Raw genomic sequence first — 56,913 nt, 5'->3', positions numbered from 1 at the left:
AACAGGTTCAACAAATCTCCATCCATCCCGAAGCAGCTATTCGTATTTGGGAGCGAGACCCCGAATTGGGCAATGTTAATTCTTATCAACAGGCCGTTTATCAAGAAAGAAAACTAGATTTCGAAAATCTTGAAATTAGTATTGATTATGGATTAGAAGAAAAGCTTCGAAGTCTTCGGAATCTTGCTTTACCCTGCGAAACTGGAGGCGTATTGATTGGTTATATCGATTTCAATATCAAGTCTATAGTAATCGTTGACGCATTGGTAGCACCTCCAGACAGCGTGTCAACGATAAATTCATTTGAAAGAGGCACAGTAGGTCTTATGGAGAGGATCGCCGAAGCTTCTAAAAGAACAGCCGGTATTGTCCAATATATCGGTGAATGGCATAGCCATCCGAAAAACTATTCCGCTACGCCGAGCCAGAATGACATATCTCAATTAACCTATCTTAGTTTAAATATGGCTGACGATGGGCTACCTGCCATCTCGCTTATTGTCGGTGAACATGACATTCGAATATTGAAGGGGATTGTAGACTAATGAACACATCGATTTCGAAAAACAAACCAATTTCCTTAGCGCTTTCGGGTGGTGGCATACGCGCTATGGTGTTCCATTTGGGAGTACTTCGCGTTCTGGCTGAAAGAGGCTTGCTAGAGGAGGTTCACCGCATTTCTACGGTTTCTGGTGGAAGTTTATTGATCGGTCTGATGTTAAAAGAAGCAGAAATGCAATGGCCAACATCCACGCAATTTCTGAATGAAATATACCCTACGCTACGAGAAAAACTTTGTAGCCGCAGTTTGCAGTGGGGTGCAGTGCGTCAACTTCTGAAACCCCAAAATTGGCAATTTCTATTTTCCCGTGCAAATCTCCTTGCTTTGGCATTAAAACAGGAGTGGGAAATTATCGAACATCTTGACAATTTGCCTCAAACACCAGAGTGGTCAATTAACGGAACGACCGCTGAAAACGGAAAGCGATTTCGGTTCAAACGCAATAGCATTGGAGATTACACCATTGGATATGCTGCTCCCGGTAAATTTCCCTTGGCAAATGCGCTAGCTGTATCCGCAGCATTTCCCGGAGGGTTCGGACCACTCCAGATTGATACTACCGAATTTCAGTGGTTCAAACGATCATCATGGAATGCGCCAACTGGTGAAGAACAGAAGATTGACTTAAGTTTTAGACAACTTCATCTATATGATGGTGGTGTGTACGACAACCTCGGGCTTGAACCCTTATTTGACGGTGGAAATGGAAAGCCAAAACACCGAGGTGAACTTATAATCGTTTCTGACGCTGGAGCCCCCCTCAAGACTGGCTTTTCATATTTTGCTCTGAATCCTTTCCGGCTGGCCAGAGTCGCTGACATCATGTCTGACCAAACCCGTGCATTACGCGTTCGATCTTTTGCCAATTTTCTAAAACAAGAACCTTTTGGTGGTGCTTATTTATATATTAATTCTCCAGTTACTGAAGGTTTGGAATGTGAGTCTTCGAGGTTTGCAGCCGGATTTCCAACTACCCTTCGAAAACTTAAACACAATGAGTTTGACTTGCTGGCAGAACATGGATATCGCGTTACTCTTCAAGTAGAAACACAATATGGATTAACAAAACCAAATGTCTAATGCACTTAGGTCGGTAGTAACTCGTTTTCGGGCTTATCAGTTGGGTCAAGCAGGATCATCGTTCTCCTATTATGCAAATGATCATTTCACATTAATCGAAAGTGTGATTACTGATTTAAACAACCCTCAGCTTAAGGATGAACTCTTAATCTGTGGAAAAACTAAGATTGACACACTACATATAACAAGCTGGGACCAGGATCATTGCAGCACCTCTGGATTAAACTGGATATTAACCAACCTGCTACCGATTAAAATTGAATATCCAGGATATGAACCGCACACAGAAAACGGCAAAGCGTGTTTATCTAAAATTAGAGCATATCAGCGTGAATCTAAATCAAACGGATATTTGGTTAAAACACAATCTATAGATCCACCGTATATCGCCTCTTTGAATACTGCATCTGAATTAGGCTACAGAGACATTTTTTATCATCCCAAGCAGCTATATTCTTCAGCGAACAATAATTCGACGATTAAATTCTTCCGCCGTGGATCATTTAACGTACTGAGCCTAGGTGATGTTGAGGATCAAAATATCGCTGCAATGCTGCGTCGATGTAAAACACTCTGTCGCGAAGTGGATATTATGATTCTCGCACATCACGGAGCTGACAATGGCTTTACTAACAAGAAATTTCTTGAACATATTAGGCCTTCGGTTGCAATTTGTAGTAGCAACTTTGACAATCAGTATGACCACCCCAGTACTGAAGTTAGAAAGCTGCTATATGAACAAGATATTCAACTTGTTACAACTAAAACCGGCGATGTAGTAATCGAGTCAACGGGTAATCATAGCTCAAGCTATCAAGTAACAAATCTTTATAGCAATTCAGAGAAAATATCGTCATCCACTAAATACAAGCCACGAAAAGCACACTGGCTATCCATGAATTCTGATAGTTTTCGGAACTTACTTAGACCAGGTTTTAAGGGAATAAAACGGTAGTAAAAACTTCTGTAATAGCAAACAATGATGTCCGATTAGCCGAAATTATTCGGCTATCGTGGGCTATAGCCAATTGCCGCCAAGCCGCTTTTGATCTTTTCCGCAGCTGCTTGCATCCGGTAAGCCTCATCACCATCTACAGCATTAGTGCGAAATTCGGCAAACCGACACGCTTTAAAAACTGCGCCAGATCCCAAGCTTCCTGATCGGATAATGACACCATCAAGGTTATTTCATCCCGGTTCGTGATCATCTTGACCCCGCCTTACCGGTGTTTTGCGATGAATCGGATTCATCCATCACGGATTCGTCTTCGGTTACGGTTTCCGGCTCATCTTGAAGACCAGATTCTTGCCGAGCCAACCGCACCTCTTCACCATGCCCTTGTGCATACGCTTCCCGATGCGCCTGCCGTTCGATGGTGACAATTCGATTAGCCAAACGCTGTAACCGTTGCTGCCAATGGTACCGGGCATCCACACAATGCTTATTGTCGATGACCTGGCATAGCCACAAGGTATCCATGACCATCATCAGTTGATCGAGCAGTCGAATCAACTCTACAAACTGGGCAATTTGCGGCGAGGCAATCCGAGCCACGAATTCGCGGGGATGGGTGTAGGTGGGTATTTCAGCAATCCCGTTATCCGCTTTCAATTTCTCCAGACGGGCTTTTTCCTGCTGAAGTTGTTCGGCACATTCGGTAATCATCATACTGACAATAGCTTCAATTTCATCGACGGCTTGTTCCTGACCAACGATGCGCAAAATCACATCAATCGCATACAGCGATCGAATCAAGCGCTCATAACTATTGCGTATGACGCGAATGGCTTGCTCGCTGTTAATCTTGAAAGTTCGTTCAAACACCGGACGGCTAATCGCAAGTCGAGCGGGTTTAATCGTTGCGGAAATTTCTGCCATTTGCGTTCCTGGTTCACGATGAGGGATAGCACCCGATAGTAAGCCAAGATTTTTTAATGCCTTTTGCAGCTAATGACGAATACGACATTTGCTGCAAGATCCCTCCAAATGTTTTCTGCTTCAATGGCCTCGACAGTTGTTTGATGGCCAAACCGACAGTGCTTTTGCTGAAACGGTTTCCTGTCAGCAACTCCACCCAACCCTTCATGTTGTCTTTCAAGACGACTGAATCCGGCATTAGCCGGCGTTCCGTTGTTAAGCGGCGGCGATGGTGTTCATCGTCGTATCAGGTGCGTCAAGCCTGATGTGATTTTGTTTTTACCCTGTCCGGGAATGTATTTTCCCAACCGGGATGATGCCTCCAGGACGATCCCCATCACCGCGCAGATGGGTTTATTTTTAACTGTCGGGCGCGGCCGATTGGAGGATTTGATCATGGCAAACCGTGGTGTGAATAAAGTTATTTTATTGGGTCGTCTTGGCGCTGATCCGGATATTCGGTATCTACCCAATAACGGCGGCAAAGTGGTTGCAGTGCGTTTGGCGACCAGCGAAGTCTGGAAAGATACAAAAAACGCCAAACAAGAACGTACGGAATGGCATCGGGTGGTTTTTTTCAAAAAACTGGCCGACACCGCTGGCGAGTATTTGAAGAAAGGTTGCCAGATTTACGTGGAAGGCACGCTTCGCACTCAGCAATGGGACAAAAATGGCGAAAAGCGCTACCGCACGGAAGTCGTGGCTCATGAACTGCAAATGCTGGATCGCGCAGGCGATTCGTCTGGCACCAATGGCCATGCCCATCCGACTTCTTCACCATCCACTGCATCTGATGCTGCAGGTATGGATGAGGATTTCGATGATATCCCGTTTTTCTGATCAACCGCTTTAGTGACTTTCGGCCAACCGGCTTGAACTACTCACAATTTGCCGAATAGCGTTGCTATGTCGGTGTTTTTTACCCCATGGGGACGTCATTCCCCGACTGGGGCATTGCGTCCTCACTTTTTAAGGAGACACGCAATGAGCAATCAATCCCGTACCCATTACCCACCCAAAACCCGCAATCTGCTGATGCCGATTGACGCCAACCAGGTCTATGGCCTTTCCGAGCAATCCTGGAAAGTGCTTACCGAAGTGACTTTCCCAACGGCTAAAACGCCCGAAGCCATCTTAATGGCGCTGGATTACTGCAAAGCTCGCAAGCTGGATATTTTCAAAAAGCCGGTGCATGTGGTGCCGATGTGGAGTGCCGCCTTGGGCCGTAATGTCGAAACCGTTTGGCCGTCCATTATGGAAATCCAGACCACAGCCTCGCGCACCGGGGTTTGGGCTGGAATGGATCGCCCCGTATGGGGACCCGATATCACCAAAACCTTTAGCGGTCGCTATAAGGACGACAACGACCAATGGCAAGAATCCAGTGTCACCGTGACGTTTCCCGAATGGGTTGCGGTAACCGTGTACCGGATTGTCAGCGGCAAGCGCTGTGCCTTCACCGAAGAAGTGTATTGGCAAGAAGCGTATAGCACCGCTGGCGGTAAAAACTCGCAAGTACCCACCGCTATGTGGATCAAACGGCCAAAAGGTCAGTTGGCCAAGTGCGGTAAAGCGGCTTCACTGCGTGCGGCCTTTCCTGAGGAATGTGGCTATGCCGCAGAGGAAATGGATGGCAAAAGCATCGACGACATCAATGATGGCAGTGTGATTAATGGCACAGCCAGTCGCGTTGACGAAGCAGTGTTTCGCGATGATGCGAATGTCGGCACTGTTGAGCCACCGCGGGTGATTGATCTATCGATGATTTCACCCAAGGTGCAAAAAGCGGTTAGTGAACTGGTCCGACGTACCGCGTTGGCTGGGGCCTGGAAAGCGGCTTACGACTATGCCAACAACAAGTTTGTCGGACTGGATTTGACCTTTGCCATTGCGGAATTGGACAAAGCCTCGACAGCGGCCATGGCAACGTCAACTGATGCCCAGCATCCGATTGACAGCACGGCCATACCGCCGATGTCCGATCCTGCTTCTGAAGCGCTCACCCAAGCACGGGAAACGCTCGGCACGCATCGCTAATCGTTTGATGTTTTAACCTTTAACTGCCAGCCACTCGCTGGTCATTTTCAACCCTACCAGGGCGCCTTGTATCGCCCTTGGGGTGATTGTCATGGCGCCTTTTTACTGAAGGAGATGTCATGAATGCTATTGATCAATCATCAAACCGCCTACCGTGTCATACCGACTGGCATCGTTACGATTCACCAACGGTATTACGCCGACATGGACGCAGTTACTTGGAGCGCAGCATAAATCCAGGCCATTCGGTGCATGAAATTCCTGTGCCTAGTCCGACTGAATTGCAAAGTTTGGTCGAAAGCTATGGCGGGCTTTATCTTGCTAATGTCGATCAGATTTTGCTGGTCTTTGCGGATTATCACTGGGCCAGGCGCTGTAATCATCAACTCGTTAGGCGCGGGTTATCGACACTGCACCTCGGTTGTCATATTCGCTTGCAGGAGCAGTCGTGATGAACATCATCAATGTCTCGCAGCGATCGGACGAATGGTGTGCTTGGCGAGCCCAAGGCGTCAGTGCCAGTGAGGCGGCGATTATTATGAATCGTTCGCCACACAAAACCCCTTGGCGCTTGTGGGCCGAAAAGGTCGGCCTCGTGCTCAAAGCTAACCTAGATAACAATCCGTTGATTCGGATCGGTATCGCGCAAGAACCTGAAGCCTTACAACGCTTCGAGGAACAGCACGATGTCATGCTACTACCACTTTGTGCAGAGTCCGAGCAGTTTCCACTGATGCGGGCGTCGTTTGATGGCTTATCGGACACAAACGAGCCGGTAGAAATCAAATGTCCGCATGAATCGACCTTTCTGGATGTCGTGCTCAACCGCGAACAATCCGAAGCCTATCAGCTTTACTGGTGCCAAGTGCAACAGCAAATACTGGTAGCAGAGGCTCAACGCGGCTTTTTGTTTTTCTACCATCAAGGTCAGGACGTGACGTTTGAGATCCAACGGGATGAGGTATTTCTCAGTCAGTTGGTCGATACCGCCATGGAATTCTGGGCAAAGGTCAAAAACCGCAAGGAACCTGACAAGCAACCGGAGCGGGATTTGTATTTACCGCAAGGTCTGTCTGAACAGCAATGGCAGCAACTGGCGGCGAACTATCGCAGCCATGCCACGAAAATCGACGACTTGAAAGCCCAGCTTAAAGCTTTGGAAGCCCATCAATCCGACATCGAGCAAAACCTGGTGTCGTTAATGGGTGAGTATCTGCTGGCTGAACATTCCGGATTACGGGTCAGTCGTTTTCAGAGCCAAGGCGCGATTGATTACAAAGCGGTGATGAAGGCGTTATTGCCGGATGTCACCGACGCTGTACTCGACCGCTACCGTAAATTGCCCACTCCAAGGGTGCGCATTACCTGTCGTGATGACAGCGGTCGGCTCGCGGAAGTGCCTTTTGATGCGGAAGTCTTAAAAGACATCGCAGGCGTGGATTACTGGTTCTGAGCTACGGGTTCAGTCTCGGCATAAACGCTGTTAATTAGTTTGTCAAACACTCTGGTTCGCCAGATATTCATTCCTACCCGACGGGGATACTGTTCCCGTCCGGGGATCGGTGTGCCCCTGCTTCGGGTAATAACCTCAAGCAAAGGAGTTCACTATGTATCAATCTTATTCGATTGCCGATACCTTCGGCATTACAGCCCCTGCTTCCATGAAAGTGGAAGGTTTCAAACCAGGCCAAAATGCTTATGTACCGGCGCAAAAGCCGTACGTGTTTCGCAAGGATCACTTGCGCGACGTGCTGGCATTTTTAGGCGCTCACAATGGCGACGGTTTATACCTGACCGGCCCTACCGGTTCCGGAAAAACCTCGTTGTTGGAGCAAGTCGCGGCGCGTCTCCATTGGGGCGTGCATCCGGTCACCGGTCACGGTCGATTGGAACTTAATGATCTGCTCGGCCAGTACATGCTGGTCGACGGCGGCGCGATGAAGTGGATCGATGGTCCGTTGACTCTGGCGGTACGCTTGGGTCATGTGCTGTTGATCAACGAAATCGATGCCATCGATCCTGCCGAGCTGATTGGCTTGAATGAAATTGTTGAAGGGAAACCTCTAACAATTCCGCAGACTGGCGATGTGATTACGCCGCACCCTAAATTCCGTTTGGTCGCCACCGGCAATAGTGCTGGTAGTGGCGATCAGTCGGGCTTGTACCAAGGTGTATTACGTCAGAACCTAGCCTTCTTAGACAGGTTTCGACTGATGGAAGTCGGCTACCCCGAACCCGAAGACGAAATGAAACTGCTGGCCGATGTGGTGCCGAGTATGCCGGAAACGGTACGCGAAAGCATGATCAAAGTCGCCAATCAGATTCGTAAAGTCTTTGTCGGCGGTGCCGATGGCGGCGGCATGTTATCGGTGACCTTATCCACGCGCGGTTTAGTGCGCTGGGCATCGTTGGTGGCCACCTTCAAAAGTGCGCCTAATGCCTTGGCCTATTCCCTGGATCGGGCCTTGACCTTTCGAGCTGAACCTGCTGAACGCGAAGCGATTCATCGCATCGCCAAGGATGTGTTTGGTGATGACTGGCAGGTCTAGTCATGGCCGCCTGGAATCTCTATCGTCATCGTAACCCTGACGGCAGTTCCAAAGACTGGGCAATCAGGGGTAATTCGGATGGATCAATAACGACGCGTTGGGGGAAAACGGCAGATCGATTGCCGGGCGTTAGCAACCGATACGGCGTTGAGCAACTCGACATCGAACGACAAAAGCAAGCCAAAGGCTATGTCTTGGTCGGCGCAGTTGAAATTGATGTGAACGGTAATGTGGTGTTTCCGGGCAAGACTCCGGCAACCCAGCCACAAAGACCTGAACCTGATGCAAATCCCGACCCCGAGCTACCTCCACCCGTCGATGCGCTGTATTGGACCATCGAATGTCGAGCGAAACAGGCCATTCGAGTGGAATTGGGTATCGAGGTCAGGCGACTGATCGGCGTTATTCAAACCTTGTCGGATCAACATGCTACGCCTGCACAAGACTGGGATGGCTGGCAACAATTGATTAATGCCACCCTCAATGCCGAAACCTTTGAACTGAACGGCCAGATTAAATCAGCGCATGGCATTCTGCCTTGGTTGTTTTTACTGGCATTGAAAGCAAAAGGCTTCAAAGGCGTGGACATCGATATTGCCACCGAAACCGCCCGAGACCTCTCGGTCGATCTGAAAGCTGAACAGGACGTGCTGACATTGTTTGGCACTGATCTGGACAGCATTCGCGACACCGCAGAAGTGTTAGGTCTGCTCAAACCCCGATTAAATCTGGCAGCGGCCATGTCCGACACGGACGACTGCTGGTTTTAACCGGTTTGGTATTTTCATTTAACCCGATAGGGGCACATCGGCCCCGGCGGGGATGGGTGTGCCTCTCATTTTAGGAGGTTCCTATGTCTAATGAAACACAAGTAATTTTAGACCGCGTGGTCTTGGTAAAAGTGGATGCCAATATTTACGGCGCCCGCAAGAAACTGAAAAAAGAAGACCTGGTGCTGGCCGATGGTAGCAAATTGCCGCCGGAGGACTTAGCCAGCCTGGGATCAAAACGTTTGCTCGATCCCGATAAGCTGACGGTATTTAACCGCCTGAAGAAAGAAGCCGAACGCATTTGTTTGCGCGTCGGCACCCGCTTTCTGGGTGGCTTTGCCGTGCCGGTTGAGTCCGCTGCCGGTATTACCGCAGAACTCGAGCGCATTGCGCTGGATTTTGCAGCAGCTAAAACCGAGTTTATTGCCGGTTACGATGCGGCGGTGACGGACTGGGTGGTTCGCCATCCGGAATTTGCCGGCATCATCGAGCAAGCCGTGGATTCGGTGGAGTTTGTCTCAACGCGATTGTCGTTTGATTTTCTGGTGGTCAGTGTCGGGTTACCCGAAAGCTTGCCACCGGCGGATGTTGCACGACTGGACAGCAAAATCGGCTCGCTCAGTGAGCAGATGTTCTACGAAATTTCCGTGGAAGCCAATCAACTCATCGAACAATCGCTGCTAGGTAAGGAGCAAGTGACGCGGAATGCGTTACGGCCGATTCGCCGCATGCGGGATAAACTCGATGGATTGGGCTTCCTGGATCATCGGGTCGCGCCGGTCGTCAGCACCATTGACGATCTACTGGCAAGAATTCCCAACAAAGGCGCCATTGAAGGCCCCATTTTGCAGGAGATTCTGGCCACAGCCATGCTGTTGTCCGATCCGGATAAAACCCGGCGGCACGGTGAAGGGCTGTTGGTTAATCAAACACCCGTTGTTGAAGAGACGGACGTTGATGAAATCGTCGAACACGCGGAGTTAGAGCCACCAACGGTACCAACAGCAACATTAGTCGCAACCGAACCAACACCTGTCATTGTTGAAACCGTTCCAGACAGCCACGATTTTACCGATCTGTTTGACGGCATCTTCGACGATGAACTCGAACCGGAATCTTCGGCCGACGACTGGGCGCTTGAGATCTTGCTGGAGAAAAGCCAGGCCAAACTGGAAACCGGTAACTTTGCAGATGAATCCAACCCGTCAGAGCATTCAGCACAACCTGAAACGGTGACTGAGGGAAGCGATGACGAGGCGAACGATTCTGACCAGGACTACTGGTTCTGAATGCACTGACACCCTTTTACACTTCACCCACTGGGGCAAATTCATGTCCCGCTGGGGTCATGGTTTGCCCTGACTTTTGGAGCACACCATGAAAAATAGAACATTACACAACGCATTCCCCATTGTTGCGGCCGCTATTGGCAATCGCTTTGGCGTCAAAGTCAGTGTCGGTGGCAATCAAGCCTATACCGATGGTCGATCGATTCAACTGCCGGCCTATGAGGGTGACGATCCCGATTATCAGGATGTCGCTTGGGGGTTGTTGGCACATGAAGCGGCGCATATTCGCTATTCGGATTTTACGCTGCGTTATGGCAGTTCGGTATTACGTCGACGCTTATGCAATGCAATTGAAGATGTCCGCATCGAGCACGAACTGGCCAAGGACTTTCCGGGTACTAAGCTAACGATACGCACCGTGATTGAAAAGATGATTGCCAAAGGCGACTTTGTTGCCAGCAATATCAATGATCATCCGGCCAATATTCTGTACAGCTTTGTCTTGAAGAGCCTGCGAGCCAGGGTGTTGGGTCAAGCGGCGTTATTGCCATTGGTCGAGCAAACCGAAGCGGTACTGAAAGCGAAGTTTCCGAAAGGTGCGGTAACGCGCCTGAAAGGCTTGTTGTCCGAAGTGCCGGATGACTTGCAATCGGAGAGTGATTGTTTGCAATTGACTGATCGCATCCTGACCATGATTGAGCAGGAATTCGAGCAACAACAGCAGCAGAACCAAGCACAGCCATCGGCGGATGAGGAAACCACGCCTGAACCGGATGATCCGAATCAGAATGCTGAATCAACCGATTCGGACGATTCGAATGGCTCTGATTCCCAGGATGAAATGGAGCCCGATGAACAGTTACCCACCGACACTGATGACGAATTGTCGTCAGAATCAGCGGGTAATGATGCGTCTGATCCAGAAAATCCTGACGATGAACCGGCAATGCTATCCGGCAGTTCGACATCCACCCCGCAAGGTGAAGATGAAGAAAACGCGGAGATTGCCGATCCGATGGGCGTATTGCAAACCCTGTTGTCCGCTGGTGACAGTGATATCGACCAAGAACTTTTCGAGTCGTTGAAATCGGCATTGTCGCTGGCGTCAGAAAATGTATCGGAATTGCTGATGCCCAGTGGCCTAGAGCCACCTATGGACGATCAGTCTGGTGCGTTTTTACTGCGCAAGGTGCAAGGCGAATCGGGAAAAATCCGCGCCGCGTTGCAAGGCCTGGTGCAATCGCAAACCTTAAACCGGTCGCAACATGCGTGTCGTGGACGGCGGATGGATGGCAAGCGTCTACACCGTTTACCACTCGGCGAAACCAAGTTGTTTCAGCGTAAGCAGACCAAAGCGGCACCCAATACGGCGATCCATTTGTTACTCGATAAATCCGAAAGCATGGGTTATCAGGTAACCGATAGCCAAGGCCAACCCATCGGATCGCGTATGCCGATTGCGTTGGAAGCCAGCTTGGCGCTTGCGTTGGCCTTTGAAGGCATTCCTGGGGTTAATCCCGGCGTCACGGCGTTTCCAGGCCATCACGATGATTCGGTTTTTCGTCTTCTCGAGCATGGCCAACGCGTGAATAGCCGAACCGGAGCCTTTCCGGTAGCAGCTACTGGCAGTACACCGATGACCGAAGCGATTTGGTTTGGTGCGGCGTCACTGCTGCGATGCCGGGAACCGCGCAAGGTGTTGATGGTGATGACCGATGGCCAACCCAACGATACCCTGAGCACGCTGGAACTGTTGCAGCGTTGCCGCGATAGTGGCATTGAAACGGTCGGCATAGGTTTAGGCTTGGATGTCAGTCATCTATTCCCGATGGCCATCACCATTAATGACCTTTCAGAGCTGAGAGCACAATTGTTCGAACTCTCGAAAGCGGTGTTGTTGGCGGCGTAATTCTTAGCCAGTCAATTATCCGTAGCCCAATCCTTAGGTATTAACCTGGCGATTGTGGCTATGGGTAGCTGATTACAACACGCAGTTTGTCGAATGCACTCACTTCCTGGAGCCCATTCGACAAACAGACATTTCATGCGTTCTTTCCAGAATGCTGAATCCGACTTCAGTCGGCGTTCCGTCTTTAGGCGGCGAGCACGTTAAACCGTGATCGTGTCGGGTGCGTTAAGCCCGATGTAAATCGCAGTGGTACTACCCTCTGCAAATCCTAAACCCGCTTCGGGCAACCATCGCCCGGCCGGGTGCTGTTCATTCGAAGTGTTTTCGTAAATTTTTAAAGGAGAACTTCAATGAACTTTATTTTCGGCATCATCTTATTGGCGATGTTCATCCTTGCCTTGCGAGTGATTTGGGCAACGGCGTTGCAACTGCTAAGCGCATTGAAACACGCCGCTCAAACGTTTCACCGTTATCGCGCGCAGCGTTTGGCGCGAAACCGGCTACCGGTGATTATGCCTCGTAGCAGAGAAGACTTGGACTGGTTGGCGATTTCGGATTCGGTGCGCCAGGAAATTCAGACGCGCAATCACGGTGTCAATCGAGAGGCGGTCCGACTGGAAGCACAATTACAGGCCAAGTTAAAAACCATCGAGATCTATGAGGCGGATATTCAAATCGCCAAACTGGAACGGGATTTGTTGAAAATCAAACCAATGATCGAAAGTCCCGAGCCTGAAGTCAAAAAAACTCGGCGCTCTAAAAAGCAGTCGGTTGCGGTTGCTGGTGTTGAGGCTCAGAAAGTTCCTCATCAGGTATCCCAACTTCGGGCAGCACTGAAAGGGAATGGTTTATCGACGCCAGTCAGTGAGTCTGTCCGCCATTGAATACCGCAAGCGTCGCGCCGTTTTGTGTCATCACGGTGCGTACCGGCCTGACCAAGTCAATCGTGGGTTCGTCTAAACGAAAGCGGTCCGGTAACAGCGATTGGAGATCCTCAAAGGTTTCCCGTCGCAATTGTCGGATATTGCTCAACAACTCCCAAGCTCGCTTCGGATCGTTGATGTTTTGCAAAACATCGGCTTCCGCGGCATCCAACTTGGTCAAAATTATTTTGCAAAGATTTAACGCATTCAGTCTGGGATCGAGTGGTATTGCCATCGATTTTCGTACTGGTTGCGTGCTCTCAGTCTGCTTAGGACTGAGGAAATCAAAAATGCGCAAAATATCGTCAAACATGGTTATTTCTCTGTTTTTTAGTGCGTTTTAGCCACCATATACCGATTTTTGTGCAAATTCAACCCCGATGTGTAAGTCGAATTTCGGCTTTATTCAGCGATTTTTACCTGCAGGAACCTCATCCTGCCGGGTGGTCGTTCCTGCGTTTTTTGGAGGACATGACCATGAAAACAATCAACCAACCCAGCGTTGGTGCAACCCCTGCCGAAATCAGCGCGGTTCGCTATCTGAATCAGTACCGCTGCCCTTACTGCCAGACCGAATGGGAGGATGAATGGGATTGCGCCTGTAACGATCGCTGCTCGGATTGCAATAAAGAGATCGAGCCTTATGAAAGCGCATTGATCGAGGGTGAGTCGGCGGAAACCGGAACACCAGTCGAAAGACCCGCTTCAGCCAATGTCACGGTGGCGGGTGTGAATCGATTCTTCGTAGTGTCCTACGAGATCGACTTTGTGCACCGCGTGTCGGTCGGTATCACCGCAGACAGTCCCAAATCGGCACAACAGATTGCCGAGCAGGCATTCAATGATGGCACGATTTGGGATGACACCGCTGCCATGCCGTTATTGTCCGATGACTATCATGAAGTGGAGGGTGAAAGCCTAGTCTGGGAATGCGTTGCCGTTGCACAGTTGCCGGAACCGGATTATTCGGTACAGCAATTGAAGAAAGAGCAAGCGGCCATGCGGGTTTGTCGGGGATTGGTTGAAGCCTATCTACAAGGCGAAGCCAGCGGCGGCAGTATCGATTGGGACGATTTGGATCAGCTGATTCCTGTGGCATTACAAGCTTTGGGAAAACCTGCTCTGGACATCCAATCCTGAAAAACGCGCGCGGTATTTATGTGCGCAATTTGTAAAAGCCTGAGTTAGCCAAGTCATTCGATTCGGCGCTCATTTTATCCACCCACACGGGAATGTCCTATTCCCGCTGGGGATGCGTGATGTTTCCGTTTTAATTGAGGACAACATCATGAAACAACTCTTTGAACATGCCTTCAGCACGGGTCATTGCATCCAGTATCAGCGTTTGCCATCCGGCACCTGTTACCACGCCGACACCCCAGAACCGGTGGTCGAATTGTTGGAACAGCTTCGCCATAGCCGACGCAAAATCCGGCTGTATTACGGCGACCCAGTTACCGGTCAATCGTGGCTTGATGAGTACGATGTCATTGGATGGATCGGCCGCTCGACCGGCACGATTAAAGTGCCTCTGTTGATCGAACCGGGTGACATCGGTGGTCCGGCATTGTTGGATCATTGCATCGTCCGTATCGACAGTCCGCGCCAGGTGCTTTACCAACACGATGATTTTCGGGTTGGCGAGGTGGAACTGGTTAGAGGTGAGCTCAAACGCTTGCCCTGGGAAATCTGGATCGACGGCAGCGTGCATGCCCGGTTCAAAGCAAAAACCGAAGCCCGGCACTACCAGGACTTCATTCAAGGTATGCGGTTCGCGTTGATCTGACGCGCCGCTATTTTTGACACTCGGTTTAGCCGAGTTTTTTCACTATACCCCTGAGGGATGATTCTATCCCGCCAGGGATAAATCGGTCGTCAGGGGTCTCATCGGAGATCACCATGATAGACAATCATCAATATTATCCAACGCCTGAAGCTTTGAGCATCAAGGCTTGGGAAACCTTCAAGAACCGGCAGTTCGTTCGGATATTGGAGCCCTCTGCAGGCGAAGGACATTTATTAAAACCTCGACCTTACAACCGCTGGCAGCAAATTCCAGTCGATTGCATTGAAATCGATATCAGTAAACACCCGATCTTGCGTTCGCTTGGGTTTTCGGTGGTGGGTATGGATTTTATGCAGTTTAAAAGCGGCAGTCTGTATTCCCATGTGTTGATGAATCCCCCGTTCGCCGACGGCGCACAGCATGTGCTGAAGGCTTGGGAGATTTTATTCGACGGTGAGATCGTAGCCATACTCAATGCTGAAACCTTGAAAAATCCGTTTTCCAAGGAACGAAAGCATTTGCTCCGATTGATTGAGCAGTTTGGCGAAGTGGAATACTTGTCGGAAATGTTTGCCGGTCAGGGTGCCGAGCGCAAAACGGATGTGGAAATCGCGCTGATCTGGCTGAAGAAAACCTCAACGTTCGAAGAAGAGCTGTTAGGCAACATCCTCGATGACTTACGTCGCGATCAAGTGAGCGCTGAGAGTTTGGCCGGCGATGGCCAGCCCATCCATGAACTGGCGTTAGCCAATGCCTTTATCGACAATGCGGTGCTGATGTTCAATGCCGCCGTCGAAGCGGCCCGGCAATCGGCATTTAGTGAAGCGCGCGCCATGCGCTATCGCAAAATGCTGGGGCAAACGCTCGGTGAATTGAATAGCGATGCGGCGATCAAATCCACGCAGTCGACGCTGGATTGGGTGAAGAATCAGCTTTATACCGATTACAGCGACCTGAAAGATCGTGCCTGGTCTGGTATTTTGCGTTCCACGCAAGTCACCTCGCGGTTATCGTCGGCGGCGCAAAAACGGCTGGAGTCGGATTTCGAGACGATTAAGTCACTGGAATTCACCGTACCGAATATCTACGGTTTTTTACAAGGCATCATCGATCAGCAAGGCGATATTCAGCTAAGCATGGTCTGCGATGTGTTCGACCTGATCACCCGCTACCACAGTGACAACACGGTGTTTTATATGGGCTGGAAGTCCAACGATAAGCATCGCTCACTGGGCATGCGCATCAAAACCACCCGTTTTGTCATTCCGGGTCATGCCACCGAATCGTATCAAAACGATTTGTCGTGGGAGTCTCAACGGATGCTGGCGGATTTTGACAAAGTGTTTGCGATGCTGGATGGCAAGTATGAAGCGGCTGTAGGGCTGGAATCGGTTTTCCGAAATCACTTCCATGCCCTGCGAACCGGGCAAAGGATTAGCAGCAGCTATTTTGATGTTCGCTACTATCCGGGCGTTGGCACGATTCATTTCTTCCCCAGCAATAAAACGCTGATTGATCGGATGAATCTTCTGGTTGGCAATCATCGCCGTTGGCTACCGCCGGCGGAAACCAAAGCAGGAACCGGTTTTTGGCAGCAGTTCGACCAAGCGGAAAAACTTGATAAAGCATTCCGTACCGAAGTCAGTAAACACGGTAAACGGGATGGCCGGCATGTTCACTTTGATCCATTTTGGGCAGTCAAATACGGCGGTGAATCGGAACGTGAGCGTGGCAATGCCATGCTGACCCAAGCGATGAGCACTGTACTGGCAAATCATGGCATCGATCCCGACAGCTTGTTGGATAGCGATCAAGGCTGTGTCCGGCAATTGGATTGGGATAGCCTGCCTGATAGCCAGTTGGCTTTAGCTTCTTAGCCAACGCACAAAACCTAAGGTAAGACTTTTACCTAACCACTGGCCTAGCCAGTATCACCCGCCTCGGGGAGATGAACGACTGTCCCCAAGGGGTTAGTCTGTTTCATGTCCTCGAGGCTTTTTTATACCCGGAGATAACACATGAACACACAAACCAGCGAAGTCGCGATGAAAGTCAACCAAGCCAATTTGGTCAAAAGCCTGCGCTTCAGCTTCACCAACAAGACCACGGTGCTCGGCGAGCTCATTCAAAATGCGCGCCGGGCCAATGCGGCCATGGTAGTGATTAGCTTTTGTCCTGAAACCAAAACCCTTCAAATTTTGGATGATGGCTGCGGCATTGAATTGATGGCAACATTACTGACAGTAGCCGAATCCGGCTGGGATGCAGACGTGGTTGCCCATGAGCATCCGTTCGGAATAGGCTTCTTGTCGGCACTGTTTGCCTGTCGGCACATCAGCGTCACTAGCAAAAGTGGTTCGATTGACGTCGAAACCGACCACATTTTGGCATTTAAGCCGGTGACGATCACGCCAGTCCAAGACTGGAACGGCATCACTAGCATTACCTTGCAGGATGTGGAGTTGGAAATGGGTCAAATTGCCACCACGCTGAAACGCTTGGTGCGCGGTTTCCCGATTCCAGTGCTGTTCAACGATCAATTGCTTAAACGTTCATGCGCGCTGGATGGTGGATTAGGGTTTATTGACACCGAGATTGGTGCGATGTATCTGCATGGCATGGACCAACCCAATGGGGCGCAGTATGAGTTCGATGTTTATCTGCAAGGTTTGCCGATTTACACCTCGCACAGCTATACCTCGTATCGCCATATCATCCATCTGGATTCCTCCCGTTTTCACGCCCGCTTACCGGATCGTGACAAGCTGGTCGATGAAGCGGATGTCATCAAACGGGTTAAAGCCGTTCTGGCACAAACCATCGAACAACGGTTTATTCAGATGAAAGCCATTCTGTCTGCCGAAGCGTTTGTGGGCTTTTATGAAATGCTGAGGCATTGGGAGCTGTTGAGGTTACTCAACGACGTGCCTGTCGTGCCACCTGAAGCCTTACGCGAAATCATTGCCTATCCGGTTTGCGATACCGAAGTTTTTGATAACTTTGAGCAGCGACCGGAAAAAGCCATGTCCCGTGCAGAAATTATGGCCCGCGGCATCGTCTCGATTGATGATGACATCAAACAGGACGGTGCCGGGCGTTATTTGTTTGCCTGGAACCGTGATTATTTGCTGTACCAAGGCACGCTGGATAAAGACCATTGGCTTCATTCACTGGTTCGGCATCTCAATGATGAAGAGCTGGTGATTGAAACGGTCAATGAAAGCCATCAGGCCCAATTTCAAGGTGATTGGTGTTGGGTCTGCGTGCGTTTTTGCGATGCTTACCGAATCCGGCTTGGGCAGGATGTTATTGAAATCAGGGATGAGGCTTGCTACCAAGGCCAGGAAAACGCCGATGACATCATTGTGCCCAAAGGCGATTGCTCGGCTCAGGTATTGCAACAAATGGCCAGCTTCAGAAGCGAATACGATGAATTTCAGGAATCGACCTTTGAAAGCGATTCGGATGCCTTCCTCGCCTTTGTGGTGGCCAATACCGCTAGTGATCCAGCCAATGCTATGCAACGCTTGTTGCCGGATTTTTGCGGTTGTCCTGCGCTGTATGGTAAAGCCTTCGTGGTGGAGTTGGATCAGCAAGGCAAACCGGCATCGGTGATAGCGTATCCGGTTCAATCCGGTCAAACGCAAACACTCGAAGCAGGCATGGCTAGTTAAGTCTCTTTCAATACAAGAGCGCGTTATCCAGTCGGATAATTGCGCTCATTTTCATTACCGAAAATGAGAACAAGCTACTGGTTCTATGTCCACCCTAAAAGGGCTGATATGCACCTTCGAAATGCTATCTATCTACCAGTAACCGCCCGCAACGCGTGATTCGATCGAAACTAAACACATGTTCTCTCGGGCTTTCATAACATCGCCCCACCAATCTGCGCAGGTAATCCGGTTCGCCTTTTTCGAGATAAATAGTGGCGCCACAAATTGGGCATGCGGCCGAATAACGGACTAACCGAACCACTCTTAAATCCCCGTCTCGTAGCAGTTCGAACTGCGCAGACTGTTCATAAAAATTTGTGAAGAGTTCATGGGCTACGACAATTCGATCATCCAACAATAACACCCAAGGCTTGATGATAGAGACCCAGGAACCATAGGGAATCGCGAAAATACTAATCAGTAATGTCAAATCTTGCGTTGTCACCGGCCTGGGCACGGATAACGATAACCATCCAGCATAGGCAATTAACAACGCGAATCCAGCTATGATTGCGAGCCAGCCCAATATAACCCAGACATGCCATTGTCTTAATTCGATTTGTCCACGCCGAAATAACCAACTCGCGATCCAACTGGGCTTGACTTCACCTAGTTCAGTCATTTGATAGCAGGCTTTCAATTCGGCTGCATGGTTGCCGTCTATCCGATCGTTCTCAATCGCTTGGTCTTCTTCCGTAATTTCCGGGATCGGTTCCGCCTTGATATAGAACGTCGTGTGTCGTCCAGGGCCTCCCTTTGTGCTTTTGCGATCTGGCTTTGGATAGCGAGGCAATCCACGCTTACGGGCAAACTCGATGATTTGGGGCTCGCGGGTTTCGCAATATTTCTTCAATGAACCCGGCCAGTCTATCCATTTTTTAGGTTCGGCACTTTCTAAGGTTTCATCAACAGCGGCGACGATTTCTTCGGCAGTGAAACGTCGCTTCGACTCTTCGAATTCAGCTTTCTTTAACGATTCCTGGGCTAACGCGCGCAATATGCGGTGGCCTTTTTCATCGCTTGGCTCGCTACCCAACCAATCGATCAAGCATTGAATTACCTCGCGCATAAACCACCCCAAACCAGGTAACCGGCAGTTGCGGTCTGGTTAGCGAATAGCCGATTCATAACAATGTCCTCCATAACAAATTCGGGATGAGCGATATAAAAATGATTTTGGAATGCACTTATTCAGGTCAAACACCAATTGAGGCGCCACTTGTTGTATGCAAAGCCTCTGATAAGCAGAACGAGATTAGAAGAATTTCAGAATCATTCAATCCATCAGGGCGAACAAATAGCCTGGCGTTATCAAAGTGGCCATCCATCACACGCCGAAAGAGGCATCACCAACTCAATAGGACAATTATTTTCAACAAAGCCAAATCATATCTATCGGGGGTTCCGGAGCTTTGTGACCCAAAACAGGTCACTTTGCGGCCGGGACATTTGCGCGTTGCCTGCCTAGCATATCGACAACAGTCGTTAATCAACTCAGAGGCGTTTATGTCAACACTGGATGAAGATCTTGCCCGGTTAAATTTCGAATATCTCATGCTAGCCAGGGAATGCGCACGCAGTAATCCGGCGGAAACAGCCTGGCGCTTTGGCATTGATCGGGGAGGCATAGACCATCTTGCCGGCATGACACAGGAGCAACTTCGTGAACACGCCGATAGCAGTCGCGCTGTGATTCGGTTATTGCCGGTGTTTACCCCGAGCAACTTGCCGATGGTTGCCTATTTGGATCTTCTCCAACCTTGCATCAGTGACACATCAAATGAACCCAATACCATTTAACAACAGGTCTCGCATAGGCACAGACTTGCTGCTGGCGGAAAGACTAATCCAACTCGGCGCCCGTCCGCCAATTGTTAGCCAGCTCTGCCGTTTAACCAGAAAACAAAGCATCGCATTTTTTAAAGAAGTACAAGGGCAATCGCCCAAACAAGGCATGCTGCCCCATGATCACCAATGGGCCATCCGCTCGGCGTTCAACAACATTCATGCCTCGCTATTTTTAAGCATGATTGAAGACATTCGGCAGCGGCTTTCTACCCCGAGCCTGAATGCAACCTTACTGGTTACGGCCTATGAGATATACAGCAATGTCGCTTCCAGAATTTTAGCCAATCGGCAATATATCCAACCACGCTACAGCCAACATTATCCGTTAGATATAAACCGCGCTTGGTATTTATTCAGCCTGCTCTCGGCGGGTGATTTGGTATTCATTCTTTGCGAGCGTTGCCGCGCCCGTTATCTGGGCATGATTCACTCTGATGCCACATTTAGTCAATGTCCTATCTGCGATGTGTGGACTGATCGCTCAGGTCGGCGACGCTGGGTTTCCGCAAAATCAAACAAACTCACATTGAACAAATCAAGCGCTCGTTAGAAACGATCCATCAGCTACTAAGGAGAAGTCGCATGCATATTGCGGTCATTACAGCCACTGATTCCCAAATACCTCAGCCTATTCATGGCAAAAAACTCGCCCGACTCGCGCGTGAGTGCTTTGCCAATCAGCAAATATTGACCATTGATTTTAAGGATATCAAAGCTATTACCCAGGGTTTCTTTCAGGAATTATTTTTCCCTCTGATTACTGAGTTTGGCGCCGATTTTTTGAAATCGAAATTCATGGTCATTAACCTGAGTGACGTCAATGAAAAGCAGATGCAGTCTGCTTTCAAAAACTTGGACGACTATTTCGACAAACTTTCAGTGATCAATCATCAAGGGTGCGACGAAGAGATTTACACCATGAATCAAACTTGGCTGATCAAGGCCAGAGAAATCGCGCGAGAAAATCCAGTATTGACGGAATTAGTGTTGGGAATTACGGATGACGCCATGCGAACAGCTCTCGGTCATTTGTCTTTGGAGGACATTCAGTTCATCGCTCGATCCAATTGGCTTTGCTTTACTCCACGGTTTTCCAGTCAGTTCCTGATGAATATCAATAAAGAGCAGCCACCGATAGTGGAAGCCATGCTCGGTTTAACCTGCTCGATTTGCTGAGAGGGCGGTCTATGCTGAAAAAATATCAACAGCAAACGTTAGCAATTGAACTACTGAAGCGCCATGCCAAGGTAAAAATCGTGCATCAAGTGACAGGCATTCCGATCAAGCCATTACGACACACTTATCGACAATTGCATGGACGTTCGCCCAGCCGAGGTTCAATCAAGTTTTCAACGCGCGGGTTAACTGGAAGTAGACGTAAATATAAAGATGTGACGATATTTGCGGTTTGCTATCGGGTGGCCGTGAGCAAATCGGCCGATGACCAAATTCAAACATTGATAACCGCCTTTGATGCCTACAAATATTCCTACCCATTTGGAAATCTCGATTTTTCAGCGGCATGGGTCGTGTCTCAAGACATCAAGGATAAAAAAGTGCAGGTTTCAACGTGCCCACATTGTCGTGCCTGGGTACTGTTGAACGCAAGAGAAGACCTTACTGAACGCTGCGGCGTATGTAACAACACTTTGCAATCAGGTATCCAGTGAACATTGAATCCGACCAAAATACTACGGCAAAAGAAAAAGAATTCCTGAAAATTAACGACATGATCAAAAAATTAGGTGTGACTCGGACCCAATTTTGGCGAATGAGGAAAGCTGGTGATGTTCCTCCACCGGTAATTCGAAATCCACAAATGTGGCTTGCAAGCCAGATCAAAGAGTTTTATGAAAGGAGGGTAAAAAAAGAAGATGTCGGAACACTTTGATGCCTTACAACTGCATTCAAACCTTATTTGTCGTTTGGTGCCGTATATTTTTCGATCAAGCACGAAATTTTTTTCGGATTTGAGTGAAAAACAAAGTGACCATAAAAGTGACCACGCAATAAAAAAGGGCTTAGACATTTCTGCCTAAGCCCTTGATTTATTTGGCTCCCCCGGACGGGCTCGAACCGCCGACCTAGTGATTAACAGTCACCCGCTCTACCGACTGAGCTACAGGGGATTAATATCTTTCAACTTCTCAATAATGGCGCGCCCGGAGAGATTCGAACTCCCGACCGCTCGGTTCGTAGCCGAGTACTCTATCCAGCTGAGCTACGGGCGCTTAATTGAGCCGCCTATTATTATTTTTTTTTAACTCCGTGTCAAACTTTATTTTCTTGTTGCTACTTAATAATGGCGGAGAGAGAGGGATTCGAACCCTCGATGCGCTTTTGGCACATACTCCCTTAGCAGGGGAGCGCCTTCGGCCTCTCGGCCATCTCTCCTATAACTGCATCAACCTTCAACGCTTCCCGCTTCGGATTGTTCTTTTTTAATTCTTTCGTAAATTTCTTCTCTGTGAACCGAGATGTCTTTGGGCGCATTAACCCCAATTCTTACTTGGTTACCTTTTACCCCGAGAACCGTAACAGTCACATCGTCACCAATCATCAAGGTCTCTCCCACTCTACGAGTCAAGATAAGCATACTATCTCCCTACATTGTTAATGCGCTTTTTACTGCCACATACTCGAATCGACAATTATATTGTTTTTCCCAGAAAATGGAAGAAAAATATATTAGCGCTTTTATATTATCCTTGCGTTCAAACCGGAAAATTACCGCTAGTTAACCAAAGCTATCATTGCCCGGACTGACCGACACGGCACACACTCAGACTGCGGGACTATCTTAATCCAAACTGAAGACTTTGTCCGATACCTTTGCAAAACGGAGCGAACCACATGCCCATACCCCGAAACACGATAAAGCGATTACCACACTTGTTAGCCGCGGCCCTGTCGCTAACCACACCCTGCGTGATTGCAAAAAACGCAAAGCACGATCGCGAGCACGCCCCCAAAACCATACAACACCAACCCGACGAGGACCTGTTAAACGATAGCGAACGCGAAGCCAAACCATATCAACACTACCGATTTAGCGATGCCGATCGCCAAAGCATCCGAGAATACTACGAACAACAATACCGTAGCGCCGATTGCCCTCCCGGCCTAAAGAAAAAGCGCAATGGCTGCCTGCCTCCAGGACAGGCGAAAAAGTGGGCAATCGGCCGCCCTTTACCTAGAGACGTAGTCTATTACGAAGTACCGCCAAACCTGATGGACCCTTCGGCGGCGGGTTACAGATTGGTTCGCGTGGCGTCCGATATTCTGATGATTGCAATCGGCAGCGGCATCGTGGTGGATGCCATCACCGATTTAAACCGAATGCGTTAAGACGCGCTTACCGGCCAGTTCGAGCACCTAATAACCGTACCCCAAATCGCGAATCTTCTTTAACTCGCCGTCTTCGAACTCCAGCAGCTTTTGGAATTTTCGCCGGCCGAAATTATAAGTCCATTCTTCGATCAACACTTCTTCGAATTGGTCGATCTCGAGCGCACCGTAGGGATGGCGCAAGCGGCTACCGCGTATCGCCCGACGCTGCTCCACCGCATCGGGCTCGCCACACTTGTCCAATACTTCCGACTTGTAATCGCCGACTTGAACCAAGCGGTGTCCGCAACGCATCGCCCAGACATCGCCGGCAGCCAGCAGAGCCAGCACGGCGAAAAAAATAAGCTTGATATGCACGCGACGCCCTACTGTTAAGGATTGACGGCGTAACTTTGCGAATAACCGCTACCTTTGCTGCAGACATTGCGGCTGGTCGGAGATTCGCAGGAAATATCGGTAAATTCGGCCTTCAATTCTCCCGCCTTGTCCGGGACGAAATAAAACCGGAAATTGGGGTCCGCGCTGATGGCGATGTCTATCTTGGCGTTTAGTACCGGTTTATTGTTGAACGTGACTTTCAATTGGTCGATGAAATGCGACTTCCGGATAAAACGCGTCATCTGGTCCATCTGCATCCCGGTCAAATTGGGATGGCTGATCATCAATTGGGTCTGCGCCGGCTGGCCGGCTTGGAAGCCGTCGTCGATTCTGAACTTGACCTTACCTAAGCGCTTCATCGCCTCGTCGAGGTCTGCGCCTATCGGTGCGGAGCAACCGCCGCTGGCTTTGACGAATTTTTTGGTCATGGTCAATTTGCCGTCGTTGGTTTCGGCGATGGCCCGGATATTACTATAAGTGTTCACCCGTATCCGCATCGCCAAGTCGGCCTTGCCGCTTTCCGGAAAAAACTCGAATTCGCCGACGAACGGAAACGGGTTCTTATCGACGAATAACCAGATTTTACGGATGTATTTGTCTTTATTCTGTGGAAATTTGCTGATCACCTTGACCGGCACAATCGCCGGATCCTCCGCCCGGTAAGGCGCATCCAATTCGATAACGGCGTTGTTCTCCTCGATCGTTTTGCCGGAGAAAAACTGGCTTTTCAAAACCGTACTCCAGGTTTCATCGTCGCCTTCTGCACGAGCGCCGGGCGCGGTCAGCACCATCGCCACGCTCAAACACACTATCTGTACAAACTTATGCATGTATCAATCTCCCGATAGATTTAATCTTCCCATTCCAACTCGGCGAATGCCGTCGTCACGTTCTTGCGATGGAACTGCTCGAATAACTGCCAGCGGTTTTTAGCGGTTAGGCCGACCTGCTCCACCGCCTGCTCCAAGGTCTTACCCTGCTTGACCATGGCGCGGATCTCGGTAGCCAGCTCCGACAAATAGGCTTTCTCCGGCAACATTGCCGCCGGCCAGTCTTTAACCAGACGCCCATGCCCCGGAATCACCAGCTTATAGTTAATTTTCTGCAGTTTCTCCAATTCGGCGAGCCAACCCTTGATGCTGCCGTCGATGACCGGGATGTGTTCCAGAAACAATAAATCCGCCAACCAAAGCGTGTCGGTCGTTTTATCGTAAACGCTCAAATCGTTATCGGTGTGGGCACTGGGATGAGCCGTCAACAGCAATTCTCGATTCCCCAAATTCAACGTCATGGTCTGCTTGACTTGCAAATCCGGCGGCACGATATTGTCCTGGTTGACGTGAATGTCCAACAGTTCGGCGGCCCGGCTCAAGTAATGGTCGCCGCGGGCGGCCATGGCCCGAGCCAGTTTATGGTGGCCGACGAATTGCACCCCCGCCTCTTTAAAAGCCCGATTACCGTATATATGATCGGGATGCACGTGGGTATTGATGACATAACACACCGGTTTTACCGTGGCTTGCTTGATCGCATTGCGCAAGGCGATGCCCTGCTGCGGACTGCCGCCGCTGTCGATCACCGCGACGCAACGATCGCCGACAATGAAACCGATGTTGGCGATTTCGCCATGGTTTTCGCGGTCCGGCCAGTGATGTTCCGATAGATGCAGATAAATGCCGGGAGCTACTTGCTCCACTTTCAACAAAGGCGCAGCGTGAGTCGCAAAACTCAACGCCATTCCGCAAATAAGCTCAAACCACCTCATACCGCGAGCTCCTGACCGGCCAGCCGCTTAAAAAACTCGGTTTCGGAAATAATATCGCGGTTGGTTTCCACTCGATCCAAGTAAACCAAGCCTTGTAAATGGTCAAACTCGTGTTGGAACACCCGAGCCGGAAAATCGGCCAACGTCAACCGGCGAGGCAATCCTGATTCGTCGCAGAACTCCACGGCAACCGCGCGGTAACGCGGCACCAAGGCTCTGACGCCGGGCACACTCAAACAGCCCTCCCAATCTTTGACCATCGTGGTGTCCACCACGTCGAAACTCGGATTAACCATTATCACCGGCGCCATTTCCGGCGCCAGCGGATAGCGGGCAGTCGGTCGCGAGGCCACGATGACAACTCGCTTGGACTCGCCCAATTGCGGCGCGGCAATGCCGACACCGCTGGCGGCCAGCATGGCACTTCGCATATTTTCGATAAGTTCGTGGAACTCGGGGGTGTTAAAGTCGTCAACTGGCGCGGCCTGTTGACGCAACACTTCGGCCCCCAACTGTTGTATTGGTCTGTTTTCAGTCATAACTGCGACGAATATGGTCTCGGCATCCGATGGATCAGCAATTTTACCGGCCCAAGTATACTGCTGTTAACGGCAATCCACTCGTCTTTACTTTGCAGGGCTTTTTTGTGATATTACCGAAGAGCCCGAGCCGTAAGGTCGAGTTTCCGGCTAACAGCCATCCAATAAAGACAAGCTTTACCACTGGAGATACTATGAAAAAATTAAGCAAAACCCCGTTAGCCGTAGCGATGGGCGCCAGTTTACTGCCCACTCTGGCCGGCGGCATTGCGCAAGCCGACAGCAACCCGTTTGCGTTGTCAGAATTGAGTTCGGGTTATATGGTGACTGCCGAAGCCAAACCTGAAGCCGGCGCCGACAAGATGAAAGACGGCGCCTGCGGCGAAGGCAAATGCGGCGCGGCGATGATGAAAAAAAGCACTGACACTAAAGCCGCGACCGAAGGCAAATGCGCCGGTAACAAACCTGCACCTGCCGCCGACAAAGCGGCGGAAGGCAAAAAAATGGAAGGAAACTGCGGCGCCAACATGAAATAAGCGCCGGCGGCGCCGGTCTGTTCTCGCCGGCGCCTTAATCGTTCAAACCGAAAAACTTTCTCCGCAGCCGCAGGTCGCTTTGACGTTTGGATTGCTGAATTTGAAGGCTTCATTGAAACCTTCCTTAGCATAATCCAACTGAATACCGGCCAATTTGTCCAAATCTGCCTGCTTCACCAGCACTTTTACCTCGTGTTGGTCGAACACCACGTCATCGGCCTCGGCCTGGTCGGCGTAATCCAGTACATAAGCGTAACCGGAACAACCCGACGCTTTGACTCCCAAGCGTAAGCCCACGCCCGAACCGCGCTTTTGCAATTGTTTTTGAATCTGCCTTGCGGCGCTCTCTGTCACGATAATGCTCATTGAATTAAATCTCCTGATGTCTTTCCAGCGAGGCGTTCAACACCTCGACAAAGCGATCGATCTCGGTTTCGGTATTATCCTTGCCCAAACTGACACGTATCGCCGATTTGGCCAAATCGGGCGCTATGCCCATGGCCGCCAAAACCGGGCTGATTTCGCCGGACGCCGCCGAACAGGCCGAGCCGCTGGATACGGCAATATTGTGCTGATCCAATTGCATCAACAGCATTTCGCCATTTAGTCCGGCCACCCCGAATTGCACGGTGTTCGGCAATCGCTCCGCCGCTTCGGCGAAAATCACCAAACCCGGTATCGTCTTTAAACGCTGTTCCAGCCGCTGCCGCAACTTCGCCAGCTTGGCCGAACGTGCATCCATCTCCGCTTTCGCCAACTCAGCCGCCTTGCCAAAACCGACGATGGCCGCGACATTTTCGGTACCAGCCCGCCAACCGTATTCCTGGTCGCCGCCGCGCTGCAGCGGACTGAGATTGAAATCTTCGGCGACGACCAGAGCCCCGCAACCTTTGGGCCCATAGATTTTGTGACTGGACACCGATAACAGGGCGACGCCAAGCTGCCTGAACGATAACGGCACTTTACCCAACACCTGCACTGCATCGGTATGGACGTTGACGCCGAAACCGCTCAGCCGCTGCACCGCCTCGGCAACCGGCTGCACGGCTCCGGTTTCGTTATTGGCCAGCATCAATGCCAGAAAATCACCCAGCTGCCAATCCAAACCCAACAAACTCTCGACTGAGACCTGACCATTGCTAGCGACAGCCACGCGGCGTAAGTCGCAATACGCCGACCTGTTGGCTGCGGCATTCTCGAATACCGACGGATGCTCTATCGCCGAAATCGTCAAGCGCCTGCCGCGGGCACTGGTCAAAGCCAGGGCATTGGCTTCGGTACCGCCACTGGTAAACACAATGCGCTCTGCGGGTGCATCGAGCAGTGCAGCCAATTGCTCTCTGGCGGTATCGACCGCAGTGCGGGCAAAACGCCCGAGCTTATAAAGACTGGAGGGATTGCCGTAAATGGCACCCAAATAAGGCGCCATGGCCTCCACCACGCGCTCGTCACACCGCGTAGTGGCGTTGTGATCGAAATAGATCATTAAGCGCTACGTTTTTCCTGGCGTGTCTGCAATTCGATGACGTGCTCGATTTGCCGGCCCTGGCGTTTGGCAACGTCGCTGACGAATTCACGTTCCAACAACTGCCCCAGACTGATTTCTTTCAAATAGGCCCTAATCTGTTCGCTCAGTCCCATCCACAAGTCGTGGGTCAAACACGGCTGGTCGTTGTGGCAATTGGCTTTGCCGCCGCACTTGGTCGAATCGACCGGCTCGTCGACGGCTTCGATGATATCGGCAATATTGATGTCGCGGGCGCCGCGGCTCAGTGTGTAACCGCCGCCCGGGCCTCTAACCCCTTTGACCATACCGGCTTTACGCAAGCGGGCGAACAATTGTTCCAGGTAGGACAGCGAAATGGTTTGCCGAGTCGCAATGTCGGTCAACGTGACTGGATTGGACTGGCTGTGGTAAGCCAAATCCAACATCGCAGTAACCGCGTAACGCCCTTTTGTCGTGAGCCGCATGCCAAACCCCTTAATAAACTAATGAAAATGAAGGCGACTATAAATAAACCCACTAAATTGGTCAAGTATTTGTCTGCAAGACGGTTTGTAGCTTTGCTTAAGCCCCGACCGCACTGTCGGGCAAGGTGATTGGGACTAGGGTTGATCCTTGATTTCGCAATCGTCCAGCTTCGGCACTTGATGGCGGCGGCAATCGATACCGGCGTCGCTCAAGACTTTCTGCATTTCATCCAACTGCTGGTCCAGATGGTGGATATGATCCAACATCAAATTGATGGCATTGGCAATCGGGTCCGGCATGTCGGCGGTCGCGCCGTAAGCATCGAAACCGATTTTTTGCGCCATCGCATCGCGCCGCGCCTTATCCTGCCTGGTCTTGGCATCGACGATATGCGCCGGAATACCGACCACCGTGACGCCGGGCGGCACCGGTTTCACCACCACCGAGTTAGACCCGACCCTGGCGCCGTCGCCGATTTCGATCGGCCCCAACACCTTGGCGCCAGCCCCGATCACAACGCCGTTGCCCAAGGTCGGGTGGCGCTTGCCTTTGTCCCAACTGGTGCCGCCCAGCGTGACGCTGTGGTACAACGTGCAATCGTCGCCGATGACCGCGGTTTCGCCGATGACGACGCCCATGCCGTGGTCGATGAAAAAGCGGCGGCCGATCTCCGCACCGGGGTGAATTTCGATTCCGGTCAACCAGCGGCCAAGGAAGGAAACGTAGCGCGCCGCCCAGCGAAAACCGCGCAACCACAAAGCATGACTGAGACGGTGAATCAATACCGCATGAAAACCGGGATAGGTAGTGACGACTTCGAACACCGATTGAGCGGCGGGATCGCGCGCGAACACGCATTGGATATCTTCTTTTAGTCGAGAGAACATATGCCTACTTGGTGTTATGGTTTTGCGAGAACCGCAGAATACCCCGCAGGATATCCAGCTCCTTGGTATCCAGCTGAGTCCGGTTGAAAATCCGACGCAGTCGCCGCATGATCGACCGAGAACGTTCGGGATGCAAGAAACCAATATCGGCCATGGTCTGCTCCAGATGTTCGTAGAACGCTTCCATTTGCGCCGCCGTTGCCAGAGGCTCTTCGCCGCGGTCGCCGATCGTACTGGCGGATGACTGCCCCGAGGCCAAAAACAGCTCGTAAGATACTACTTGCACCGCCGCCGCCAGATTCAACGAACTGTATTCCGGATTGCATGGAATTCGCAGAAGGTAATGGCATAAATCCAGTTCGTGGTTTTTCAAGCCGGAATTTTCCCGGCCGAACACCAAAGCGATATTCGGCCGCGCAACGTCACCGGCTACAGCCCAGGTTTCGGCGGCCTCGCGCGCGGTCACGCTAGGCCAACTGATGGTTCTGTCCCTGGCACTGGCACCCAGGACAATCTGGCAATCGGCCAAAGCATCCGCCAGCGAGCTGAAACAACCGGCATGGCGCAACACATCGTCGGCTCCGGAAGCCCTGGCCGTGGCGTCGGCATGGGGAAAGTATTTGGGCGAGACCAATCGCAACTGGTCCATACCCATATTTTTCATGGCGCGCGCTACGGCGCCGATGTTGCCGGGGTGGGAAGTCTCCACCAAAACCACTTTGAAATTAGACAGCAATGCCCACCTGCCGCGGTTAAAAAGCCGCGATTCTAACAAAATTTGCTATTCTATCGCGGTTTTCCAACTGCTCATTTTCAATTCGACTATGCATCCAATGCTCAACATAGCCGTCCGCGCAGCGCGGAACGCCGGCGATCTGATCCAACGCTCCTCACTCAATATCGAAAAGCTCACCGTAGACCAAAAAAGCCGCAACGACTACGCCTCCGAAGTCGACCGGGCAGCCGAGCAGGAAATCATCAAAGTCATTCGCACCGCATTCCCCGACCACGGCATCCTGGCGGAAGAAAGCGGCGAGGCCAAAGGCAACGATTACACTTGGATTATCGACCCGTTAGACGGCACCACCAATTTCCTACACGGTTTCCCGCACTATGCCGTTTCGATCGCCTTGAAAAACAAGAATAAATTGGAGATCGGCGTTATTTACGACCCGACTCGCGACGAACTGTTCACGGCCGAACGCGGCGGCGGCGCAATGCTGAACAATCGGCGCATTCGGGTTACCAAACAGAACACGATGCGCGGCGCGTTGATCGGTACCGGCTTCCCGTTCAAGACCATGGAGAACATCGAACCTTACCTCGGCATGTTCAAGGCAGTATGCGCCGACGCCGCCGGCATTCGCCGCGCCGGAGCCGCCGCGCTGGACATGGCTTATGTGGCCTGCGGCCGGCTGGACGCTTACTGGGAGATCGGCGTCAAAGAATGGGACATTGCCGCCGGCGTGTTGCTGGTGCAGGAAGCCGGCGGAGTCGCAACCGACTTTTCTTTTAACGACAAATACTTACAGTCCGGCAACATCATCACCGGCAACCCGAAGATGCACCAATTGATGTATCAAATCATTGAGCCGCACGTCCCAGCCCGCTTGAAATAAGGCGCAATTCTGCAATTAGCCTAAAATTGTTATCGTTTCGCCTTTTCTTTTATACTTACCGGCTAATCAAAAATTAAGAGGCCACCATGGAAAAACCCTTTATCCTACACATGCTGACTACAGCCAAAAACCTGAGCCCGTTCGACGTCAATATGGCGATGGATGCAGGCTGGATTTCAGCGGTGCCGTATATCAACGTCGAACCGAGCGAAGTCCGGGGTTTGGTTCAAGACGCTATTTTCTCGCGTAGCCCGAAAGGCTTGTTACGCACCGCCATTTTCATCGGCGGCCGCGAAACCAAACAAGCCATGGACATGCTGAAAATGGCGAAAAATTCCATGGTTCCGCCATTTGAAGTTTCGGTTTTCGCCGACCCCAGCGGGGCATTCACCACTGCTGCCGGCATGGTAGCAGCGGTCGAAAAAGAATTGGCCGAAAAATTCGGCACAACGTTGGAAGGCAAGAATGTTCTGGCATTGGGCGGCACCGGCCCGGTCGGCCAAGCTGCAGCGGTGATCGCCGCCCAGGCCGGCGCCAACGTTCGCATTATCGGCCGCCAACTGGATAGAGCCGAGCGCACCGCGGAGTTGTGCAGCGAAGAATTCGGTGACGGCAAAATCTCGATTGCCGCCGGTGCAGATTCCGACAAAGCCGAGTACATCAAAACCGCCGACGTCGTCTTTGCTACCGGTGCCGCCGGTATCGAACTGCTCAGTGCCGAAATGATCGCGAGCGCTCCGCAACTGAAAGTCGCGGCCGACGTCAACGCGGTCCCACCGTCCGGTATTGCCGGCGTCGACGCCTTCGACAACGGCAAACCGATTGCCGGTTCGGTCAGCGGCGCAGTCGGCATTGGCGCATTGGCGATCGGCAACATCAAGTACCAGGCGCAAAGCCGCTTGCTGAAACGTATGCTGGAAAGCGATCAAGCGCTGTTTTTGCACTTCGAGCATGCTTTCGAAGTCGCGCGCGAGTTTATCAAATCCAGCAAGTAACCGACTCCAATCCAGTCCGCCACTATTACAGGGTAAGGTACCAATGCCAAAACGTAGCATACTCCACATGTTCGACCCGATGCCAAACAATAGTCCGTTTGACATCAACATGGCGTTAGACGCCGGTTTCGATGTGCTCATTCCTTACGCCAACGTCAAACTGGAGAACATACCCAACCTGACCCAGGATGCGGTGTTCTCACGGAGTCCGGCCGGCAACAAAAGTACCGCCCTGTTCATCGGCGGCCGCGATATGGGATTGGCTATCGATATGCTGCAAGCCACCAAACCTGCCATGGTCCCGCCGTTTCAAGTATCGGTATTTGCCGATCCCAGCGGCGCTTGCACCACCGCCGCCGCACTGGTGGCGTGCGTGGAAAAGGCGTTGAGAGATCACCACGGACTGGAGTTGAAAGGTTTGAAAACACTGGTGTTCGGCGGGACCGGTCCGGTAGGGATCGCGACCGGAGTGATCGCGTCGTTGCAAGGCGCAGAAACCTTACTGGTAGACCATTTGTCAGTCGAGACCGCCAAGGATGCGGCCAAACAATACAACCGGCGTTTTGGCTCCAGCATGGGAGCAGCTGTGGCACGCAACGACGAAGAGAAATCCGAATTGATCGCCGACGCAGACATCGTGTTCTGCACCGCAAAAGCCGGGATTCGGGTTATCAGCTCGGCCGTACTGGCGCACGCCAAACAACTCAAAGTTGCCGGCGACGTCAATGCGGTGCCGCCGCTCGGCATCGAAGGGATCGAACTGAACGATTTTGCCGCCCCGCTTACGCTAGCGACCTTGTCGCCGAAAGCGGTAGGTGTTGGCGCTCTGGCCGTAGGCAATATCAAGTATCAATTGCAACACGAGCTGTTGAAACTGATGCTGGAGACCGAAAAACCGGTCTTTCTGGACTTCCGCGAAGCTTTCGTCAAAGCGCGCACGCTGGTTTAGCACCGGACCTGACAAGGGCTGGACTGATAGTTCGGCCCTCGCGCGCCATCACACCGCATCCAAATAATTGAATTTCACCGCCAATCTGGTCAACTCCACGTCATTTTTAATCTGGAGCTTGCGGTAAACCCGGTAACGGTAGGTGTTGATCGTCTTGTCGCTCAAAGCCAGTGCTTCCGACATTTCCTGAATGCTTTTCCCGTTCAGAATCATCCGTACCACTTCGGCCTCGCGCTGGGACAGCTGTAAAAACGGTGAAACGTCGGCGCCCGGCAAAAATTGAAACGCCAAATTGCTGGCCACGTCCTGGCACAAATAGCGTTTTCCGGACATCACGGTTTTAATTGCTGCGACCATTTCGTTAACCGGCGAAGCTTTCGAAACGAAACCGACCACCCCCAATTTCAATAACTGTTGCGGAATCGGCCCGTCGTTATGGACCGATAACGCAATAATCTTGGCATTGGGCTGAGTTTGCAAAATCCGCCGGCACGCCTCGAACCCGCCCATCCCCGGCATATTGATATCCATCAATACCACGTCCGGCGGATTCTGAGCGACGATTGGCAACGCCTGTTCACCGCTATTGCATACGCCAACCACGGAGATATCCTTCTCCGCCGCCAGCAGCGCCTCGATACCGCTCCTGACCAATTCATGGTCGTCCACGAGTAATACTTTAATCATAACTTCCTTTGCAACGATCTTTATCCGCTCAAGTTTCCCAAATTTCCTGTCCAACGGCAACGTCAAGCGGCACCTTTGTGGCGTTAAACGCTCCCTGCGTCGTCGTTTGCGCGATTTATCGGTAAAATACCGCTCTTTTGATAAACCAACCCAAAGGTCGCCATGCGCACTTCCCAATTTCCTCTAAGCACCGTCAAAGAAACGCCCGCCGACGCCGAAATCGCCAGCCACAAACTGATGATTCGCGCCGGCCTGATCCGCAAACTCGCCGCCGGCATTTACACTTGGCTGCCGCTGGGTTTGCGGGTGTTGCGCAAGGTCGAGCAAATCACCCGCGAGGAAATGAACAAGGCCGGCTCCCTGGAAGTGTTGATGCCGGCACTGCAACCGGCCGAACTGTGGCAGGAAACCGGACGCTGGGAAAAATACGGCCCCGAGCTGGCGCGCATGAAAGACCGCCACGACCGCGATTTCTGCCTGGGCCCGACCCACGAGGAAATCATCACCGACCTGGCCCGCCACGAACTGAGAAGCTACAAACAGTTGCCGGTCACCTACTACCAAATTCAGACCAAATTCCGCGACGAAATTCGCCCGCGCTTCGGCGTGATGCGCTCGCGCGAATTTATCATGAAGGACGCCTACTCCTTCCATCTGGACCAGGAATCGCTGCAGCAAACCTATGACGTGATGTATCAAACTTATACCAACATCTTCAACCGCTTCGGCTTGAAGTTCCGCGCGGTGATGGCCGATTCCGGCGCAATCGGCGGCGCGGTGTCGCACGAGTTTCACGTACTGGCCGACTCCGGCGAAGACGCCATCGCGTTTTCCGACGCCAGCGATTACGCGGCCAACGTCGAAAAAGCCGAAGTCCGCCGCCCACCGTTAAATCGGCCCGAGCCCAGCCGAAATCTGGAAAAGACCAAAACTCCGGGTAAAAAAACCATCGCCGAAGTCTGCGAATTTTTAGGCACCACCGCCGACAAAGTGCTGAAAACCCTGATTCTGGTACAGCGCCCGGCCAATCCGCAAGACCGCAACGTTTATTACATGATTCTACTGCGCGGCGACCATGAACTGAACGAAATCAAATTGAGTAAAATTATCGGTAACTTCGACTTTGCCAAAGACGAAGAGATTGAAAGCCTCATGCATTGCCGCCCTGGCTACATAGGCCCAATTACCAACGAGACAACTCCCTGCCATATCATTGCCGATTACGCCGTCGAAAATATGAACGACTTCGTCTGCGGCGCCAACGAAGAAGGCATCCACTACACCGGCGTCAACTGGAATAGAGATCGGAAATTGATGAACGAGTGGCTGCACGACATCCGCCAAGTCGTGGACGGCGACCCTAGCCCGGACGGCCACGGCAGCTTGACTATCGCCCGCGGCATCGAAGTCGGCCACATTTTCCAACTGGGCACCAAGTACAGCGAATCCATGAACGCCGCCATCGTCAACGAAGCAGGCAAAAACCAAACCATGATCATGGGCTGCTACGGCATCGGCATTTCCCGCGTCGTCGCGGCCGCCATCGAGCAAGGCCACGACGAGCGCGGCATCATCTGGCCCAACGAACTGGCGCCGTTCCAGGTCGCCATCTGCCCGATGAACATGTACAAATCCGACCGCCTGGTCGATACCGTGGAAAAGATCTACCAGGAACTGCAGGACGCCGGCATCGAAGTCTTGCTCGACGACCGCAAGGTCCGCGCCGGCTTCATGTTCTCCGACATGGAACTGATCGGCATCCCGCACCGCATCGTCATCGGCGACCGGGGCCTGGACAGCGGCACCGTCGAATACCAGGGCCGTACCGACCCGGAAAGTCAGGAAGTTCCTTTCTCCGAGCTGGTCGGGTTTATCAAAGCCAAACTGGCATAAAGCCGACCCTATCGCACAAAAAAAGGGCGCCAAATGGCGCCCTTTTTCTTACCCGACCGAACCGCTTCAGCGCATCAAAGTAAACATCGCCTTGACCGCACCGCACTTCGGGCAACCCCAGTCTTCCGGCACATCTTCCCAACGCGTGCCCGGCGCTACGCCGTTACGCGGATCGCCCAACTCCTCGTCGTAAATGTGGCCACAGGTTTTGCATTTGTACTTTCTGAACTCTGCCATTGCTTAATCCTCGGTTGTAACAACGTTTAATAAACGGGCGAAATTGTAGCTTATGCTCGCCCACCAAAAAACCACGAATATTGGAAGGAATCGACCACCTGGCTTTCCGTTCGAACCCCTAACAAATCGGCTCTGACGCGCCATTTTCGCGGGAGCCCTGACCTGAGTGCTAGGTAATTGAATTGTAATTTGAATTCTTGACCGGAAACGGGTATAAACGCCCACCGAGGGGGATCGATATTTTTCACTTTTTTGAGGGATTAACATGAAACACTACGCTTTCTCGCATCATCTTAAGCAGAGCCTGCTACTGCTGGGCTTGGCAATCACTACGCCTATCGCTTCGGCAGCGGCATGGAGCGGCACAGCCAATTACACCGCAGCTCCCGGAGCCACCGGCGACGAAGCCGTCGTCGGCCCGTTCGACACCTACGACTTCGGCTTGGGCGTTGGCTTGGTTAAAGTCAATAACGACGGCACGCTGAGCGGCTATTTCCAGACCTATGTCAACGACCACATTCTGACCAATGCCGGCGGCATCAACGTGCCACAACTTAACGTCAGCGGTGCGTCTGGTAGCGGCAGCGGCTTCGAATTAACCGTAGTCGCCAATTTTACCGGCACCTATTCCGTATTGCCGGGCGGAGTGCAAAGCATCTCGCTGACCGGGGGCAATGTTGGCCTGTATTTCGACACCACGCCTGACTTCAGCTTCAGCGCCGATAGCGGCTTTAACGATGGCACTGCGATTTTATCCGGCACGCTGACCGGCGGTAGCGGATTTATCTCACTATCTTCCGGCAAAGGCATCGAGCAGCTGGATCTGAGTTTTTCCGGGATTCTCGGCAGTTCCAATTCCAGCGTTTACAGCGCGCCAATTGGCGGCGGCAGCGCTTTGTTTTCGATCGACTTGAATAACTCGACTTTGCTACCCGGTATCAATAGTGTGCAAGGTCACAATAAAAGCGAAGGCGCCTTGGCAGCCGTCGACGGCTCCATCAACCTGACCGCAGTGCCGCTGCCGGCGGCGGCATGGATGTTCGGCGCAGGCTTGGTCGGCCTGTTGGGCGCGGGACAACGAAAAAAAACCGTCGCCTAAACCACTCCGGTTAGGACTTCGCGGCTTTGCTGCCCCGGCACTTCAATCGGGGCAGCAGATTCCGGCCGACTCGCAACATCAGAAATCAGGCATTCCCGCGAATCGCAAACACAAACCGAACAACCCTTCCCATTCGTTGCCAACGGCCTGCCCCTTGATGCAACGGTCCACCTCTGCACCGGCCCGTAAAATCCCCTGTAACTGTTCGGCCCGCAAGCGCCGAGACGCCTCTTGCACCAAAGATTTGCGTTTATCCCAAATCTGAAACTTCTTAAACACTGCTTCCGGATTAACGCCACGCCGGAACTCGGCTTTGACCAGCAACAACATCCGGGTTTCCCGGCAAATCGCCCATAACACGATAGAAGCGGCGGTGCCTTCAGCCCGCAAGCCATTCAGAATTTTCAAAGACCGGTTCAATTTTCCCTCCAGCAAGGCATCGGTCAATTTGAATACGTCGAAACGGGCGCTGTCGGCAACGTCGTCCTCAATCATGGCTTTGCTGACCAAAGCCGCACCGTGCAAGATGTAAAGCTTTTCGATCTCCTGCGCGGCCGCCAATAAATTCCCCTCGACACGAACGGCCAGGCTTTTCAAAGCCTCGTTCTCCAGCCGCATGCCCCTGCGTTCGGCGCGGCGCTGCAACCAGTGTAACCACTCCTGCCCCTGCAGCGGCCAAACCTGGACGATGACGCCAACGACATCCAACGCTTGAAACCATTGCGACTTTTGCGCCGCCGACTCCAGTTTGCCGGCCGTCACCAGCAGCACGGTATCGTCCGGCAGGTGTTGGCAATAGGCGATCAAAGCCTTGCTGCCTTCCGTTCCAGGCTTCGCCGAAGGCAGGCGCAGATCAATTAATTTTTTGTCGGAAAATATGGATAGCGAATCGGCTTCCAGGCTAAGTTGCGGCCACTCGTGGCCGGACTCGACCGAAATCACTTCGCGGGTGGTGTAACCGGCCGCGCGGGCAGCCTGGCGAATGTCGTCGGCGGCTTCGCCCAGCTGTAAAGGTTCGTCGCCGCTGACCAGATAGACCGGCGCCACGGATTTTTGCAACGCCGCAGCCAACTGCTCGACTTTCAAGCGCACGTTTTTTACTTCTGGTTGTCGATCGCCACCCGGGCGCGGGCCAGGATCATCCGGGCCGCCTGCTTGTAAATCTCGCCGCGGATCAACTGTTCCTCGTTGGTTTTCGCCAACACCGCGGTCTGGTCGTTGAAAAATTCGCGGGATAATTCGATGACTTGTTCGTCCATCATCGCAGTCTCCTTATCGTCGAAGAACTGGAAGCGCAGATAATATTCCAGCTCGGATTCGCTGGATTTACCGGTGGAGCCGATAGACAGCACCCGGCTGCGCATGTCTTCTCTCAACACTTTGATGACGACACCGGCCTCGTTCGGCGTCGGCGCCAATTTGCCTTTCGAAGCCCGCATGATTTGCTGCATTTCGTTTTGCAACGGTCCGGAAGCGCCGAAAATGTAAAGACTCTTCAGCGCGGCCGGCATCTCGATCGAGCCGCGCAAATGGTAGCCGCAACCGGCTTGCGCCAACAATGCCGCCAGGACCAGATATCGAAACAAGCGCTTCATCGGCTTTTTACCAACGCAATTAAACAACGATATTCACCAGTTTTTGCGGCACGACGATCAGCTTTTTGACCGGCTTACCCTCGAGGAAGCGCTGCACGTTGGCGTCGGCCAAGGCCAAGGTTTCGATCTGCTCCTTGGAGGCACTGACCGCAACCGCCAATTTGCCGCGCAATTTGCCGTTGACCTGCACCACCATCTCGATGCTGTCCTGCACCAACGCCGACTCGTCCAGTTCCGGCCAAGCCGCGGTAACAATGTCGCTGTCGCGGCCCAGGTCGCTCCACAGTTGCTGCGCCGCGTGCGGAATGATCGGCGCCAACATCAGCACGATGGCTTCCAGCACTTCCTGGCGTACCGCCCGGCCGTTGGCGCTGTCGTCCTCGAATTTGTTCAAGGCGTTGACCAGCTCCATGTTGGCAGCAATCGCGGTGTTGAAGGTGTGGCGGCGGGCCATGTCGTCGGTCACCTTTTGCAAGGCCTGGTGCAACTGGCGGCGCAGGGCTTTTTGATCGTCGGTCAAGGCCGCTTTATCCAGCGCCGCTTGCGGCAAACCGGCTTCAACGTGCAAATACACTTGCCGCCACAAGCGCTTCAGGAAGCGAAACGCGCCTTCGACGCCGGCGTCGTTCCATTCCAGCGATTGGTCCGGCGGCGAGGTGAACATCGTATACAAACGCACGGTATCGGCGCCGTATTTGTCGATCAGCACCTGCGGATCGACGCCGTTGTTTTTTGACTTCGACATTTTTTCGATCGCGCCGACCGTGACCGGCGAACCGTCTTCCAATAACTTGGCGCCGACGATCTTGCCCTTGGCGTCGCGCTCGACTTCGATCTGGGTCAGGTTGAAATACTTTTTATGGCCGTGTTCGTCGAATTGGTAAAAAGTCTCGGCGACCACCATGCCCTGGGTCAGCAGATTTTTGAACGGCTCATCGCAAACCAGCAAGCCTTCGTCGCGCAGTAATTTGTTGTAAAAGCGCGAGTACAGCAAGTGCAGAATCGCGTGCTCGATACCGCCGATGTAATGGTCAACCGGCAGCCAGTAGTTGGCGCGCTGGTCCAGCATCGCCGTGTGGCAGTCGCTGCTGGCGTAGCGGGCGAAGTACCAGGACGATTCCATGAAGGTATCGAAGGTGTCGGTCTCGCGCCGCGCCGGTTTGCCGCATTTCGGGCAGGTCGTGTGCGGGAAGGTCGGATGCGCGGCCAATGGCGATTGCGAGCCGTCGAGCACCACGTCGCGCGGCAGGGTCACCGGCAATTGCTCGTCGGGAACAGGCACGGTACCGCAATCGTCGCAATAAACCACCGGAATCGGCGCCCCCCAATAACGTTGCCGCGATACGCCCCAGTCGCGCAATCTGAAATTGGTTTTGCGCTCGCCTTTGCCGAGACCGGCCAATTTGGCGGCGATGGCGTCGAAGGCTTGTTTGAAATCCAGACCGTCGAATTCGCCGGAGTTAAGCAACACCCCTTTATCGGTGAAGGCCTTTTCAGTAACGCTATCGTCGCTACCGTCGGCCGACGCAATCACTTCTTTAATCGCGATGCCGTAGCGTTTGGCAAATTCGTAATCGCGCTGGTCGTGAGCCGGGACCGACATCACCGCACCGGTGCCGTAGCTCATCAACACGAAATTGGCGATCCAGACCGGCACCGACTCGCCGGTCAAAGGATGAATCGCGCTGTAACCGGAGGCAATGCCGCGTTTTTCCATGGTTTCCATCGCCGCTTCCGAGGTTTCCATCTGCTTGCAGGATTCGATAAATTCGGCAATCTCGGCATTGGTTTCGGCGGCTTTTTTGGCGACCGGGTGTTCGGCGGCGACCGCAACATAAGTCACGCCCATCACGGTGTCGGGACGGGTGGTGTAGATGCGGATCGGCGACTCGAAACCGTCGACGGCAAAATCCATCTCCACGCCTTCGGAGCGGCCGATCCAGTTGGCCTGCATGGTTCTGACCTGTTCCGGCCAACCCGGCAGTTTTTGCAGATCGTCGAGCAACTCCTGGGCATAAGCAGTAATTTTCAAAAACCACTGCGAGATTTCTTTTTTCTCGACCTGGGTGTCGCAACGCCAGCAGCAGCCATCGATAACCTGCTCGTTGGCCAACACAGTCTGGTCGTGCGGGCACCAGTTGACCGGCGCCGTTTTTTTATAGACCAAGCCTTTTTCCAGCAGGCGGATGAAGAACCATTGTTCCCAGCGGTAGTATTCCGGATCACAAGTCGCCAGCTCGCGGCTCCAGTCGTAGCCGAAGCCCAGACGTTTGAGCTGGTCGCGCATGTAATCGATATTGGAATAGGTCCAATCGGCCGGATGCACCTTGTTTTGCATTGCGGCGTTTTCCGCCGGCAGGCCGAAAGCGTCCCAGCCCATCGGCTGCAACACGTGTTTGCCTTGCATGCGTTGGAAGCGGCTGATCACGTCACCGATCGTATAGTTGCGGACGTGGCCCATATGCAGCTTGCCGCTCGGATAGGGGAACATCGACAAGCAGTAGTATTTTTCCTTGCCGGTATCCTCGGTTGCGGTAAACACGCCTGATTTTTCCCAATCGGCTTGGACTTTTTCTTCGATCGCCGCGGGGTTGTAATGCTCTTCCATCCTGTTCGTCTTTTGCTGTAAAAAGGCGCTAGAATACCTTACAGGCGCTTAAATCTAAAGCGCGAATACTATAATAAAAGCGGGAGTAAGCATGGGCGAAAACAAACTGATCGACGCATACGACGACTTGATGGGCCATCTGTACGAAGCGATGGACGACACGCTGCATTCGGTAGCCGACGCGCTGGAAATCGCCAAGAAAAAAACCGCCGCGCTGGGCGGCCATACCCAGGAAGAAATCAACAAAATCGCCGACTATGTGATGCGCGACGTCGAACACGTCGCCACGTCGCCAAGCCTGAAGGAAGAAAACGACTCGCTGTCCGAGTGGCTGAAATTCGACATCGAACTGATCGAGAACTTCGCGCTGGAAGCCTTTCTCGACATTGCCGACAAGACCCGGGTCAAGCTGGCGGCGCTGGAAATGGAAGCCAAACTGTACCACCCCTACCAAAGCGGCGAAGTGGCCGGCCCCGGCACCTTCACTTGCGATGCTTGCGGCAAGCAAATCGCCTTCAAATCCACCAGCATCATCCCGGCCTGCCCCGAATGCAAAGGCAGCAGTTTCAGCCGTTGTTGATATTGCGGGCTCAAACCTTATAATGCGGGCTTTATTTTTTCCTTGATCGAGGGCGATTATGCGCAGGGTGATTTTCAATCAGAAAGGCGGCGTCGGTAAATCCACCATTACCTGCAATTTGGCGGCGATCAGTGCTGTCGAAGGCAAAAAAACCCTGGTAATCGACCTCGACGTCCAAGGCAACTCGACGCAATACCTGCTGGGCAGCAAGGTGGCGGATTCCGATAAAACCATTGCCCACTTTTTCAAGGACAGCCTCGGTTTGGGCCTGTTCGGCGGCGGCAAGGAAGGCCTGGACGGCCTGATCCACGAAACGCCCTTCCCCAACCTGTACGTGCTGCCGTCGCATTCCGACCTGGAAGGCCTGCAAAGCCGGCTGGAGTCGCGGCATAAAATCTACAAACTGCGCGAAGCGTTGGAACGACTGGAAGGCTTCGAGCACATCTATATCGACACGCCGCCGATTCTGAACTTCTACAGCCTGTCTGCGCTGATCGCAGCCGAAAGATGTCTGATCCCGTTCGACTGCGACACCTTCGCCCGCGAAGCACTTTACACGCTGATGCGCGCGATCACCGAAGTCAAAGCCGACCACAACCCGCATCTGGAGGTAGAGGGCGTCGTCGTCAACCAATACCAAAAACAAGCCAACCTGCCGCGACAACTGGTCGAAGACCTGATCGCGGAAGGCCTGCCGGTGCTGGAAACCAAAATCTCCACCTCGGTTAAAGTCCGCGAGTCGCACAGCGATGCCCAACCGCTGGTCCACTACGCCCCGTCACACAAACTGACCGAAGAATACCGCGCCTTGCATTTGGAAATTCACCAATAGCCCATCCCGCGCGCCATAAAACCTACAAGGCCAGGCCCAGCCTGGCTTTTTTAGGCGCTGTTGTCCGTTACGCCCAAAGCAATTGAGCCATCCCTCCGATCCGTTTCGATACGGCCAGCGACCGTCGACCAAACAAGCTTCACGATTCTGATAAACTGAATATCACTTGATCGACGCACCGATTTGGCGCCGATCGATTAATCGTCAAATCGGACTTGGCTTACACTCACATCGGTCATCCCGTCCTATGAGGCAACGCACCGCAGATAAGCGTAATGTGTTAACTATCGAGTCCCACAGAGTGTTATACGCTGTGGCATTCGGTATTGTGATTATTTTTCTGGCCTCTATCGGTTTCAATCTCCACCTCCGCCAACAGCAAAGCCTGGATAAGGCTCTGCGCGAGGATTCCCAGCGCATTTCCACAAAAATCAACGAGCGTTTGAACGCCTATGCCCAGCTATTGAAAGCCGGCGCCGGCCTGTTTGCGGCGTCCAACAGCGTCGAAAGAGCCGAATGGAAAAATTTCGTCGAAAAGCTCGACCTCGATCAAACTTACCGGGGCATTCAAGGGGTCGGATTTTCCGAATTGATTTCCCGAGCAGACTTGCCAGCCCATATCGCCCAGGTCCGCAACCAGGGCTTTCCCGAATATGTGGTCAATCCGCCCGGCGATAGAGAGCAGTATTCCAGCATTATTTTTCTGGAACCTTTTTCCGGCAGAAATCTAAGGGCGTTCGGCTACGACATGCTATCCGAGCCCACCAGAAACGAGGCGATGCTGCGGGCGCGAGATATTGGGGACATTGCATTCTCCGGCAAGGTAAAACTGGTGCAGGAAACCAAAACCGACGTCCAAGCGGGAGTATTGGCTTATTTGCCGGTTTTCAAGAACGGTGCTATCACCCAAACTTTAGACCAGAGACGCGCGTCGCTGATCGGCTGGGTGTATAGCCCTTACCGCATGAACGATCTCATCAAACCCATCGTCGAGGGCGAACTGTCCGCGTTGGATTTACAAATTTTCGATGGCGAAAAAACCACTGAAAATTCCTTGTTCAATAGCGCGCCCGACATGACAGCGGACGGGTATACCGCAGCCAATCCGCTATCGACGCATGACGTCAATCTCGAAGTCGGCGGACACACTTGGATCTTACATTTTACGGCCCTGCCCGGTTACGCAACCATCAACCACGTCGCTAAGCCGTGGCCCGAGTATTTCGGCCTGGTGTCCATCGCTTTTTTGACATTGGGACTGTTTTGGCTGTCTGCAAATACGCGGATTCGCGCCCACAAGATCGCTCGCAACCTCACCGACGATTTACGGGAACAAACCGAACGCTTAAAAGCCAACCAGCTGTTACTCAAAGAATCCGAAAGCCGCTTTCAGTCGGTTTCCAATGCCGCACCGGTACTGATTTGGGTTGCCGGTGCCGACGGGCGCTGCAATTGGTTCAACAAGGTATGGCTGGATTTCACCGGGCGGACCATGGAACAGGAATTGGGCCAGGGTTGGACGGCCGGGGTGCATCCGGACGACATCGATCACTGTCTCGAAATTTATACCGGCCACTTCGACCGGAGAACCTCCTTCCACATGGAATACCGCTTGCGGCGTCATGACGGCGAGTACCGCTGGCTCCAGGATAACGGCGTTCCCCGTTTCGACGCCCTGGGAAATTTTCTGGGCTATATCGGCAGTTGCTTCGATATGACCGAAAACATCCTGGCCTTGGACAAAGCCAGAGAAAGCGAGCAACGCTGGCAGTTTGCGCTCGAGGGCGCCGGCGATGGCGTCTGGGACTGGAATATCGGCGCCGGCCTGATCGTCTATTCAAAACGCTGGTACGAAATTCAGGGTTTCGAAGAAGGGTCGATGAAGCCCGATATCGACACCTGGCGGCAACTTGTCCACCCAAACGACCTGGCGATAGCCGAGGCGGCGTTGCAAACCCACTTTAGAGGCGAGTCGCCCAATTTCAGCTGCGAGCACCGGGTTATCTGCGGCGACGGCCATTACAAATGGATTCTGGGGCGCGGCATGGTAGTCAGCAGAGATGCCCAAGGCAACCCGTTGCGGGTGATCGGCACCCATACCGACATCACCGAAAGAAAGCAGCAGGAACAGGAGTTAAAGCAGCTGCTCCGCATCATCAACGAAAGCCCTGACTATATCGGTACCGCGGACATGTCGGGGAATTTGCTGTTCCATAACCTCATGGCGCGGCGAATGGTGGGGCTGGACGACAACGCCGACCTTTCCAACCGCAAGATCCAGGACATGCACCCGGAATGGGCTGCGCAGAAAATTCTGGAAGAAGGCGTTCCGGCCGTTCTGAAACACGGTTACTGGAAAAATGAAACCGCTATTCTGAACCAGGACGGCCGAGAAATTCCGGTCTCCCAAATCCTGCTTCTGCACCGCGACGAAGCCGGCAATCCGCAAATGCTGTCCACCATCATGCGCGACATTACCGAACAGAAACAATATCTGGTATCGCTCGAAGACGCCAAACAAGTTGCCGAAGGCCTGGCCAAAACCAAATCCGAATTCCTCGCCAACATGTCGCACGAGATCCGCACACCGATGAACGGCATCATCGGCTTATCCAAACTGGCGCTGGACAAAGAGTTGCCTGTCGAAGTCAGAGACTACCTGGAAAAGATCAACGCGTCGTCAGAGAGCCTGTTGGGTATCCTGAACGACATTCTCGATTTCTCCAAACTCGAGGCCGGAAAGCTCACAATCGACCAACAACACTTTAACCTTAAAACCTTGCTCGATAACCTGTACAGCCTGTTCTCGCACCGTGCCGCCGAAAAGGCGCTGGCCTTGACCATCGATATCGCTGAAGACACACCCGCCGACCTGATCGGCGATGCGTTGCGCCTGCAGCAAATCCTCGCCAACCTGATCGGCAACGCTATCAAGTTCACCGAGCGCGGACGGATCGGCATCCACATCAAACCTTTAGCGCAAGAAGGCTCGTCGGCCCGGCTAAGTTTCGCTGTGGCCGACAGCGGCATCGGCATTACCGAGGAAGACCAAAGCCGGCTGTTTCAGCCCTTCAGTCAAGTGGACGGTTCCGCCACTCGCCGCTTCGGCGGTACCGGCCTCGGTCTGGCCATCACCAAACAACTGCTCGAGCTGATGGGCAGCCAGCTGAAAATCGACAGTACGCCGGGACAAGGCTCCATCTTCCACTTCGTGCTGCCCACCGTTTTGGCTTCAGCGCCCTCGCCTCACGTCATCGACCGCCGTTCCGAACGGCGCAGTGCCGGCGCATTGAGTCAAGATCTGCGGCAAAAAGGTCTAGCACTGGCCGGCGCCCGGGTTTTGGTCGCTGAGGACAACAAGATCAATCAGAAAGTGGTGACGGAATTCCTCAAACTCGCAAACGTTGAGGTCGTCATTGCCAACAACGGCGCCGAGGCGCTGGAATGGCTGGAGCGCCAAGAGTTCGACGCCATTCTGATGGACGTCCACATGCCCGGCATGGGCGGTGCCGAGGCTACCGGCAGGATCAGGGCAAATCCCAAGTACGTCGAACTGCCGATCATCGCGCTGACGGCCGGCGTTACCGAAACCGAACGCGAAAACTGTCTGCAGATCGGCATGACCGACTTCCTGCCCAAACCACTGGATCCCGAGCAGATGATCGCCGTACTCAGCCGTTGGATTCGGCGGCCGAATCCGGCGCAGCGGCCATCGGCCGTCGCCCAAATTCCGGAAAATGCGGGTGCCGACGCAGCGAAACCGTTGTCGCCGGATACCACAACCGCGTCCTCCACCCCGACGCCAGAGGCCGAATGGCCGAGCATTCCCGGCATAGACTCCGCTCGTTCTCAACTCAATTTATTCGGCGACCGGGAGCTTTTTATCGAGTTACTGGCGCTCTACGCCGGCGAAAATAACGAAGTGATCGCCGGTTTGAAAAGACATTTCGCCAACCGGGATTGGACTGAGGCCAGACAGGTTGCGCACCGACTCAAAGGCCAAATAGCCAACCTCGGCGCCAGCGATGCCGTCGCCAAGGCCGCGGCACTGGAAGCGGCTTTAAAAGCAAACTCGCCCGGCACCGAGGAAGCCTATGCGCAATTGATAGCGGAAAACGACCGTCTATTGGCCGCCATCACCGGCTGGCTAAAAACCAACGCCCGGATTCAAGCAGGCAACCATGCGAACTAAGCCGATAGTCCTGGTCATCGACGACGATCCCCTGACCCACAGGATCATGGAGCGGATACTCGCTTCGATTTGCACCGTGCGCGGCACCAAAAGCGGGAAAGACGGCGTGGCCATGGCTATTGCCCAACAACCGGATTTGATTTTGCTGGACATGGTCATGCCCGATTTCTCGGGCCAAGAGGTGATCAAGGCCCTGAAATCGCACAAGGACACGCAAGACATCCCGACCATTTTCGTGACGGCGGAAACCAATTTTCAAGTGGAAGCCAATGCGCTGGAAATGGGCGCGGTGGATTTCATTACCAAACCGGTGAATCCCTTAGTGCTGATTGCCCGGGTCAAGACACACTTGCGCTTACGTCGACGGGAATTGGAGCTGACAGCGCTTTACGCCGAACTGGATCGAAAGAATCAGCAACTCAAAGAACTGTCGACGCACGACCCACTGACGGGGCTCTACAATCGGGTGATGCTGTTCGATTTCATCGAGAAACAGTTCGCCTACCTGATCCGCTACCAGTCGCCCTGTAGCTTGGTCATGCTCGATCTCGACCATTTCAAAGCGATTAACGACGAGTACGGGCATTCGATGGGCGACACCGTGTTGACCGCAATCGCCCGGCGATTGTGCAACCGCCTTAGAAACTCGGACTTGGCCTTTCGCTACGGCGGCGAAGAATTCCTGGTGATCCTGCCGCAGGCCGGAATCTCGCAGGCCAAAGAACTGTTCGAACAAATCCGCCAAGACATCCATGACGATGCGATGGGCGGCTTACCCCAAGGCAAGGTCACCGTAAGCGTAGGCATTACCGAATTGAGCTCCGACGGCGATAGCGTCGAAGATGCGACTAACCGCGCCGATCATGCCCTTTACGAATCCAAACACCGGGGCAGAAACCGCGTCACCGTATTTTGATTCGCGGCCACCGTCGCCGACGTTGCCGCAGATGCGGCAAAGCCCCTCAACCCGCCATATCCAACACCGAATTGTCCAGCTTCGCATTCAAGCGGCTGAACGCTTTGTGCAGAACTTCCCAGCCAGTAAACGACACCACCAGCCAGCCGCCGGTACGCCGCTCCCATTCGGTATCCAAGAGCACCCCGGCCTGGACCAGGCTGACGAACGCCGCATCGCTGGGCGCTTCGATATAGGCCAGCGCCGCCGGCAAATGCGCGGCGGGCACCAGTCTGGCGCACGGCTGGTCGTTGTTGGCATGACGGTCCGTGTACATCACATAACCGGGATCGATACCCAAGGCTCTGAGCTCGTTGCAATAATCGGCAAACCCGTAAAACGGAAACGGCAATGTCAGACTCATGGTTAAACTCCGGATAGTACTGATCCAACCGCCGGTCAAGCGTCGCCTTGACTAGGCGCTTGCTGGCGCAGCAGGCCGCCGTGGCGGATATCGACGCCGTCCAGCATAAACACGGCATGTTCGGCAATGACGCGGCAATGCTCGGCGCACCGCTCCAAAATTTTCATCATTTGCATGATGTCCAGCGCCCGGCGGATCATGCGGGCGTCGTGCAGCACATAAGCCAATTGGTGTTTGATCCCTTCCTGCAACTCGTTTTCGCAGAGCTGGTCGCATTGCAACAGCGCGTAGGCTTGCTTGGAGTCGCGGTTTTCGAACACCACCATCAACTTGTCCAGAATCAACTTGACCAAGCCGCCCATCTTGACAATGTCGGCCAGCAATTTTTCGTTCGGATCGCTGGTATTCGGATCGAACAACACCGTGATCAGTCTGGCAAATTCGCCGATTTCGTCGCCGATTTTGGAAAACTCCGCCGAGATCTTCGATACCGACAACACCAGACGCAAATCGTTGGCCACCGGGCAATGCCGGGCAATCACGCTCAATACGCCATCGTCGATCTTGCTTTCGAAATGTTTCAGCTTTTTTTGGCGGGAAATGACTTTTTGCGCCAGTTCGGCATCGCCGTAATCCATGGCCTGCATCGCTTGCTCCAACTGGTAGATCAGCAAGTCGGTCACTTCAAGCAACAGACCGTACAAATGATTCAGGTCGTTGTCGTATTCGTGCAAGGTATGCGGATTGCCGCTGGTGTCGGTCGGAGTCGTCATGGCCAAGCCTCTATCGGGTTAACGCGCAGTTTTTACACCCCGAAGTTTAACCGGCCAAAATGACAAGAATGTGACACCAACGCCCGACTGGCGTGGCTTAGCCAGGTACAGGCCTGGCACGGATGACGGAATTGTGACAAGCGGACAATACCGGCAAAATCAACCACCGGCAACCCTAGCTCGGCAAGTCGTCATACTGCTGTCATAAACAGCCAGAAAAATACGCCCATCCGCTATCCATACCCGGCGTATTTATGACTGCCTCTACATACCGAACCATCTGGATTTCCGATTTGCACATCGGCTCCACCCAATGCCACGCCGAAGCGCTGCTGGATTTTCTGAAACACAACGACAGCGAAAAACTGTATCTGGTCGGCGACATCATCGACTTTTGGGCCTTATCCAAAAAGATGTACTGGCCGCGCGAGCACAACACCATCATCCAGAAAATTCTGCGCAAAGCCCGCCACGGCACCCAGATCATCTACGTCCCGGGCAACCATGACGAAAACGTGCGCGAATACGACGATTACGTATTCGGCGACATCGTGGTCAAGCGCTCCGACATCCACACCACCGCCGCCGGCAAACGCTTCCTGATCGTGCACGGCGACGAATACGACACCATCGCCAGACACCACCGCTGGCTGGCCAAGATCGGCAGCGTCGGTTACGACTGGCTGATCGAAATCAACCGCTTCCTGCGCATCTGCCAAAAACTGATCGGCTACCGATCGCATTTTTCGTTGGCCGCCTTCGTCAAATTCAAGGTCAAAAACGCGGTGCAATTCATCTCCGATTATGAGGAAAGCATCGTCCGCACCCTTAAAAACCAAGGCTTGGACGGCGTGATCTGCGGCCACATCCACCACGCCGAAATCAAGGAAATCGAAGGTTTCACCTACGTCAACACCGGCGACTTCGTCGAAAGCTGCACCGCCATCGTCGAACACGCGGACGGCCGCCTGGAACTGGTGAACTGGTTGAAACAGGAAAAACCGAACCCGGAAGCGCACGCGGAACCTGGCCTGCCCCACGCCGGCTAGGCATCGCCCCACCCGCCCCGGTGTAATACGTTTCACCAAAACTTCCGCAAACCGTCACCGTATCTTAACCTGCGGCTCCGGCTTATCCCGCAAAATGCGACCGGGCTTGCAGAATCGGTTGTTACATCCGGTCCCGCCTCGGCGCTACCCCCTTGAACCAGCGGCGGGATTTTCTGCGAGTCGGCCAGGCGCCAAGCCTGTTCGCTGTTATTGCCATACAGAGACTATCCGACCATGATCGCAAACCCACTTAGCCGCTTGCCGCTGCTAGCGGCGCTAGGCGCACTCGCCACTTCGGTTACTGCCGAAGCCGCCACCCCGGTATTTATCAACGAAATCCATTACGACAACGCCGGAACCGACACCGGCGAGGCCATCGAAATCGCCGGCCCGGCCGGCACCAACCTCAGCGGCTGGTCGCTGGTACTGTACAACGGCAACGGCGGCGCCAGTTACAACACCAAAGCGCTGAGCGGCGTCATTGCCGATCAGACCGGCACCGGCTTCGGCACGCTGAGCTTCAGTTACCCGACCGACGGTATCCAGAACGGGTCGCCGGACGGCATTGCGCTGGTCAACGGCAGCACGGTCGTACAATTTTTAACTTATGAAGGCAGCTTTACCGCAGTCGGCGGCCCAGCCGCCGGCAAAGTCGGCGTGGATATCGGCGTCAGCGAGTCGAGCGTCGCCGTAGGCCAGTCCCTGCAATTAAAGGGCGCCGGCAGCAGCTATGAAGATTTCGCCTGGACGACGGTAGCGGCCAATAGCTTTGGTAATCCCAACGCCGACCAAACCTTCGGCGGCATCGCGCCGCCACCGCCCACGTCACAGTGCGGCCAGCCGGCAACCTTGATCAGCGCGATTCAAGGCAGCGGCGGCGTCAGCCCGCTGAACGGCACGGCGCAACACGTCGAAGCCGTGGTCAGCGCCGACTTTCAAGGCAGCGGCAATTTGAATGGTTTCTTCGTCCAACAAGGCAGCGATGCCGACGCCAATCCGGCCACTTCCGAAGGCCTGTTCGTGCTGGCCAATACGCCGGTCAACGCCGGCGACCGGGTCCACATCGTCGGCAGCGTCGCCGAAAGCTTCGGCATGACCCGGCTGGAAAACGTCACTTCTGTTGAAGTGTGTTCCAGCGGCAACGCCCTGCCCGAGCCGGTGACAATCAACCTGCCGTTCGACAACGCCAATAACGAACCGGAACGTTGGGAAGGCATGCTGGTACAACTGCCGCAAACCCTGACCGTAACCGAGAATTACAATCTGGCCCGATACGGCGAATTGCTGTTGTCGTCCGGCGGCCGTTTGTGGACGCCGACCCAAGTCGCTGCGCCCGGCCAAGCCGCCAACGATGTTGCTGCACAAAATGAATTGAACCAATTGTTGGTCGACGACGGCAGCAACCAGCAAAATCCCGATCCGGTGATCTATCCGCAACCGGCCGGCTTGAGCGCGGCCAACAGCCTGCGCTCCGGCGCTACGGTAACCGGCGCCACCGGCGTGTTGGCCTACGATTTCGGCGTCTACCGTTTGCAGCCGACCCAACCGTTGGCGTTTAGCGCCAGCAACGCGCGTCCGGCCAACCCGGCGCCAACCGGTTTGGGCTCGTTGAAAGTCGCCAGCTTCAACGTGTTGAATTACTTCAACGGTAACGGCTTGGGCGGCGGCTTCCCGACCGCGCGCGGCGCCAATACCTTGGCCGAATTCAACCGCCAGCGCGCCAAAATCATTCCGGCCATCCATGCCTTGAATGCCGACGTGGTGGGCTTGATGGAAATCGAAAACGACGGCTACGGCAGCACCAGCGCCATCGCCGACCTGGTCAACGGCTTGAATCAACTGGCCGGCGCCGGCACCTACGCCTTCGTCAATCCGGGCCTGAGCAAAGTCGGCACGGACGAAATCGCGGTCGGCATCATTTATAAGCCGGCGAAAGTCACAGCGGCCGGTAAGGTGGCGATTCTGGATTCGTCTGTTAACCCGCAATTCATCGACAGCAAAAACCGCCCTACCCTGTCGCAAACCTTTCTGGACAAGGCCTCCAACAAGCTGCTGACGGTCGCGGTCAACCATTTGAAATCCAAAGGTTCAGCCTGCGACGACGTCAACGACCCGGATACCGGCGACGGCCAGGGCAACTGCAATCAAACCCGCGCCGATGCCGCGCAAGCCCTGGCTAGCTGGCTGGCCGGCGACCCGACCCAGCAAGGCGCGGCCAACAACTTGATCGTCGGCGACCTGAACAGCTATGCCCAGGAAGACCCGATTACCGCACTGAAAAACGCCGGCTACCGCAACCTGCTGGAAACCTTCGTCGGCAATCAAGCTGCTTACAGCTACGTGTTCGACGGCGCTGCGGGTTATCTGGACCATGCGCTGGCCAATAGCCCGCTAGCGCCGCAAGTCAAAAGTGCTGGCGAATGGCACATCAACGCCGACGAACCGCGCGCGCTGGATTACAACACCGAGTTCAAATCGGCCAATCAAGTCACCAGCTTTTACGCGGCAGATGCCTACCGTTCCTCCGACCACGATCCATTGCTGGTCAAACTTTTCGTCCCCGGCGATCTGGATAACGACGGCGATGTCGACAACAGCGACGCCGGTCTGGTTAAAGCTCAAATCGGGAAATGCGTGGGTAAGACAGGGTTTAACGCCGAAGCAGATTACGACATGAGCGGTTGCGTGACGTACGCCGATTATCGAATCTGGTACGGCCATTTCAACAGCTATACCGCCTCCATTCGCGCCCAATAACTCCGGCTGGCCGCCGGCAAACCGTTTGCCGGCGGCCTTGATTAATTTTTAGGATCACAATATGCAAAACTTGCTTCGTATTCTGGCGCTATGCGGCGCCAGCCTGTTGCTGACCACGGCCCATTGCCAGGCAGCCACTCTCTCCTTCAGCCTGGAAACCGCCGGCAATTCAATCCGCGTCGGCGATGTATTCGCTATCGATCTGGTCGCGCATGATCTGTTCGCGGCCGATAGCAGTGACGAACTGTTGGCTTTCGGCTTGAACGCCGCCAGCTCGATCTCGGGCCTGGTGGAATTTCAAGGCAGCACGATCAATCCGCTGTTCTCCGACGACAGCTTGCTGGTCAATCTGCACGCCGCCGGCTCGGCGTTTCCCGGCATCGGCAGTAACCCCTCGACCGCATCGACGTTCAATCTGGCGACTTTGCATTTCAAAGCGCTGGCGGCCGGCCAAGTGACGTTGGCGATCGCATCCGATTTATCCGACTTCAATCAAGGTCTGATCTTTTTGAACCAAGGTCCGGTTGGAATTAATGCCAGCCGTAGCTTTGATATTACCGCCGTGCCGTTGCCGGGGGCTTTGGTTATGTTTGTTAGTGGGTTGGTTGTGAGTTTTGGTGGGATTCGGCGGAGACTTGGTTAGAATTGGGTAAATCCGAGCGTAGACTGGATGTAATTTTGTGTCGCTAACGCGACGGTTTATTCTAACGTCGGTTCGCGGACCGACAACCGCGATACTTTCTTTTGCGTGGCCAAAAGAAAGTATCCAAAGAAAAGGCCACCCGACATTCCGCCAATTTCCTGCGCTTCTCGCTTTTGCCGAGGGTTTTCGGAAGGGCCATCCCTGGCCTCCCGAAAACGAGCGGTATCCCTGCAGCCGCTGAAAATCTTGGAAACGGAGCGCTAGCGAAGTGAAGATTTTCAACGAACGAAGAAGCTTTTATCGCCTACGCAGACTACCAGAATGAGAAAAGCAAGGAAGACGTTTGTAAATTGTTTTCTGTTTCAATCTTTTCTCGGATTCTGAAATTATTCTCCCTGCCTCAAATATATTTTTTACTGATTTGTGAATCCTTTGTTTATGAGAGTAAATTACAAAGAAATATATCCCAGCCAACAAGGAAAAACCAAATATAATAATCCAAAATGCGTTTTGCCATTCCCCTGGAATATGATCGTAAGGAAGTCTTATCTGGACATCTCCTAACAATTCTATTTCAGATTTATTCCAAAGGGCAAACAAGGCTGTCCCTATTGAAACAAGCAGCTTATACTCTCCTAATACTGGATGACTTAGTCTTCTGGATTCATGCAGCTCAAGCAGCCCTAAGAAGTCCAATTTTGGCATGCGCGCTAGAAGGTGTCTAGCAAGAGCATACTCATAGTTTATTGACGAGTAAACTTTCTCTAGTATCGCACTTTCTGACTCAGAAGAAGATAAAGGCCTATCTAATAGCGAAAGGATTTTAGCCTGAGTGTCATCAGTCAAAAGCTTGGGACTATCTGCCCGAAATTGGCGAAAAATATTAGCATATACATCAAGCAACAAATTAGGATCGGATTGATATAACCTCCATACAAGCTTTGCCGCTTGTTGGTTTTGTCTAAGACTATATTCAAAGTGAATGTGTATTATCTCTAGTGATCTAAGATAAGAATCTTCGATTTTCATTATCAATCAAACCTATTTTAAAAAATTTCCTAGAAATCCCGAAAAAGAGTGATCCGAGGTGACTACATAATCATGCATTTCTTAATCAAAACCAAGCTACTCCACCACATGCAGGGCAGAAGCATAAGTGGAAAACCTTTTTGCCCATCAAACTATGGGTTTTTCATAAGCCATTCGATTAGATTTTTCGATGTTTTAATCGTGAATGTTTTTGAATCCAATTCAGGATGAAGTTGCTCTACAGTGTAATCTGTAGGGCGATCTGTTTTTTCGGAGACAATCCAAGAATAGCGAGGACATTTTTCATATCCCTTCATCAGGCTTATAGGTAGTTTTCGCAAAACACCTGCAACAGCTCCATATGTCGCTCGCTGTTTGTGCTTATTTAATTTTTCAACGATTAAATCTAACGAATAATATTCCGAATTCATTACAGTAAGCCCTAATAAATATTAATTTACTTTTTGTCCAAATATCCAACCTTCAACCGTTGTTACAGACTCATCTTCCGGTAACCCGTCATCCCGTATTCCCAGAACAACTGATAACATGCCAAGTAAGCCAATTAATGCATCAAATTGGTCCTCTCCAACATCAGAATTACCAAAACCATCATCAATAGCGGACTCAATAGGTTTAATATCAAGCCCCAACTCGCTTGCTATTTTTTTTATGGCCTGCGCTTTACTAATGCGATGCTCCCTGTTCCGCTTTGACCAACCACGCCCCGCCGCTCCTAATCCAATTTGTACGCACGCATCTCCAGGATAAGTTTCAACTATAACGGCGGAATTGAATTCAGTTAATTGATCCATTTGTACATCAAAAGGCCAAATGGCTATATCAGTTTTCATGGTTCTTAACGAAGGAATCAGAATTTCACGCCATCCAGAAATTGCGGCCCGGCCGACTTGATTTCCGCCTAATGTCCAAAACAATGAGCATGCATCGTTCCGCTTCTCGCTGCCTAATTCGCAACGCCTCAACAGCTCCGTAAAACTTTCTACTTTTAACCCTTCAACAAGTTGACTGCGCTTAGTTCCACCAGAACGAAATGGATAAAATGGCCTGTATATTGATATTTCCTCAGATCGTTCAGCCAGTTTAAAAAAATCTCGCCATTGACCACTTCCCAATTCCGGCAGCACATCGATAAATTTATCAATACCAGCACGACCTGCATAGGATTTCGGGAAACCAATCGGAAAATCAAATCCCAATATAACTCCACCATCTTTGGCTTGATAAAGTTGATTCTTCACCAATTTATCGGGGCTGTTCACTTGCACAGGTGCTGACAAACGATAAGTATTGCCATCAAGGACCGCTTGGCACATCCAACGCTTGTTCGGGCTGATACTCCAATCTGAGTGAACGATTACTTTAGGTAGCATGTTTGTTTTTAAATGGTTTTTCAAAGATACAATTTAAGGCCGCAACGTGCAATTTTCGTAGGGCGTTCAATAAACGTAGCCGTATTGCGCCTCATGTCGGCCTTAAAGCATTCGGCGCATTACGCTATCGCTAATACGTATATGGACTCCTCCCGTTTTGCAAGCAAATCACTTCTGTTGGTAAAAGGTACGACTGCACACGTATATCCGGCCTTACTTGAGCATCATAGGCTCTGGCCATAATGGGCTATTCGCGCGCTGGTTCCTTATCGCCCTAACGTGCTCTTGGGCACAACTCAATAGTCAGGTTTTACCAGCGCCGGTTCGTCCGGTTGCCATCAGGGTGATGCTTCGCAATCGAGTGGATTGCTCTTTTATCTCAATCGGTTTGGGCGTGACAGTTTACTGTCAGGCCCAAGCCGATTCCCCAGCCGGCCGGTCTCGGTCCGGTTGGTAGTCGATGTTCTTGCTCAATAACGCCCAAGCAATTCGAGCGTTTTTATTGGCCAAGGCGACGGCGGCGATGTTTTTGTTACGCCGCTCGCTGAGGGTTTGCAGCCAACGGCTGCGCGGATCGTCTTTTTGCCCGGCGACTTTGAGCACGGCCCGTGCGCCGTGAATCAACAAGGTCCTCAAGTAGGCATCGCCGCGCTTGCTGATGCCCAACAGCCGTTCCTTGCCGCCACTGCTATGTTGACCTGGCGTCAAGCCCAGCCAAGCCGCCATGTCCCGTCCACGCTTGAATTGCTTGCCGTCACCCACGCCGCTGACCAGGGCTGTGGCGGTAATCGGGCCGATGCCCGGAATTTGCTGCAGACGTTTGGCGCCCGGATCGGTATCGGCTTGGCGTT

The 56,913-nt window shown here is 52.7% G+C and carries 59 protein-coding genes and 3 tRNA genes (2 of these 62 running past the window's edge); 35 read left to right on the top strand and 27 right to left on the bottom strand.

The features are described from left to right. The 3 genes in view from PL263_RS20045 to PL263_RS20035 are tightly spaced (each overlapping or abutting the next) and all read left to right on the top strand, a layout consistent with a single transcriptional unit that may run on beyond the window. Positions 1 to 545, top strand: partial view of a ThiF family adenylyltransferase gene (locus tag PL263_RS20045; RefSeq protein WP_278211027.1) — the 3' portion only. Its footprint begins 1,708 nt before the window's first position; the window shows 545 of its 2,253 coding nt (coding positions 1,709–2,253); its start codon lies off the left edge, out of view; its stop codon occupies positions 543 to 545. Next, complete coding sequence (locus PL263_RS20040) at positions 545 to 1,642, top strand: patatin-like phospholipase family protein (RefSeq protein ID WP_064025905.1); 1,098 nt, start codon at positions 545 to 547, stop codon at positions 1,640 to 1,642. The genes PL263_RS20045 and PL263_RS20040 overlap by 1 nt, the downstream gene beginning before the upstream one ends. After that, positions 1,635 to 2,597, top strand: coding sequence for a hypothetical protein (locus PL263_RS20035; RefSeq protein WP_278211026.1), 963 nt, complete (start codon positions 1,635 to 1,637; stop codon positions 2,595 to 2,597). The genes PL263_RS20040 and PL263_RS20035 overlap by 8 nt, the downstream gene beginning before the upstream one ends. 249 nt (positions 2,598 to 2,846) lie before the next feature. Here the strand turns inward: PL263_RS20035 and PL263_RS20030 are convergent, their stop codons facing one another. Then, positions 2,847 to 3,521, bottom strand: a complete 675-nt coding sequence (locus PL263_RS20030) for a hypothetical protein (protein WP_278211025.1) — start codon at positions 3,519 to 3,521, stop codon at positions 2,847 to 2,849. Positions 3,522 to 3,773: 252 nt separating this feature from the next. Between PL263_RS20030 and ssb the strand changes: the two genes are divergently transcribed. The 9 genes from ssb to PL263_RS19985 all read left to right on the top strand — a co-directional run bounded on the left by ssb (position 3,774) and on the right by PL263_RS19985 (position 12,998). Continuing rightward, entirely contained in the window at positions 3,774 to 4,400 is a 627-nt protein-coding gene (gene ssb / locus PL263_RS20025) for a single-stranded DNA-binding protein (protein WP_347568925.1), read from the top strand. 144 nt (positions 4,401 to 4,544) lie between these two features. Continuing rightward, positions 4,545 to 5,597: a phage recombination protein Bet gene (gene bet / locus PL263_RS20020; protein WP_278211024.1), complete on the top strand. Its 1,053-nt coding sequence runs from the start codon at positions 4,545 to 4,547 to the stop codon at positions 5,595 to 5,597. 119 nt (positions 5,598 to 5,716) lie between these two features. Continuing rightward, positions 5,717 to 6,049 carry a hypothetical protein gene (locus tag PL263_RS20015; protein ID WP_278211023.1) on the top strand — a complete coding sequence of 111 codons (333 nt, stop codon included), beginning with the start codon at positions 5,717 to 5,719 and terminating at the stop codon, positions 6,047 to 6,049. Beyond that, entirely contained in the window at positions 6,049 to 7,050 is a 1,002-nt protein-coding gene (locus PL263_RS20010) for a lambda-exonuclease family protein (protein ID WP_278211022.1), read from the top strand. The genes PL263_RS20015 and PL263_RS20010 overlap by 1 nt, the downstream gene beginning before the upstream one ends. Before the next feature lie 154 nt (positions 7,051 to 7,204). Next, complete coding sequence (locus PL263_RS20005; RefSeq protein WP_278211021.1) at positions 7,205 to 8,146, top strand: MoxR family ATPase; 942 nt, start codon at positions 7,205 to 7,207, stop codon at positions 8,144 to 8,146. Positions 8,147 to 8,148: 2 nt separating this feature from the next. Then, positions 8,149 to 8,916, top strand: coding sequence for a hypothetical protein (locus PL263_RS20000; protein WP_278211020.1), 768 nt, complete (start codon positions 8,149 to 8,151; stop codon positions 8,914 to 8,916). Positions 8,917 to 8,999: 83 nt separating this feature from the next. Further along, positions 9,000 to 10,205 (top strand): DUF3150 domain-containing protein, encoded by a 1,206-nt coding sequence (locus tag PL263_RS19995; protein WP_278211019.1) that lies wholly within the window; start codon positions 9,000 to 9,002, stop codon positions 10,203 to 10,205. A gap of 88 nt (positions 10,206 to 10,293) precedes the next feature. Beyond that, entirely contained in the window at positions 10,294 to 12,114 is a 1,821-nt protein-coding gene (locus PL263_RS19990) for a VWA domain-containing protein (protein WP_278211018.1), read from the top strand. 350 nt (positions 12,115 to 12,464) lie between these two features. After that, entirely contained in the window at positions 12,465 to 12,998 is a 534-nt protein-coding gene (locus tag PL263_RS19985; RefSeq protein WP_278211017.1) for a hypothetical protein, read from the top strand. Here the strand turns inward: PL263_RS19985 and PL263_RS19980 are convergent. Next, positions 12,976 to 13,350: a hypothetical protein gene (locus PL263_RS19980; RefSeq protein ID WP_278211016.1), complete on the bottom strand. Its 375-nt coding sequence runs from the start codon at positions 13,348 to 13,350 to the stop codon at positions 12,976 to 12,978. The two genes, PL263_RS19985 and PL263_RS19980, sit on opposite strands and share 23 nt — an antisense overlap. 164 nt (positions 13,351 to 13,514) lie before the next feature. Here PL263_RS19980 and PL263_RS19975 point away from each other — a divergent pair, with 164 nt between their 5' ends. The 4 genes from PL263_RS19975 (at position 13,515) to PL263_RS19960 (ending at position 18,497) form a co-directional block, all read left to right on the top strand. Continuing rightward, positions 13,515 to 14,177 carry a hypothetical protein gene (locus PL263_RS19975; RefSeq protein WP_278211015.1) on the top strand — a complete coding sequence of 221 codons (663 nt, stop codon included), beginning with the start codon at positions 13,515 to 13,517 and terminating at the stop codon, positions 14,175 to 14,177. A gap of 148 nt (positions 14,178 to 14,325) precedes the next feature. Further along, positions 14,326 to 14,823: a hypothetical protein gene (locus PL263_RS19970; protein ID WP_278211014.1), complete on the top strand. Its 498-nt coding sequence runs from the start codon at positions 14,326 to 14,328 to the stop codon at positions 14,821 to 14,823. Between the two features lie 113 nt (positions 14,824 to 14,936). Continuing rightward, positions 14,937 to 16,700, top strand: coding sequence for a DUF4942 domain-containing protein (locus PL263_RS19965; RefSeq protein WP_278211013.1), 1,764 nt, complete (start codon positions 14,937 to 14,939; stop codon positions 16,698 to 16,700). Positions 16,701 to 16,841: 141 nt separating this feature from the next. Continuing rightward, positions 16,842 to 18,497 (top strand): ATP-binding protein, encoded by a 1,656-nt coding sequence (locus PL263_RS19960; protein ID WP_278211012.1) that lies wholly within the window; start codon positions 16,842 to 16,844, stop codon positions 18,495 to 18,497. A gap of 124 nt (positions 18,498 to 18,621) precedes the next feature. Here the strand turns inward: PL263_RS19960 and PL263_RS19955 are convergent, their stop codons facing one another. Continuing rightward, a complete protein-coding gene (locus PL263_RS19955) occupies positions 18,622 to 19,608 on the bottom strand; it encodes a hypothetical protein (protein WP_278211011.1) in 987 nt (328 codons plus the stop codon). A gap of 86 nt (positions 19,609 to 19,694) precedes the next feature. Here PL263_RS19955 and PL263_RS19950 point away from each other — a divergent pair, with 86 nt between their 5' ends. Genes PL263_RS19950 through PL263_RS19930 form a run of 5 tightly spaced genes read left to right on the top strand, consistent with a single transcriptional unit; the run spans position 19,695 to position 22,278 of the window. Next, on the top strand, positions 19,695 to 20,339 hold the full coding sequence (locus PL263_RS19950; RefSeq protein ID WP_278211010.1) for a flagellar transcriptional regulator FlhD: 645 nt from the start codon (positions 19,695 to 19,697) through the stop codon (positions 20,337 to 20,339). 25 nt (positions 20,340 to 20,364) lie between these two features. Then, positions 20,365 to 20,937: a FlhC family transcriptional regulator gene (locus PL263_RS19945; RefSeq protein ID WP_278211009.1), complete on the top strand. Its 573-nt coding sequence runs from the start codon at positions 20,365 to 20,367 to the stop codon at positions 20,935 to 20,937. Positions 20,938 to 20,969: 32 nt separating this feature from the next. Further along, entirely contained in the window at positions 20,970 to 21,563 is a 594-nt protein-coding gene (locus PL263_RS19940) for an STAS-like domain-containing protein (protein ID WP_278211008.1), read from the top strand. Positions 21,564 to 21,574: 11 nt separating this feature from the next. Beyond that, entirely contained in the window at positions 21,575 to 22,057 is a 483-nt protein-coding gene (locus tag PL263_RS19935; RefSeq protein WP_278211007.1) for a FlhC family transcriptional regulator, read from the top strand. Beyond that, positions 22,054 to 22,278 (top strand): hypothetical protein, encoded by a 225-nt coding sequence (locus PL263_RS19930; RefSeq protein WP_278211006.1) that lies wholly within the window; start codon positions 22,054 to 22,056, stop codon positions 22,276 to 22,278. Before PL263_RS19935 ends, PL263_RS19930 begins: the two co-directional genes overlap by 4 nt. Positions 22,279 to 22,440: 162 nt before the next feature. On the opposite strand, the gene PL263_RS19925 is transcribed toward PL263_RS19930, so the two are convergent. From PL263_RS19925 to csrA, 4 genes are all read right to left on the bottom strand, one after another. After that, positions 22,441 to 22,516, bottom strand: a tRNA-Asn gene (locus PL263_RS19925). A 25-nt stretch (positions 22,517 to 22,541) separates the two neighbouring features. Continuing rightward, positions 22,542 to 22,618: transfer RNA gene (locus PL263_RS19920), tRNA-Arg, on the bottom strand. Between the two features lie 72 nt (positions 22,619 to 22,690). After that, positions 22,691 to 22,781: transfer RNA gene (locus PL263_RS19915), tRNA-Ser, on the bottom strand. Positions 22,782 to 22,791: 10 nt separating this feature from the next. Beyond that, positions 22,792 to 22,983: a carbon storage regulator CsrA gene (gene csrA, locus PL263_RS19910; protein WP_054758195.1), complete on the bottom strand. Its 192-nt coding sequence runs from the start codon at positions 22,981 to 22,983 to the stop codon at positions 22,792 to 22,794. Positions 22,984 to 23,240: 257 nt separating this feature from the next. Between csrA and PL263_RS19905 the strand changes: the two genes are divergently transcribed. Continuing rightward, positions 23,241 to 23,735 carry a hypothetical protein gene (locus PL263_RS19905; protein ID WP_278211005.1) on the top strand — a complete coding sequence of 165 codons (495 nt, stop codon included), beginning with the start codon at positions 23,241 to 23,243 and terminating at the stop codon, positions 23,733 to 23,735. Between the two features lie 27 nt (positions 23,736 to 23,762). Here PL263_RS19905 and PL263_RS19900 read toward each other — a convergent pair whose 3' ends face one another. Genes PL263_RS19900 through def form a run of 4 tightly spaced genes read right to left on the bottom strand, consistent with a single transcriptional unit; the run spans position 23,763 to position 26,417 of the window. Next, positions 23,763 to 24,092 carry a DUF2845 domain-containing protein gene (locus tag PL263_RS19900; RefSeq protein WP_278211004.1) on the bottom strand — a complete coding sequence of 110 codons (330 nt, stop codon included), beginning with the start codon at positions 24,090 to 24,092 and terminating at the stop codon, positions 23,763 to 23,765. Between the two features lie 14 nt (positions 24,093 to 24,106). Then, positions 24,107 to 24,943, bottom strand: a complete 837-nt coding sequence (locus PL263_RS19895; protein ID WP_278211003.1) for a quinoprotein dehydrogenase-associated SoxYZ-like carrier — start codon at positions 24,941 to 24,943, stop codon at positions 24,107 to 24,109. Positions 24,944 to 24,963: 20 nt separating this feature from the next. Next, on the bottom strand, positions 24,964 to 25,851 hold the full coding sequence (locus tag PL263_RS19890) for a quinoprotein relay system zinc metallohydrolase 2 (protein ID WP_278212898.1): 888 nt from the start codon (positions 25,849 to 25,851) through the stop codon (positions 24,964 to 24,966). 23 nt (positions 25,852 to 25,874) lie between these two features. Then, the gene (def, locus tag PL263_RS19885) at positions 25,875 to 26,417 is read right to left on the bottom strand and encodes a peptide deformylase (protein ID WP_278211002.1); all 543 of its coding nucleotides are present in this window, start codon (positions 26,415 to 26,417) and stop codon (positions 25,875 to 25,877) included. Positions 26,418 to 26,611: 194 nt separating this feature from the next. Here def and PL263_RS19880 point away from each other — a divergent pair, with 194 nt between their 5' ends. Next, positions 26,612 to 26,953: a hypothetical protein gene (locus tag PL263_RS19880; RefSeq protein ID WP_140910950.1), complete on the top strand. Its 342-nt coding sequence runs from the start codon at positions 26,612 to 26,614 to the stop codon at positions 26,951 to 26,953. Positions 26,954 to 26,995: 42 nt separating this feature from the next. Here the strand turns inward: PL263_RS19880 and PL263_RS19875 are convergent, their stop codons facing one another. The 5 genes from PL263_RS19875 to PL263_RS19855 form a co-directional block, all read right to left on the bottom strand. Further along, positions 26,996 to 27,319 (bottom strand): iron-sulfur cluster assembly accessory protein, encoded by a 324-nt coding sequence (locus PL263_RS19875; RefSeq protein ID WP_278211001.1) that lies wholly within the window; start codon positions 27,317 to 27,319, stop codon positions 26,996 to 26,998. Between the two features lie 4 nt (positions 27,320 to 27,323). Further along, complete coding sequence (locus PL263_RS19870; protein ID WP_278211000.1) at positions 27,324 to 28,439, bottom strand: cysteine desulfurase family protein; 1,116 nt, start codon at positions 28,437 to 28,439, stop codon at positions 27,324 to 27,326. Further along, the gene (gene iscR, locus PL263_RS19865; RefSeq protein ID WP_140910947.1) at positions 28,439 to 28,924 is read right to left on the bottom strand and encodes a Fe-S cluster assembly transcriptional regulator IscR; all 486 of its coding nucleotides are present in this window, start codon (positions 28,922 to 28,924) and stop codon (positions 28,439 to 28,441) included. Before iscR ends, PL263_RS19870 begins: the two co-directional genes overlap by 1 nt. Positions 28,925 to 29,059: 135 nt before the next feature. Next, positions 29,060 to 29,812, bottom strand: coding sequence for a serine O-acetyltransferase (cysE, locus tag PL263_RS19860; RefSeq protein WP_140910946.1), 753 nt, complete (start codon positions 29,810 to 29,812; stop codon positions 29,060 to 29,062). Positions 29,813 to 29,816: 4 nt separating this feature from the next. Next, a complete protein-coding gene (locus tag PL263_RS19855) occupies positions 29,817 to 30,548 on the bottom strand; it encodes an RNA methyltransferase (protein ID WP_278210999.1) in 732 nt (243 codons plus the stop codon). Between the two features lie 88 nt (positions 30,549 to 30,636). On the opposite strand from PL263_RS19855, the gene PL263_RS19850 reads away from it, so the two are divergent. The 3 genes from PL263_RS19850 (at position 30,637) to PL263_RS19840 (ending at position 33,375) form a co-directional block, all read left to right on the top strand. After that, positions 30,637 to 31,431 carry an inositol monophosphatase family protein gene (locus tag PL263_RS19850; RefSeq protein ID WP_256609863.1) on the top strand — a complete coding sequence of 265 codons (795 nt, stop codon included), beginning with the start codon at positions 30,637 to 30,639 and terminating at the stop codon, positions 31,429 to 31,431. 86 nt (positions 31,432 to 31,517) lie between these two features. Continuing rightward, a complete protein-coding gene (locus PL263_RS19845) occupies positions 31,518 to 32,426 on the top strand; it encodes an NAD(P)-dependent methylenetetrahydromethanopterin dehydrogenase (RefSeq protein ID WP_140910943.1) in 909 nt (302 codons plus the stop codon). Between the two features lie 43 nt (positions 32,427 to 32,469). Beyond that, entirely contained in the window at positions 32,470 to 33,375 is a 906-nt protein-coding gene (locus tag PL263_RS19840) for an NAD(P)-dependent methylenetetrahydromethanopterin dehydrogenase (RefSeq protein ID WP_278210998.1), read from the top strand. Between the two features lie 48 nt (positions 33,376 to 33,423). Here PL263_RS19840 and PL263_RS19835 read toward each other — a convergent pair whose 3' ends face one another. Continuing rightward, on the bottom strand, positions 33,424 to 34,062 hold the full coding sequence (locus PL263_RS19835; protein ID WP_140910941.1) for a response regulator: 639 nt from the start codon (positions 34,060 to 34,062) through the stop codon (positions 33,424 to 33,426). 162 nt (positions 34,063 to 34,224) lie between these two features. On the opposite strand from PL263_RS19835, the gene PL263_RS19830 reads away from it, so the two are divergent. After that, positions 34,225 to 35,955, top strand: coding sequence for a proline--tRNA ligase (locus PL263_RS19830; protein ID WP_278210997.1), 1,731 nt, complete (start codon positions 34,225 to 34,227; stop codon positions 35,953 to 35,955). Positions 35,956 to 36,021: 66 nt separating this feature from the next. Here PL263_RS19830 and PL263_RS19825 read toward each other — a convergent pair whose 3' ends face one another. Further along, positions 36,022 to 36,192, bottom strand: coding sequence for a rubredoxin (locus PL263_RS19825; RefSeq protein ID WP_140910939.1), 171 nt, complete (start codon positions 36,190 to 36,192; stop codon positions 36,022 to 36,024). Positions 36,193 to 36,457: 265 nt separating this feature from the next. Here PL263_RS19825 and pepA point away from each other — a divergent pair, with 265 nt between their 5' ends. Next, positions 36,458 to 37,291, top strand: coding sequence for a flocculation-associated PEP-CTERM protein PepA (gene pepA, locus PL263_RS19820; protein ID WP_278210996.1), 834 nt, complete (start codon positions 36,458 to 36,460; stop codon positions 37,289 to 37,291). A gap of 78 nt (positions 37,292 to 37,369) precedes the next feature. Here the strand turns inward: pepA and holA are convergent, their stop codons facing one another. From holA to leuS, 3 genes are read right to left on the bottom strand one after another with little or no spacing between them, the layout of a single operon-like run. Then, positions 37,370 to 38,383 (bottom strand): DNA polymerase III subunit delta, encoded by a 1,014-nt coding sequence (gene holA / locus PL263_RS19815; RefSeq protein WP_278210995.1) that lies wholly within the window; start codon positions 38,381 to 38,383, stop codon positions 37,370 to 37,372. A gap of 5 nt (positions 38,384 to 38,388) precedes the next feature. Further along, a complete protein-coding gene (gene lptE / locus PL263_RS19810; RefSeq protein ID WP_140910936.1) occupies positions 38,389 to 38,886 on the bottom strand; it encodes an LPS assembly lipoprotein LptE in 498 nt (165 codons plus the stop codon). A gap of 19 nt (positions 38,887 to 38,905) precedes the next feature. Then, positions 38,906 to 41,494 carry a leucine--tRNA ligase gene (gene leuS, locus PL263_RS19805; protein ID WP_278210994.1) on the bottom strand — a complete coding sequence of 863 codons (2,589 nt, stop codon included), beginning with the start codon at positions 41,492 to 41,494 and terminating at the stop codon, positions 38,906 to 38,908. A gap of 91 nt (positions 41,495 to 41,585) precedes the next feature. Here leuS and PL263_RS19800 point away from each other — a divergent pair, with 91 nt between their 5' ends. From PL263_RS19800 to PL263_RS19785, 4 genes are all read left to right on the top strand, one after another. Beyond that, positions 41,586 to 42,074, top strand: a complete 489-nt coding sequence (locus PL263_RS19800; RefSeq protein WP_278210993.1) for a zinc ribbon-containing protein — start codon at positions 41,586 to 41,588, stop codon at positions 42,072 to 42,074. Between the two features lie 58 nt (positions 42,075 to 42,132). Continuing rightward, a complete protein-coding gene (locus PL263_RS19795) occupies positions 42,133 to 42,906 on the top strand; it encodes a ParA family protein (protein WP_140910933.1) in 774 nt (257 codons plus the stop codon). A gap of 313 nt (positions 42,907 to 43,219) precedes the next feature. Beyond that, complete coding sequence (locus PL263_RS19790; RefSeq protein ID WP_278210992.1) at positions 43,220 to 47,098, top strand: CHASE domain-containing protein; 3,879 nt, start codon at positions 43,220 to 43,222, stop codon at positions 47,096 to 47,098. Next, on the top strand, positions 47,088 to 48,014 hold the full coding sequence (locus PL263_RS19785) for a diguanylate cyclase (RefSeq protein WP_278210991.1): 927 nt from the start codon (positions 47,088 to 47,090) through the stop codon (positions 48,012 to 48,014). The genes PL263_RS19790 and PL263_RS19785 overlap by 11 nt, the downstream gene beginning before the upstream one ends. Before the next feature lie 46 nt (positions 48,015 to 48,060). Here the strand turns inward: PL263_RS19785 and PL263_RS19780 are convergent, their stop codons facing one another. Beyond that, positions 48,061 to 48,417 (bottom strand): hypothetical protein, encoded by a 357-nt coding sequence (locus PL263_RS19780; protein ID WP_278210990.1) that lies wholly within the window; start codon positions 48,415 to 48,417, stop codon positions 48,061 to 48,063. A 35-nt stretch (positions 48,418 to 48,452) separates the two neighbouring features. Next, a complete protein-coding gene (gene phoU / locus PL263_RS19775; RefSeq protein ID WP_140910929.1) occupies positions 48,453 to 49,190 on the bottom strand; it encodes a phosphate signaling complex protein PhoU in 738 nt (245 codons plus the stop codon). 254 nt (positions 49,191 to 49,444) lie between these two features. On the opposite strand from phoU, the gene PL263_RS19770 reads away from it, so the two are divergent. The 3 genes from PL263_RS19770 to PL263_RS19760 all read left to right on the top strand — a co-directional run bounded on the left by PL263_RS19770 (position 49,445) and on the right by PL263_RS19760 (position 53,639). Then, positions 49,445 to 50,239: a UDP-2,3-diacylglucosamine diphosphatase gene (locus PL263_RS19770; protein WP_278210989.1), complete on the top strand. Its 795-nt coding sequence runs from the start codon at positions 49,445 to 49,447 to the stop codon at positions 50,237 to 50,239. A gap of 234 nt (positions 50,240 to 50,473) precedes the next feature. Next, positions 50,474 to 52,996: an ExeM/NucH family extracellular endonuclease gene (locus PL263_RS19765; RefSeq protein ID WP_278210988.1), complete on the top strand. Its 2,523-nt coding sequence runs from the start codon at positions 50,474 to 50,476 to the stop codon at positions 52,994 to 52,996. A 61-nt stretch (positions 52,997 to 53,057) separates the two neighbouring features. Continuing rightward, entirely contained in the window at positions 53,058 to 53,639 is a 582-nt protein-coding gene (locus PL263_RS19760) for a hypothetical protein (RefSeq protein WP_278210987.1), read from the top strand. A 297-nt stretch (positions 53,640 to 53,936) separates the two neighbouring features. Here the strand turns inward: PL263_RS19760 and PL263_RS19755 are convergent, their stop codons facing one another. The 4 genes from PL263_RS19755 to PL263_RS19740 all read right to left on the bottom strand — a co-directional run. Further along, the gene (locus PL263_RS19755; RefSeq protein WP_278210986.1) at positions 53,937 to 54,668 is read right to left on the bottom strand and encodes a hypothetical protein; all 732 of its coding nucleotides are present in this window, start codon (positions 54,666 to 54,668) and stop codon (positions 53,937 to 53,939) included. 152 nt (positions 54,669 to 54,820) lie between these two features. Further along, positions 54,821 to 55,099, bottom strand: coding sequence for a hypothetical protein (locus PL263_RS19750; protein WP_278210985.1), 279 nt, complete (start codon positions 55,097 to 55,099; stop codon positions 54,821 to 54,823). A gap of 21 nt (positions 55,100 to 55,120) precedes the next feature. Next, positions 55,121 to 56,086, bottom strand: coding sequence for a hypothetical protein (locus PL263_RS19745; RefSeq protein ID WP_278210984.1), 966 nt, complete (start codon positions 56,084 to 56,086; stop codon positions 55,121 to 55,123). A gap of 384 nt (positions 56,087 to 56,470) precedes the next feature. Further along, on the bottom strand, positions 56,471 to 56,913 hold the final stretch of the coding sequence (locus PL263_RS19740) for an IS110 family transposase (protein ID WP_278209722.1). The gene runs 604 nt beyond the window's last position; only the last 443 of its 1,047 coding nucleotides appear in the window; its start codon lies beyond the right edge, outside the window — the gene reads right to left on this strand; the stop codon is at positions 56,471 to 56,473.

The organism is Methylomonas sp. EFPC3 (genome assembly GCF_029643245.1).
Taxonomy (GTDB): Bacteria; Pseudomonadota; Gammaproteobacteria; order Methylococcales; family Methylomonadaceae; genus Methylomonas; species Methylomonas koyamae_B.
This window is presented reverse-complemented; position numbering and strand designations above follow the sequence as displayed.

Bases quoted from the DNA above. Each gene is read 5' to 3' on its own strand.
- PL263_RS20040 (WP_064025905.1), top strand. From the start codon at position 545: ATGAACACATCGATTTCGAAAAACAAACCAATTTCCTTAGCGCTTTCG.
- PL263_RS20035 (WP_278211026.1), top strand. From the start codon at position 1,635: ATGTCTAATGCACTTAGGTCGGTAGTAACTCGTTTTCGGGCTTATCAG.
- PL263_RS20030 (WP_278211025.1), bottom strand. From the start codon at position 3,521: ATGGCAGAAATTTCCGCAACGATTAAACCCGCTCGACTTGCGATTAGC.
- bet (WP_278211024.1), top strand. From the start codon at position 4,545: ATGAGCAATCAATCCCGTACCCATTACCCACCCAAAACCCGCAATCTG.
- PL263_RS20015 (WP_278211023.1), top strand. From the start codon at position 5,717: ATGAATGCTATTGATCAATCATCAAACCGCCTACCGTGTCATACCGAC.
- PL263_RS20010 (WP_278211022.1), top strand. From the start codon at position 6,049: ATGAACATCATCAATGTCTCGCAGCGATCGGACGAATGGTGTGCTTGG.
- PL263_RS20005 (WP_278211021.1), top strand. From the start codon at position 7,205: ATGTATCAATCTTATTCGATTGCCGATACCTTCGGCATTACAGCCCCT.
- PL263_RS20000 (WP_278211020.1), top strand. From the start codon at position 8,149: ATGGCCGCCTGGAATCTCTATCGTCATCGTAACCCTGACGGCAGTTCC.
- PL263_RS19995 (WP_278211019.1), top strand. From the start codon at position 9,000: ATGTCTAATGAAACACAAGTAATTTTAGACCGCGTGGTCTTGGTAAAA.
- PL263_RS19990 (WP_278211018.1), top strand. From the start codon at position 10,294: ATGAAAAATAGAACATTACACAACGCATTCCCCATTGTTGCGGCCGCT.
- PL263_RS19985 (WP_278211017.1), top strand. From the start codon at position 12,465: ATGAACTTTATTTTCGGCATCATCTTATTGGCGATGTTCATCCTTGCC.
- PL263_RS19980 (WP_278211016.1), bottom strand. From the start codon at position 13,350: ATGTTTGACGATATTTTGCGCATTTTTGATTTCCTCAGTCCTAAGCAG.
- PL263_RS19975 (WP_278211015.1), top strand. From the start codon at position 13,515: ATGAAAACAATCAACCAACCCAGCGTTGGTGCAACCCCTGCCGAAATC.
- PL263_RS19970 (WP_278211014.1), top strand. From the start codon at position 14,326: ATGAAACAACTCTTTGAACATGCCTTCAGCACGGGTCATTGCATCCAG.
- PL263_RS19965 (WP_278211013.1), top strand. From the start codon at position 14,937: ATGATAGACAATCATCAATATTATCCAACGCCTGAAGCTTTGAGCATC.
- PL263_RS19960 (WP_278211012.1), top strand. From the start codon at position 16,842: ATGAACACACAAACCAGCGAAGTCGCGATGAAAGTCAACCAAGCCAAT.
- PL263_RS19955 (WP_278211011.1), bottom strand. From the start codon at position 19,608: ATGCGCGAGGTAATTCAATGCTTGATCGATTGGTTGGGTAGCGAGCCA.
- PL263_RS19950 (WP_278211010.1), top strand. From the start codon at position 19,695: ATGAGCGATATAAAAATGATTTTGGAATGCACTTATTCAGGTCAAACA.
- PL263_RS19940 (WP_278211008.1), top strand. From the start codon at position 20,970: ATGCATATTGCGGTCATTACAGCCACTGATTCCCAAATACCTCAGCCT.
- PL263_RS19935 (WP_278211007.1), top strand. From the start codon at position 21,575: ATGCTGAAAAAATATCAACAGCAAACGTTAGCAATTGAACTACTGAAG.
- csrA (WP_054758195.1), bottom strand. From the start codon at position 22,983: ATGCTTATCTTGACTCGTAGAGTGGGAGAGACCTTGATGATTGGTGAC.
- PL263_RS19905 (WP_278211005.1), top strand. From the start codon at position 23,241: ATGCCCATACCCCGAAACACGATAAAGCGATTACCACACTTGTTAGCC.
- PL263_RS19895 (WP_278211003.1), bottom strand. From the start codon at position 24,943: ATGCATAAGTTTGTACAGATAGTGTGTTTGAGCGTGGCGATGGTGCTG.
- PL263_RS19890 (WP_278212898.1), bottom strand. From the start codon at position 25,851: ATGGCGTTGAGTTTTGCGACTCACGCTGCGCCTTTGTTGAAAGTGGAG.
- def (WP_278211002.1), bottom strand. From the start codon at position 26,417: ATGACTGAAAACAGACCAATACAACAGTTGGGGGCCGAAGTGTTGCGT.
- PL263_RS19880 (WP_140910950.1), top strand. From the start codon at position 26,612: ATGAAAAAATTAAGCAAAACCCCGTTAGCCGTAGCGATGGGCGCCAGT.
- PL263_RS19875 (WP_278211001.1), bottom strand. From the start codon at position 27,319: ATGAGCATTATCGTGACAGAGAGCGCCGCAAGGCAGATTCAAAAACAA.
- PL263_RS19870 (WP_278211000.1), bottom strand. From the start codon at position 28,439: ATGATCTATTTCGATCACAACGCCACTACGCGGTGTGACGAGCGCGTG.
- iscR (WP_140910947.1), bottom strand. From the start codon at position 28,924: ATGCGGCTCACGACAAAAGGGCGTTACGCGGTTACTGCGATGTTGGAT.
- cysE (WP_140910946.1), bottom strand. From the start codon at position 29,812: ATGTTCTCTCGACTAAAAGAAGATATCCAATGCGTGTTCGCGCGCGAT.
- PL263_RS19850 (WP_256609863.1), top strand. From the start codon at position 30,637: ATGCATCCAATGCTCAACATAGCCGTCCGCGCAGCGCGGAACGCCGGC.
- PL263_RS19845 (WP_140910943.1), top strand. From the start codon at position 31,518: ATGGAAAAACCCTTTATCCTACACATGCTGACTACAGCCAAAAACCTG.
- PL263_RS19840 (WP_278210998.1), top strand. From the start codon at position 32,470: ATGCCAAAACGTAGCATACTCCACATGTTCGACCCGATGCCAAACAAT.
- PL263_RS19835 (WP_140910941.1), bottom strand. From the start codon at position 34,062: ATGATTAAAGTATTACTCGTGGACGACCATGAATTGGTCAGGAGCGGT.
- PL263_RS19830 (WP_278210997.1), top strand. From the start codon at position 34,225: ATGCGCACTTCCCAATTTCCTCTAAGCACCGTCAAAGAAACGCCCGCC.
- PL263_RS19825 (WP_140910939.1), bottom strand. From the start codon at position 36,192: ATGGCAGAGTTCAGAAAGTACAAATGCAAAACCTGTGGCCACATTTAC.
- pepA (WP_278210996.1), top strand. From the start codon at position 36,458: ATGAAACACTACGCTTTCTCGCATCATCTTAAGCAGAGCCTGCTACTG.
- lptE (WP_140910936.1), bottom strand. From the start codon at position 38,886: ATGAAGCGCTTGTTTCGATATCTGGTCCTGGCGGCATTGTTGGCGCAA.
- leuS (WP_278210994.1), bottom strand. From the start codon at position 41,494: ATGGAAGAGCATTACAACCCCGCGGCGATCGAAGAAAAAGTCCAAGCC.
- PL263_RS19800 (WP_278210993.1), top strand. From the start codon at position 41,586: ATGGGCGAAAACAAACTGATCGACGCATACGACGACTTGATGGGCCAT.
- PL263_RS19795 (WP_140910933.1), top strand. From the start codon at position 42,133: ATGCGCAGGGTGATTTTCAATCAGAAAGGCGGCGTCGGTAAATCCACC.
- PL263_RS19785 (WP_278210991.1), top strand. From the start codon at position 47,088: ATGCGAACTAAGCCGATAGTCCTGGTCATCGACGACGATCCCCTGACC.
- PL263_RS19780 (WP_278210990.1), bottom strand. From the start codon at position 48,417: ATGAGTCTGACATTGCCGTTTCCGTTTTACGGGTTTGCCGATTATTGC.
- phoU (WP_140910929.1), bottom strand. From the start codon at position 49,190: ATGACGACTCCGACCGACACCAGCGGCAATCCGCATACCTTGCACGAA.
- PL263_RS19770 (WP_278210989.1), top strand. From the start codon at position 49,445: ATGACTGCCTCTACATACCGAACCATCTGGATTTCCGATTTGCACATC.
- PL263_RS19765 (WP_278210988.1), top strand. From the start codon at position 50,474: ATGATCGCAAACCCACTTAGCCGCTTGCCGCTGCTAGCGGCGCTAGGC.
- PL263_RS19760 (WP_278210987.1), top strand. From the start codon at position 53,058: ATGCAAAACTTGCTTCGTATTCTGGCGCTATGCGGCGCCAGCCTGTTG.
- PL263_RS19755 (WP_278210986.1), bottom strand. From the start codon at position 54,668: ATGAAAATCGAAGATTCTTATCTTAGATCACTAGAGATAATACACATT.
- PL263_RS19750 (WP_278210985.1), bottom strand. From the start codon at position 55,099: ATGAATTCGGAATATTATTCGTTAGATTTAATCGTTGAAAAATTAAAT.